This window comes from Flavobacterium erciyesense (genome assembly GCF_018069925.1).
In the GTDB taxonomy this organism is placed as follows: domain Bacteria; phylum Bacteroidota; class Bacteroidia; order Flavobacteriales; family Flavobacteriaceae; genus Flavobacterium; species Flavobacterium erciyesense.
In genome coordinates this window covers 173,015-230,685 of record NZ_JAGPXB010000002.1, presented here as the reverse complement: position 1 = coordinate 230,685, position 57,671 = coordinate 173,015, and the positions used below count along the sequence as shown (strand labels likewise).

54 protein-coding genes (2 of these 54 running past the window's edge) are annotated in these 57,671 nt (G+C 35.8%); 26 read left to right on the top strand and 28 right to left on the bottom strand.

The features are described from left to right. Positions 1-1,161, top strand: partial view of an aconitate hydratase gene (locus KBJ98_RS04030; RefSeq protein ID WP_210788385.1) — the 3' portion only. Its footprint begins 1,107 nt before the window's first position; only the last 1,161 of its 2,268 coding nucleotides appear in the window; the start codon falls outside the window, past its left edge; the stop codon is at positions 1,159-1,161. Positions 1,162-1,660: 499 nt separating this feature from the next. Beyond that, complete coding sequence (locus KBJ98_RS04025; protein ID WP_210788384.1) at positions 1,661-3,079, top strand: peptidoglycan endopeptidase; 1,419 nt, start codon at positions 1,661-1,663, stop codon at positions 3,077-3,079. A 41-nt stretch (positions 3,080-3,120) separates the two neighbouring features. On the opposite strand, the gene KBJ98_RS04020 is transcribed toward KBJ98_RS04025, so the two are convergent. Together KBJ98_RS04020 and KBJ98_RS04015 are read right to left on the bottom strand one after the other, a co-directional pair. Next, entirely contained in the window at positions 3,121-3,573 is a 453-nt protein-coding gene (locus tag KBJ98_RS04020; protein ID WP_210788383.1) for a VOC family protein, read from the bottom strand. 38 nt (positions 3,574-3,611) lie between these two features. Next, positions 3,612-4,661 (bottom strand): glycosyltransferase family 9 protein, encoded by a 1,050-nt coding sequence (locus tag KBJ98_RS04015; protein WP_210788382.1) that lies wholly within the window; start codon positions 4,659-4,661, stop codon positions 3,612-3,614. A 359-nt stretch (positions 4,662-5,020) separates the two neighbouring features. Here KBJ98_RS04015 and KBJ98_RS04010 point away from each other — a divergent pair, with 359 nt between their 5' ends. The 7 genes from KBJ98_RS04010 to KBJ98_RS03980 all read left to right on the top strand — a co-directional run bounded on the left by KBJ98_RS04010 (position 5,021) and on the right by KBJ98_RS03980 (position 14,848). Further along, the gene (locus KBJ98_RS04010) at positions 5,021-5,689 is read left to right on the top strand and encodes an RNA polymerase sigma-70 factor (RefSeq protein WP_317192475.1); all 669 of its coding nucleotides are present in this window, start codon (positions 5,021-5,023) and stop codon (positions 5,687-5,689) included. A gap of 194 nt (positions 5,690-5,883) precedes the next feature. Then, entirely contained in the window at positions 5,884-6,999 is a 1,116-nt protein-coding gene (locus KBJ98_RS04005; protein WP_210788381.1) for a FecR family protein, read from the top strand. Positions 7,000-7,029: 30 nt separating this feature from the next. Beyond that, positions 7,030-10,380, top strand: coding sequence for a SusC/RagA family TonB-linked outer membrane protein (locus tag KBJ98_RS04000; protein WP_210788380.1), 3,351 nt, complete (start codon positions 7,030-7,032; stop codon positions 10,378-10,380). A 4-nt stretch (positions 10,381-10,384) separates the two neighbouring features. Then, positions 10,385-11,854, top strand: a complete 1,470-nt coding sequence (locus KBJ98_RS03995) for a RagB/SusD family nutrient uptake outer membrane protein (protein WP_210788379.1) — start codon at positions 10,385-10,387, stop codon at positions 11,852-11,854. After that, positions 11,841-13,310, top strand: coding sequence for a hypothetical protein (locus KBJ98_RS03990; protein WP_210788378.1), 1,470 nt, complete (start codon positions 11,841-11,843; stop codon positions 13,308-13,310). Before KBJ98_RS03995 ends, KBJ98_RS03990 begins: the two co-directional genes overlap by 14 nt. Before the next feature lie 18 nt (positions 13,311-13,328). Beyond that, on the top strand, positions 13,329-14,477 hold the full coding sequence (locus KBJ98_RS03985; RefSeq protein WP_210788377.1) for a cytochrome-c peroxidase: 1,149 nt from the start codon (positions 13,329-13,331) through the stop codon (positions 14,475-14,477). Between the two features lie 143 nt (positions 14,478-14,620). Continuing rightward, complete coding sequence (locus KBJ98_RS03980; RefSeq protein WP_166138710.1) at positions 14,621-14,848, top strand: CDGSH iron-sulfur domain-containing protein; 228 nt, start codon at positions 14,621-14,623, stop codon at positions 14,846-14,848. A gap of 143 nt (positions 14,849-14,991) precedes the next feature. Here the strand turns inward: KBJ98_RS03980 and KBJ98_RS03975 are convergent, their stop codons facing one another. From KBJ98_RS03975 to KBJ98_RS03930, 10 genes are all read right to left on the bottom strand, one after another. Continuing rightward, positions 14,992-16,125, bottom strand: a complete 1,134-nt coding sequence (locus KBJ98_RS03975) for a GAF domain-containing protein (protein ID WP_210788376.1) — start codon at positions 16,123-16,125, stop codon at positions 14,992-14,994. A 302-nt stretch (positions 16,126-16,427) separates the two neighbouring features. Next, entirely contained in the window at positions 16,428-17,291 is an 864-nt protein-coding gene (locus KBJ98_RS03970; RefSeq protein ID WP_210788375.1) for an NAD(P)-dependent oxidoreductase, read from the bottom strand. Between the two features lie 382 nt (positions 17,292-17,673). Beyond that, positions 17,674-17,982, bottom strand: coding sequence for a hypothetical protein (locus KBJ98_RS15250; RefSeq protein ID WP_225899055.1), 309 nt, complete (start codon positions 17,980-17,982; stop codon positions 17,674-17,676). 185 nt (positions 17,983-18,167) lie between these two features. Further along, on the bottom strand, positions 18,168-19,055 hold the full coding sequence (locus KBJ98_RS03960) for a carboxypeptidase-like regulatory domain-containing protein (RefSeq protein ID WP_210788374.1): 888 nt from the start codon (positions 19,053-19,055) through the stop codon (positions 18,168-18,170). Between the two features lie 206 nt (positions 19,056-19,261). After that, positions 19,262-19,699 (bottom strand): hypothetical protein, encoded by a 438-nt coding sequence (locus KBJ98_RS03955; protein ID WP_210788373.1) that lies wholly within the window; start codon positions 19,697-19,699, stop codon positions 19,262-19,264. Between the two features lie 157 nt (positions 19,700-19,856). Beyond that, positions 19,857-20,255: an energy transducer TonB gene (locus KBJ98_RS03950; protein ID WP_210788372.1), complete on the bottom strand. Its 399-nt coding sequence runs from the start codon at positions 20,253-20,255 to the stop codon at positions 19,857-19,859. 274 nt (positions 20,256-20,529) lie between these two features. Then, the gene (locus tag KBJ98_RS03945) at positions 20,530-20,961 is read right to left on the bottom strand and encodes an RDD family protein (protein WP_210788371.1); all 432 of its coding nucleotides are present in this window, start codon (positions 20,959-20,961) and stop codon (positions 20,530-20,532) included. Between the two features lie 139 nt (positions 20,962-21,100). Further along, positions 21,101-21,826 carry an SIMPL domain-containing protein gene (locus KBJ98_RS03940; protein ID WP_210788370.1) on the bottom strand — a complete coding sequence of 242 codons (726 nt, stop codon included), beginning with the start codon at positions 21,824-21,826 and terminating at the stop codon, positions 21,101-21,103. Positions 21,827-22,059: 233 nt separating this feature from the next. After that, positions 22,060-22,452 (bottom strand): hypothetical protein, encoded by a 393-nt coding sequence (locus KBJ98_RS03935; RefSeq protein ID WP_210788369.1) that lies wholly within the window; start codon positions 22,450-22,452, stop codon positions 22,060-22,062. Between the two features lie 333 nt (positions 22,453-22,785). Further along, entirely contained in the window at positions 22,786-24,375 is a 1,590-nt protein-coding gene (locus tag KBJ98_RS03930; protein ID WP_210788368.1) for a DUF4435 domain-containing protein, read from the bottom strand. Between the two features lie 428 nt (positions 24,376-24,803). Here KBJ98_RS03930 and KBJ98_RS03925 point away from each other — a divergent pair, with 428 nt between their 5' ends. Continuing rightward, entirely contained in the window at positions 24,804-26,210 is a 1,407-nt protein-coding gene (locus KBJ98_RS03925; RefSeq protein WP_210788367.1) for an APC family permease, read from the top strand. A 293-nt stretch (positions 26,211-26,503) separates the two neighbouring features. On the opposite strand, the gene KBJ98_RS03920 is transcribed toward KBJ98_RS03925, so the two are convergent. The 3 genes from KBJ98_RS03920 to KBJ98_RS03910 form a co-directional block, all read right to left on the bottom strand. Continuing rightward, positions 26,504-27,184 (bottom strand): hypothetical protein, encoded by a 681-nt coding sequence (locus KBJ98_RS03920; protein WP_210788366.1) that lies wholly within the window; start codon positions 27,182-27,184, stop codon positions 26,504-26,506. 227 nt (positions 27,185-27,411) lie between these two features. Further along, on the bottom strand, positions 27,412-28,860 hold the full coding sequence (locus KBJ98_RS03915) for a glyceraldehyde-3-phosphate dehydrogenase (RefSeq protein WP_210788365.1): 1,449 nt from the start codon (positions 28,858-28,860) through the stop codon (positions 27,412-27,414). A 159-nt stretch (positions 28,861-29,019) separates the two neighbouring features. Further along, positions 29,020-30,420, bottom strand: coding sequence for a trypsin-like peptidase domain-containing protein (locus KBJ98_RS03910; RefSeq protein ID WP_210788364.1), 1,401 nt, complete (start codon positions 30,418-30,420; stop codon positions 29,020-29,022). A gap of 137 nt (positions 30,421-30,557) precedes the next feature. On the opposite strand from KBJ98_RS03910, the gene dapF reads away from it, so the two are divergent. From dapF to KBJ98_RS03885, 5 genes are all read left to right on the top strand, one after another. After that, positions 30,558-31,340: a diaminopimelate epimerase gene (gene dapF / locus KBJ98_RS03905; protein ID WP_210788363.1), complete on the top strand. Its 783-nt coding sequence runs from the start codon at positions 30,558-30,560 to the stop codon at positions 31,338-31,340. Positions 31,341-31,415: 75 nt separating this feature from the next. Then, positions 31,416-31,958 (top strand): GNAT family N-acetyltransferase, encoded by a 543-nt coding sequence (locus KBJ98_RS03900; RefSeq protein ID WP_210788362.1) that lies wholly within the window; start codon positions 31,416-31,418, stop codon positions 31,956-31,958. Positions 31,959-32,037: 79 nt separating this feature from the next. Beyond that, complete coding sequence (mltG, locus tag KBJ98_RS03895; RefSeq protein WP_210788361.1) at positions 32,038-33,078, top strand: endolytic transglycosylase MltG; 1,041 nt, start codon at positions 32,038-32,040, stop codon at positions 33,076-33,078. Then, positions 33,029-33,970 (top strand): DUF2279 domain-containing protein, encoded by a 942-nt coding sequence (locus KBJ98_RS03890; protein WP_225899054.1) that lies wholly within the window; start codon positions 33,029-33,031, stop codon positions 33,968-33,970. Before mltG ends, KBJ98_RS03890 begins: the two co-directional genes overlap by 50 nt. A 97-nt stretch (positions 33,971-34,067) precedes the next feature. Then, positions 34,068-34,724 carry a peptidoglycan-binding protein LysM gene (locus KBJ98_RS03885; RefSeq protein ID WP_210788359.1) on the top strand — a complete coding sequence of 219 codons (657 nt, stop codon included), beginning with the start codon at positions 34,068-34,070 and terminating at the stop codon, positions 34,722-34,724. 62 nt (positions 34,725-34,786) lie between these two features. Here the strand turns inward: KBJ98_RS03885 and scpA are convergent, their stop codons facing one another. The 4 genes from scpA to udk form a co-directional block, all read right to left on the bottom strand. Continuing rightward, the gene (gene scpA / locus KBJ98_RS03880; protein ID WP_210788358.1) at positions 34,787-36,925 is read right to left on the bottom strand and encodes a methylmalonyl-CoA mutase; all 2,139 of its coding nucleotides are present in this window, start codon (positions 36,923-36,925) and stop codon (positions 34,787-34,789) included. A gap of 60 nt (positions 36,926-36,985) precedes the next feature. Next, positions 36,986-38,353, bottom strand: coding sequence for a methylmalonyl-CoA mutase subunit beta (locus tag KBJ98_RS03875; RefSeq protein WP_210788357.1), 1,368 nt, complete (start codon positions 38,351-38,353; stop codon positions 36,986-36,988). An 81-nt stretch (positions 38,354-38,434) separates the two neighbouring features. Further along, positions 38,435-38,758, bottom strand: coding sequence for an FtsB family cell division protein (locus KBJ98_RS03870; protein ID WP_166138620.1), 324 nt, complete (start codon positions 38,756-38,758; stop codon positions 38,435-38,437). A gap of 81 nt (positions 38,759-38,839) precedes the next feature. Next, positions 38,840-39,448, bottom strand: coding sequence for a uridine kinase (gene udk / locus KBJ98_RS03865; protein ID WP_166138832.1), 609 nt, complete (start codon positions 39,446-39,448; stop codon positions 38,840-38,842). A 149-nt stretch (positions 39,449-39,597) separates the two neighbouring features. Between udk and KBJ98_RS03860 the strand changes: the two genes are divergently transcribed. From KBJ98_RS03860 to KBJ98_RS03845, 4 genes are all read left to right on the top strand, one after another. After that, positions 39,598-40,179 carry a Crp/Fnr family transcriptional regulator gene (locus KBJ98_RS03860; RefSeq protein ID WP_225899053.1) on the top strand — a complete coding sequence of 194 codons (582 nt, stop codon included), beginning with the start codon at positions 39,598-39,600 and terminating at the stop codon, positions 40,177-40,179. Positions 40,180-40,269: 90 nt separating this feature from the next. Then, a complete protein-coding gene (locus KBJ98_RS03855; protein WP_210788356.1) occupies positions 40,270-41,025 on the top strand; it encodes a pirin family protein in 756 nt (251 codons plus the stop codon). Between the two features lie 38 nt (positions 41,026-41,063). Next, complete coding sequence (locus KBJ98_RS03850; protein WP_210788355.1) at positions 41,064-41,594, top strand: YceI family protein; 531 nt, start codon at positions 41,064-41,066, stop codon at positions 41,592-41,594. Between the two features lie 61 nt (positions 41,595-41,655). Beyond that, complete coding sequence (locus KBJ98_RS03845) at positions 41,656-41,955, top strand: hypothetical protein (protein WP_210788354.1); 300 nt, start codon at positions 41,656-41,658, stop codon at positions 41,953-41,955. Between the two features lie 81 nt (positions 41,956-42,036). On the opposite strand, the gene KBJ98_RS03840 is transcribed toward KBJ98_RS03845, so the two are convergent. From KBJ98_RS03840 to dnaA, 5 genes are all read right to left on the bottom strand, one after another. Then, on the bottom strand, positions 42,037-42,918 hold the full coding sequence (locus KBJ98_RS03840) for an SDR family oxidoreductase (protein ID WP_166138604.1): 882 nt from the start codon (positions 42,916-42,918) through the stop codon (positions 42,037-42,039). Between the two features lie 79 nt (positions 42,919-42,997). After that, the gene (locus KBJ98_RS03835) at positions 42,998-44,125 is read right to left on the bottom strand and encodes a methionine aminotransferase (RefSeq protein ID WP_210788353.1); all 1,128 of its coding nucleotides are present in this window, start codon (positions 44,123-44,125) and stop codon (positions 42,998-43,000) included. Positions 44,126-44,351: 226 nt separating this feature from the next. Then, on the bottom strand, positions 44,352-45,074 hold the full coding sequence (locus KBJ98_RS03830) for an SAM-dependent methyltransferase (RefSeq protein ID WP_166138599.1): 723 nt from the start codon (positions 45,072-45,074) through the stop codon (positions 44,352-44,354). Between the two features lie 82 nt (positions 45,075-45,156). Next, a complete protein-coding gene (locus tag KBJ98_RS03825) occupies positions 45,157-45,627 on the bottom strand; it encodes a low molecular weight protein-tyrosine-phosphatase (protein WP_210788352.1) in 471 nt (156 codons plus the stop codon). Positions 45,628-45,634: 7 nt separating this feature from the next. Then, positions 45,635-47,062, bottom strand: a complete 1,428-nt coding sequence (gene dnaA / locus KBJ98_RS03820; protein WP_166138592.1) for a chromosomal replication initiator protein DnaA — start codon at positions 47,060-47,062, stop codon at positions 45,635-45,637. 184 nt (positions 47,063-47,246) lie between these two features. Here dnaA and KBJ98_RS03815 point away from each other — a divergent pair, with 184 nt between their 5' ends. Beyond that, positions 47,247-47,651 carry an acyl-CoA thioesterase gene (locus KBJ98_RS03815; RefSeq protein ID WP_210788351.1) on the top strand — a complete coding sequence of 135 codons (405 nt, stop codon included), beginning with the start codon at positions 47,247-47,249 and terminating at the stop codon, positions 47,649-47,651. Positions 47,652-47,682: 31 nt separating this feature from the next. On the opposite strand, the gene KBJ98_RS03810 is transcribed toward KBJ98_RS03815, so the two are convergent. The 3 genes from KBJ98_RS03810 to ribD are packed head-to-tail and all read right to left on the bottom strand — an operon-like array spanning position 47,683 to position 49,987. Then, positions 47,683-48,306 (bottom strand): IMPACT family protein, encoded by a 624-nt coding sequence (locus tag KBJ98_RS03810; RefSeq protein ID WP_210788350.1) that lies wholly within the window; start codon positions 48,304-48,306, stop codon positions 47,683-47,685. A 42-nt stretch (positions 48,307-48,348) separates the two neighbouring features. After that, positions 48,349-48,951 (bottom strand): HAD family hydrolase, encoded by a 603-nt coding sequence (locus KBJ98_RS03805; RefSeq protein WP_210788349.1) that lies wholly within the window; start codon positions 48,949-48,951, stop codon positions 48,349-48,351. Further along, on the bottom strand, positions 48,929-49,987 hold the full coding sequence (ribD, locus tag KBJ98_RS03800) for a bifunctional diaminohydroxyphosphoribosylaminopyrimidine deaminase/5-amino-6-(5-phosphoribosylamino)uracil reductase RibD (protein WP_210788348.1): 1,059 nt from the start codon (positions 49,985-49,987) through the stop codon (positions 48,929-48,931). Before ribD ends, KBJ98_RS03805 begins: the two co-directional genes overlap by 23 nt. A 103-nt stretch (positions 49,988-50,090) precedes the next feature. On the opposite strand from ribD, the gene KBJ98_RS03795 reads away from it, so the two are divergent. Together KBJ98_RS03795 and prmC are read left to right on the top strand one after the other, a co-directional pair. Next, positions 50,091-50,582, top strand: a complete 492-nt coding sequence (locus KBJ98_RS03795) for a GNAT family N-acetyltransferase (protein WP_210788347.1) — start codon at positions 50,091-50,093, stop codon at positions 50,580-50,582. Positions 50,583-50,609: 27 nt separating this feature from the next. Further along, the gene (prmC, locus tag KBJ98_RS03790; RefSeq protein WP_210788346.1) at positions 50,610-51,464 is read left to right on the top strand and encodes a peptide chain release factor N(5)-glutamine methyltransferase; all 855 of its coding nucleotides are present in this window, start codon (positions 50,610-50,612) and stop codon (positions 51,462-51,464) included. Between the two features lie 274 nt (positions 51,465-51,738). Here prmC and KBJ98_RS03785 read toward each other — a convergent pair whose 3' ends face one another. Then, positions 51,739-52,980, bottom strand: coding sequence for an ABC transporter permease (locus KBJ98_RS03785; RefSeq protein WP_187038262.1), 1,242 nt, complete (start codon positions 52,978-52,980; stop codon positions 51,739-51,741). A gap of 373 nt (positions 52,981-53,353) precedes the next feature. On the opposite strand from KBJ98_RS03785, the gene hisS reads away from it, so the two are divergent. The 4 genes from hisS to KBJ98_RS03765 form a co-directional block, all read left to right on the top strand. Continuing rightward, a complete protein-coding gene (hisS, locus tag KBJ98_RS03780) occupies positions 53,354-54,730 on the top strand; it encodes a histidine--tRNA ligase (protein WP_210788345.1) in 1,377 nt (458 codons plus the stop codon). A 404-nt stretch (positions 54,731-55,134) separates the two neighbouring features. Then, a complete protein-coding gene (locus KBJ98_RS03775; protein WP_166138567.1) occupies positions 55,135-55,713 on the top strand; it encodes a nucleotide exchange factor GrpE in 579 nt (192 codons plus the stop codon). 57 nt (positions 55,714-55,770) lie between these two features. Further along, on the top strand, positions 55,771-56,886 hold the full coding sequence (gene dnaJ / locus KBJ98_RS03770; protein WP_210788344.1) for a molecular chaperone DnaJ: 1,116 nt from the start codon (positions 55,771-55,773) through the stop codon (positions 56,884-56,886). 149 nt (positions 56,887-57,035) lie between these two features. Further along, positions 57,036-57,671 carry the 5' portion of an ABC transporter ATP-binding protein gene (locus KBJ98_RS03765; protein ID WP_166138561.1) on the top strand. 288 nt of this gene lie beyond the right edge of the window, so 636 of the gene's 924 nt are visible here — the first part of the coding sequence; its start codon is at positions 57,036-57,038; the stop codon falls past the right edge of the window.

Sequence of the window (57,671 nt, the reverse complement as noted above, 5' to 3'; positions counted from 1 at the left end):
GCAGCTTCAATTGCGAAACAAGTAACGGATAAAAATTTAAAAATTAAATCAGAATTCACCATTACTCCAGGATCTGAGTTGGTGCGCTACACCATAGAGCGCGACGGTTTTATTGATACTTTTGACGCCATGGGAGCAACTGTTTTTGCCAATGCCTGCGGACCTTGTATCGGGATGTGGGATAGAGAAGGAGCCGAGAAAGAGGAACGCAATACCATCGTACATTCATTCAACAGAAATTTCTCTAAGCGTGCCGATGGAAATCCAAATACCTTAGCCTTTGTTGGATCGCCTGAGTTGGTAACGGCTTTGGCAATTGCAGGTGATTTGAGTTTTAATCCTTTAACCGATACGCTTATCAACGAAAATGGTGAAGAAGTGCGTCTTGACGCTCCATTTGGCGACGAGTTGCCATCTAAAGGATTTGATGCTGAAGATCCAGGTTTTCAAGCGCCAGCAGCCGATGGAAGCGGTATTACAGTGGCAGTTTCTCCAACTTCAGATCGTTTGCAACTTTTGGAACCTTTTGAACCTTGGGACAAACAAAATATCACGGGAGCTAAGCTTTTAATTAAAGCTTTTGGGAAATGTACTACTGATCATATCTCTATGGCCGGACCTTGGTTGCGTTTCAGAGGCCATTTAGATAACATTTCAAACAACATGCTTATTGGTGCAATTAATGCGTATAATCAAAAAGCGAATTCGGTTAAAAATCAAATTAGCGGTCAATACGATGCTGTCCCTGCAGTGGCAAGAGCATACAAAGCAGCCGGAATTCCATCTATTGTTGTGGGCGATCACAATTATGGCGAAGGAAGTTCAAGAGAGCATGCCGCCATGGAACCTCGTTTTTTAGGCGTAAAAGCAGTTTTAGTGAAATCGTTCGCGCGTATTCACGAAACCAACCTCAAAAAACAAGGAATGTTAGCGCTTACTTTTGCCTCAGAGGCGGATTATGACAAAATCCAAGAAGATGATACCATCAATTTTATCGACTTGGTTGATTTTGCACCGGGCAAACCACTTACGCTAGCTTTCGTTCACAATGACGGAACTACGGATTACATAATGGCAAATCACACCTACAACGAAGGTCAAATAGGATGGTTTGTTGCAGGATCAGCGCTCAATTTAATCGCAGCAGCTGGCAATGCTTAAATAATTTTGAACACAAGCAATAACTCTCAAGGAAACTTGGGAGTTTTTTTTTAGGAGCTATTTCCCGCTATCCGCTTCCCTTTTTTTACTCAAGTGCTTTTTTTCTAGGTCACAAAAGGAGCTTCTTTTAGTCGCTCTTTGTTCCCAGAAAAAAATAGCACTTGAGTTGCAAAAGAGGTCCGCTGCTATCGGGGCTAGGGAAAATTGCTTGTCTCAAGAATTATATTTTTATCATTTGATTAAAATGTAACTATCTCGCGAAGCCAGTATTTCTAGAATGAAATTCAAAAAAAAGGGTTAAAGTTTCATTTTTCAACGTTAAAATTTAGAAAAGCGACCTGTTTTTTGATTAAATCACTTAAATTAGCTTTTTTGAAATTTTAAAGTCTCTAAAAGCAGTTGCACCCAGTAAAACATGCTGTCGTGATAAACGAAAACGTTCAGTAGCACGTAGCAATCGTATCGTTGCAGCTTAGAGAGCTAAATTGAAGTAAAATATATGAGTTCACGGATAGTATTAATTGTGTTGTTTTTAAATTCTTTTCTTGCCTTTGCTCAAGAAAAAACCATCAAGCATACCATCGTAAAAGGAGAAACCATTTCTAGTATTGCAGAAAAGTACGATGTAAAACAAAGCGCTATTTTTAAACTAAATCCAAGTGCTAAAAAACTTTTAAAACTAAATTCGGTTTTAATAATCCCAACTCACGAACCGCAGGTACTTCCACAAAAAAATAAAAAAACAACCACAATCGTGACCAAAGAGCACGAGGTACAAGCTAAACAATCCTTTTACGCAATTGCAAAATTATACGGTATTACAGTTAATGATTTAAAAGAAGTAAATCCTTTATTGGCCAGTACCGAGTTGCAAATTGGTCAAAAAATCAATGTTCCCGCATCAGTCAAAGCAATTGAAAGTAGCGCGATTGCAACAGCAAAATCAGATTTTGTAACCAAAGAAGAAACTACCAAAACAGAAGCAATTCCTGCTGGAGAATCTTTTGAATGGGAAGTATTACCTAAAGAAACTAAATATTCGATTACCAAGAAATACGGAATTACAATCAAAGAATTCGACAAAGCCAATCCTACTTTGGGTGTGAAGGCTCTAAAAGTGGGTCAAAAAGTGATGATTCCAGTCAGTCCAAATAGTAGTGTCGTTCTTGCCTCGGCAGTTCCAACAACATTAAATAGTGTTGCTACTGCTAAACAAATTGAAAATAAACAGCCAATTGAAACTGTTACTAAGCAAGAAACAAAAACTAGCGAAGCTATTACAATAGTACGCGAAGTTTTACCCAAAGAAACAAAGTACGCTATTGCAAAACAATACGGTATTAGCGTTAGAGAGTTAGAAAACCAAAATCCAGCAATCAAAAACGGATTACCTGTTGGTTTTAAACTCAATATCACTTCAAGTACAATTCCAGAAGGGGAAGCAATTGCTGCCACTCCCATTTCTATCAATGATGCCGCAATTGAAAATAGCAAAATCGATTTTAATGCGACAACTAAACCTAATTTTAATCACGATTTTTTAGATCAATTGATCGAGAGTGCCTCTGAGAATATCGGCGTTCGTTACCGCTCGGGTGGTTCATCAAAAGCAGGGTTTGATTGTTCAGGATTGATGTGTAATACCTTTGGTGCTTTTGATATAAAACTACCGCGTACTTCAAGAGAGCAATCAACCGTTGGAGTGCAAGTTAGCGTTGAAGAAGCTCAAAAAGGGGATTTAATTTTCTTTAAAACCAATGGCCGCAGGCAAATTAATCACGTAGGGATGGTAGTTGAGGTCACCGATGGCGAAATTAAATTCATTCATTCCTCAACAAGTAATGGTGTAATTATTTCTTCTACAAAAGAGAAATATTACGAGAAAAACTTCTCACAAATCAATAGAGTAATTCAGTAATAATAAAAAAGCCAAATCAAATATGATTTGGCTTTTTACTTTTATAGGCTGTTCAATTCAATCCAATACCCATCAGGATCTTGAATGTAGATTTGTTTTACACCGTCAGCTCTAATGCTTATTGTATCTTTTTTACCGGGCCAATCCCAATACGTAATTTGCAATTGGTTGAGTTTTTTAATTAAATTTTCAAAGTCTAGCACTTTAAAAGCAAGATGTATCGCTTTGTTAATTTGTACAGGATCTTTTATAGTCGACACCAAATGCAATTCTTTTCCTTCGCCTAACGACATCCAGCGAATTCCTTCTTTTTGGGTTTTATTGGTTATCTCTTGAAGTTGTAAAACGTTTTTATAAAACTGTACTGAATTGTCCAAATTTTTCACAGAAAGTGCCATGTGATCCAGTTGAAGGCTGAAATTTTCTTTTTGCTGAGCGCTAATGCTATAGCTGCTTTGCACTAATACGATAAGTAACAGGAATTTTAGTTTCATGGGTCGCTTTGCTGTTTAATTGTTGGTTTACTGTATGACTATGATTGTAAAGTTCGGCGTACAATGGCCATCCAATCATCAAGATTTCCCTGGTTGGTATTTATGGCTACACTGTTGTTGTCATAAGGTTTATATGTTTCTATATTGTCTCTAGAAAAAAGTCCAATTGTAGGCGTAAGTGAAGCACTTGACAAATGCATGATACCGCTATCAGCTCCAATAAAAATTGCTGTGTTGGCAATTACAGATCCAATTTCTCGAATGTCCTTGCTGTAAAAAGTAGGTGCAGCAAAACCAATTTGAGAAACATTTTCTACTGGTAATACTTCAAGAATGGCGTAATCAGGAAACTCACTAAGCAAACGAGCGTAAAATGGTTCCCACCAAGTTGTGGCATAACATTTATCGTCAGTGGCATAAGTAAAAATGGCAATCGTTTTGCTAGTGGTCCCTACTATTTTGGCAACGGTATTTTTACCTTGTTCCAATTCATTTGCACTTAGTTTTAAGTTTAATGGAGGTACTTCTTGTTGATTTTCCGGAAAATTCAATTGCTTTAAAAAGTTTCTGAATTCATAAACAGGATATTTGGCAATATGGCAATAATCAGAATGCTTTTGCGCTAATGTAGTATCTTCTTCTCCAAAAAATTTATATTTGGCGTTAGCAAATTGCGCAGATAAACGTCCAGACGAAGAATTTTTATCCACATTAATCACAATGTCGTAATTTCCTTTTTTGATGGTTGTCCACACTTTAAAGTAAGCAATCAGATCTTTGAAAGGTTTTTTAGGAAGTTCAATTATTGTTTCTATGTTCTGATAATTTTCGAAAACGATAGGAGCTAAACCACCTTTTACAAATAAGTCAATTTTACAATCCGGAAAAGTAGCTTGCACCTCTTGTACTAGCGGCGTTATCAACAATAAATTACCTAATCGATGATTGGGCCTAGAGATTAATACTCTTTTGATTTCTATTTTTTGATTCGGATCAACGACAAATTTTTGTGCAGAAGTTCCAATATTTTTGGTTAAACTCTTGGTTAAAATTCGGCGGTAAATATTTATTTTTTTTAAAGTGCTCATCTTTTTATGTAATTGTCTGCTTTGAGTTTGGTTTTATCAAATTCTGCTGCTAGGATGGTGTCAGCCTATTTCAGTTTTATTTTTAATATGGGGTAAATTTAAAATTTTATTTCTGTAAACAAGAGTATGCCTATTATTTATTGTTTCTGTATGAAGCCCTGAAGTCGGTAAAAAGAAAGTTAGATTTTTATTAATTGTTATTGCATTGAATTTCGATTATTTATTAAGTCATACCTAGCAAGTCTAAACACTTATTATTGAATTAGTTTTTACTGTTTTATTTTGAATTCCTATGCTAATGTATAATTATTCTAAATAATTATTTTTCTAAAACATATTTTAAGTATTTTTGCGGGAACGTGATTTACAACTCAGTATCGCAATTAGGTACAACTATTATTTTGGATTGGAAGCGTTGTTTTAATATGGAGGAGTTAGATAAAAATAGATGTAAAACTTTCAAATCTTTTAAGGAAGGAGATGAAAGCGCTTTTAATTTTTATTTCAATGCCTATTACAATCGATTGCTAGGGTTCAGTATTCAATTTTTGTACGATCAAGACGAAGCCAAAAATGTAACGCAAGAAGTCTTCTTGAAACTATGGATTAATAAAGATAAAATTGATTCAGAAAATGGCATTCTCTCGTTTTTATACACTTATGCCAAGTCAATTTGTCTCAACCATATCCGCCATAATAAAGTTAAGGATAGATTCAAAAACGATTTACTCAATCAAAAAGAACGAGCTCTCAATACTCAAATTTTGAATGAAATTGATTTTCATTCGGTTGAAATCTCCGAATTAGAACTTCGAATCAACACAATAATTGAATCGCTTCCTGAAAAAACAAAACAAGTATATCTGCAAAAACGTTTTGAAAACAAAAAAAATGAAGAAATAGCCTTAGCTATGGGCGTATCGCAAAAAGCAGTTGAAGCCCATATGACAAAGGCCTTAAAGATTTTAAAAGAACAACTATCTGATTATTTACCTTCATTTATTATCATCACTTTACTAAATAGTTAAAAAAAAATTAAAAATTAGAGTAGGGTTTTCTCCTTGTAACGTGTACTTACTATAAGCAATTGTGATTTTGTTGATTTTTTGTGGTTTTTATGCTTGTAAAATCTACTTTTTTAACAAAAATAGTTTAATGATTCTTAGGTATGTGAAGGTGTTATTCCTTTTTTTAAAACTAGAATTTTAATTTTTTTTCAATTATGATTTCAACATTATTATACAAATACCTAAACAACGAGGCATCTGAAGAGGAAGTTCTTGAAGTTTTCAAATGGATTGAATCTTCCGAAAATAACAAAAAAGAATTCTTCGCTCTTAAAAAAGCATGCTTGTTAACAGATAACATTGCTTTGTCAAACACGAGCTTGCATAATGATTTCATTGTCCTTCAAAGAAAAATCAGGCGCAAGCAATACCAAAGATTATTTTTGAGATATGCTGCTATTTTTCTTTTGTTTTTTACATTAGGAAAATCAGTAGTGTGGGAAGATAATGCAATTGCCAAACCAACTAATGAAGTAGTTTTAGAGCTTGAAACTGGTGAGATAACCGCTGTTTCGGGAAATGAGTCTAAAAACGTAACTAATAAAGCAGGGAATGCAATTGCAGTGCAACAAAAAGATGAAATTGTGTATCCTAAATCTACCACCACAGCTGCTGTTAGTTACCATACTTTAAAAGTTCCTTACGGGAAAACATTTAAAGTAATCTTGTCCGATGGAACGTCGGTACATCTTAATGCTGGTACAAGCTTACGATATCCTCAGCAATTTGATGTCAAAGGAAAACGAACTGTTTTTTTAACTGGAGAAGCTTTTTTTGACGTAACAAAGGATAAATCTCGACCTTTTATTGTGACCACCAACAGTGTTAGCGTGGCTGTTCTAGGAACAAAATTCAATGTATCTGCCTATCCTGACGAATCATCTATGCAAACGGTTTTAACCGAAGGAAGTGTACAGTTAATCCAAAATGGTAACGCAAATAACAGTACAATGATGTCAGTAGGACAATTGGTAAACTGGGATTTAGTAACCAATACTCATCAAAGTCGTTCGGTAGATGTATCAGTTTACACCGCTTGGATGAATGGCGAATTAATTTTAAAAGAAAGTTCCTTTGTAAGTATATGCAAGACCATAGAACGCACCTTCGATGTACGCATAATAAACTCCAATAGTAATTTAGACAAACAAAAATTTACTGGTACCATTAAGTTAAAAGATGCCAAACCTCAAGATATTTTGAATTTATTACAGCTTGATACTCCATTTAAATACACTGTAAACAATCGTACTATTACCATTACTAACTAACCCAATTATAAACCCAAAAACAACAACTAAATGACCATTACACTTAATCCCTTTTGGCATAAGTTACTGTTAAGCTGCGGGATATTTCTCCTGAGTTTGCAAACTTTTGCTCAAACCAAAAACAAGAACATTACCCTTGAGTGCAAGGATGTACCATTGCGCGAGTTTATTAAATTACTCGAACAAGAAACAAATTACCGAGTGGTGTTTAACGCTAGTAAAATTGATGGAAGTCAAAAAGTATCAATCAAAGTCAAAAATAGTCCACTTGAGGAGGTTCTCAATCGTGTTTTTAAGGATAAAAAAATTACGTTTTTTATACAAAAAGAACAAATCCTGTTAGTCAGTAATGAAACACAAGAACCTGCGCAGGAAAAAGAACGATTTATTAAAGGAATTGTACTAGATGCTAAAGACAAATCGCCCATTCCAGGAGCAACTATTTTGATGAAAGGGACTTCGGCTGGTGTAATTAGTGACAGTAACGGACGCTTTGTCTATTTACTAAAAGGCAACGATATACCGAACATTGTTTTAGAAGTTTCATACCTTGGAATGAAAGCGCAAGCGCAACGAGTAGGGAATACAGTAGATTTCGTATTCTCTATGCAGCAAGTTACTGATGAATTAGAGCAGGTGGTAATCACATCTTCTTATGGTACCAAAAAAATGAAGGAAGAAGTTGTTGGAAGTATTGCTACGCTAACCGCTAAAGACATCGCAGTTGAACAAGCTTCAGAAAGTATTGATAAAATGGTTGTGGGTCAAATTGCAGGTGTTTTAATCGAAAATACCTCAGGAATTGGTGGGCCAGTTAAAATAAATATTCGTGGTCAGGGTAGTTTGAGTTCTTTATCAAATTCAAATCTAGGTACTTCGACACAACCACTTATCATTGTTGATGGTGTAATTATAAGCGAAGAAGTAGGTATTGACAATCAGTTTTTTGATGCCAATGGTGCTTTCTCAGAAAACTTATCCAATCCGTTGGCGCAAATTTCACCCGAAAACATTGAGAGTTTGACTATCTTGAAGGATGCGGCAGCAGTTAGTATTTACGGTGCCGATGGTGCAAATGGAGTTATTTTAATCACAACTAAAAAAGGAAAAAAGGGCAAAACGAAATTTGGTTTTTCTAATCAATTGGGTATTTCATCCGCGATTAATCAAATTGAATATTTGAGCGGTTCTCAATACACTGATTTACGAAATGAATATCTTAAAAACAGTCAAGCCAATTATGTACCCGTTCCCTATAATGGCATTAATACCAATTGGTTTGATTTGCTTAATGTTGCGGGTATTTATAACAAATACAATTTCAATGTTTCTGGTGCCAATTCCAAGCTTTCCTATCGAACTAGTTTGAGTTACCTAGAAATTGACGAGCCTCAAAAAGGGAATTCGACAAAGCAATATAATGCAGGGATCAACATAGGTTACCGAGCGAATAAATTTGATTTTAGTTTGTCTCTGAACCCTAGTTATATTCAAAAAGACGCACCAAATATTTACTACAGCTACGCTTTTGTGCCTACAATTGCTCCCTATAATCCAGACGGCTCCTTTTCAACTATTGGAGTAGTTGGTTTAAGTAATCCTTTGGCTGCTATTGAACAAAACAAAAATCTTACGAACAGCTATGGTATTTTAGGTAGTGCTAGCGCATCATACACCTTGAATCAGTTTTTAAGTTTTTCTACCTTATTTGGACTTGATTACAAAGATAAAGTACAAGATCGCTATTTTTCAGGTGCCAATGAAAGCGGGCAAAGTAATGGTACATTTGTGCTAAATGGCATCCAATATCCTAACTGGGGACGCAGACTCATTAATGAAAGAAATGGAACAAAATGGAATTGGCAAGGACAGGCTCTTTTTAACAAAGCCATCAATCAAAACCATACTATTGATGGAGTTTTAGGATTCGAATTGTCTAGTGAAAAGGCTAATTTCGGCTATGCATCTGGACGTGGTTTCGTAAATTCAAGCGAAATTAATGATGTTAGCAACGCACTAAGAGATGACGACCCTTTAACAGCTGTAGATGAACGACTTACCAATCAGGTTTATAGAGAGGACATCAGTTACAATTCAAGAGTCTCATTTTTTTCTCAACTTAATTACAATTATAAAAAACGATACTACTTTTTAGGAAATTTTAGAAGAGACGAGAGTTCTGTTTTTGGTGACGATACCAATGTAGCTTTAAATGGGGGTGCAGGTTTGAGTTGGATTGTTTCAAATGAAAATTTCATGAATGCGCAAAACAAAATTGATTTACTAAAATTAAAAGTCAGTTACGGGACTACAGGTAATTCCAGAATTGGTTCCTATCGTTCTAAAGGTTTGTATACCATAAACCTAATCGATTACAATGGAGGCAATGGTGCGGTTCCAAGTGCGGCACCGAATGGGAATTTAAGCTGGGAAAAAAACACAAAATTCAACGCTGGAATCGACTTTAATTTTTTGAACCGTGTAGAAACAAGTCTCGAATTTTATTACGACAATATTACAGATTTAATTACCAGCCGAGATATTCCTACCGAAACAGGTTATACTTCCTTACAGCTAAATGCAGCAAGTATGTATAATAAAGGTGTCGAGTTTAGTACGCGAGTAAAATGGTGGCAATCGAAGGATTTTAAATGGACTACCTCATTTAATATTTCAACAGTAAAAAACAAGGTCACAAAGTTAATTGGATTAGGAAGTGATTTTTCAACATCTGAGGTAGCGCTGGCGCAAAAAATAGGATTTAGTACCTCAACCATTTGGGGTATTAAATACGCAGGCGTTGATGCTGCCACCGGAAGGGATTTGTTAGAAAAAAACGGCCAAATTTATGATGCAGCAACCTACACGAGCTTATTTGGTCCTGCAGATTGGGTTCCTATTGGCGATAATCAACCAGATGCTTTTGGAGGTTTCAGCAATACCTTTGTGATTAAAGATAATTTGACTTTATCTATTAGAGGAGCTTTTGAAATTGGAGGAGCTATATTGGTAGATAACAGTTTGATTTCAAAATACAACATTACTTCGAATAGAAATTTATCTGTAAACGCATATGATTATTGGCGCAATCAGGGTGATGTGGCACTGCAACCTTTGGTAATAAGCAACGCAACTTTGATCCCGAATTTGAGTAAATTTTTATATGATAATACCAATATTCGAATTAGTAATATCAATTTAAGCTATAATGTTCCTATGCAAACAAAATTGCTCGATGCTCTTTCTGTTTTTATTGATGTATCAAATGTGGCTTATTGGTACAAGCAAAAAAGTCCAGCAGGCCGCAACGGAGTGCGGGAATTTAGCTTTACGTATCCACAAGCTCGAACAATTTCTTTAGGATTTAACACTAAATTTTAACAACATGAATCATTCAAAACTATTTTTAAAATACCTTTTTGTGCTACTTGTTGTTCTGTCAGTGCAAAGTTGTAGTGAATTTTTAGAGCAAGAACCAGGCTCTCAAACCTCTATTGCAGAACAATTGAGTACCAAAAACGGAATGCTGGTGGCTCTTAATGGAACCTATGGTAAACTCGAAGAAAATGTAAGGGGAGAACGCTTTGCGGTTTACGCTGATTTACAAGGTGGTAACTTAAAATTTACACCAACAATATCAGGCAGTAATCGCGGGCAAATCGCAGTTCCTATCAATATCGAAAACGTATATTCTTTTCAGGATCAAGCTTTAGAAAGTAATTTTACACCTTTTTATGATGCCAGTTATACGGTAGTGAATCAGGTTAATTTGATTCTTGAAAATGTAGACCAGTTAACTGATGCGACTGCAATAGAAAAAAATCAAATCAAAGCCGAAGCCTTGGCTATAAGAGCTTACGCTCATTTTTTACTGACTTTGGTATACTCGCAACCTATTTCCGGAACCGGAGCAGATCAATTGGGTGTAGTATATAGTACAGCAAGTTTATCAAAAGGAATTCAATATCCTAAAAGAGAAACGCTGGCAAATACCTACCTCAAAATTGTAGCAGATTTGAATGCTGCCTTAGATAATTTTTCTAATGTGCCTAGTTTAGCAGGACCTACTAATTCTTATTTTAACGCAATCAATACAAAAGCATTAATGGCTCGCGTTTACCTTTCTCAAAATAAATGGCAAAACGCTTTTGATGTAGCAAATGATGTAATTCAATCTTCTGGCATTAGTTTGGTTTCATCTGAAAATTATGTGGCACAATGGGAGCAAACCAACGCACCTTTATCCGAAAATCTATTAGAATTTTCAATTCCTAGAGATAGTGGTGGAGAAGTAGGAGGTTCCTTATCCAGTTATTTTGGGTATTTTTCACCAACAAACTACAACAAATATGTGGCTTCGCAAGATTTGAGAAACTTATACGAAACTGCTGATATTCGTAGACAATTGTTTTTAGAAAAACCCCTGCCTACCCTAGTAAACGGCGTATTAGTAAATGTCAATTATTATTTTACCAAAAAACTTCAGGACAATCCAGGATATTCTGCTTTCAGACTGAGTGAAGTGTATTTGATACGTGCCGAAGCTGCGCTTGCATTAGGTAATCGATCGGGTGCCATTGCTGATATCAACACTATTAGATTTCGTGCCAAAGCGACTTTGCTTACTGCTACTGAAAATCTTGAAGATGCATTGTTACTAGAACGGCGTAAAGAACTCTGTTTTGAAGGGCATTTGTTTTTTGATTTAGCCCGTAAAAGAAAGAGTATTGTTCGTACTGATGGTTGTTTAGCAACTACATGTAATCTCGATTTTCCATCTCCAAAATTTGTTTTACCAATACCACAAAAAAATATTAACCTTAACGCAAACTTACAGCAAAATGAAACATACTAAAATTATGGTGTTCGTCTCTCTCATTCTTTGTGTTTTTAGCGCGTGTTCAAAGGATGATTATAATTTAGATGCCAATAGCGTTCCTCCCTTCGTACGATTCAATTTATTGGTAAACAGCAACAATGCTCCGTTAGAGTTTCCTGCAAAAAACAGTGCGTTAGTGCCTGTGAGCAGTTATAAAAACACATCAGTAAAAACGCTTAAAATACCTGTATCACTAACTTCGGCAACTTTAGCTAAACCTGTTTTTGTAACTTACAGCGTAATAACTAATGGTGATGCGGCTACTTTTAGTCTGATTCCCAAAGACCAGCTTTCTTTTTCTGGAAATCAGCTAACCGATACTGTTTTAGTATCTTTCGACAAAAGGTGGAATGAAAAGCAAAAAATTACTTTAAAACTAGAATCAAGTTCAGATCCATCAATAACTATCGGAAATTTGAATTTATCAGCACCAAATAATGCTTTAGAGGTCAACCTTGAAGATATAAAAACAACATACAGTTTTCCTGTTAATCGAATAGAATTGCAAGGAAACGTGGGTGAAGAGGTTGTGTTTAAAGTTAATTTCCCCAACGGATTTATTCCTTCTGAAATCGATGAAGCTAGTATGTTCAAGACATTAAACGGATTCAACTACAAAATTACGCGTGAAGCGCTTGCTGCAAACAGAAGCTCTATTTCATACCGATTGACGCTTTTAGAGAACATAAAGAACAATGATGTGTACTATCAATCAGATATAGAATTAGCAACTACTGCAGCTTATAGTCCTACTGGTAATTCGATTTTGCAAATCGTTAAACCCATCAAATCAATTAGAGATGTTACTGCCAATACAGCCGCTAAATTTTATGACCTTTCGAATCCTTTTTACTTAACCTATGGTGAAAATTGGTTTGAAAGAGCAGGCGTTTGTGGTTGGCAAAGTTTTAATGCTTTTACTTTTCCAGTGGTAGTACCAGCTGGTTCTGAAAATGCCATTTTATTCAGTGACAGAGGTACGCCTAATCCTGCAGATGATATTTATCATCACGCTTTTAAAATTGGGTTTAATGTTACGACTGGAACTAATACAACCAATTCGTTTGGTCTAAAGCGATGGTTCTCTAATGAAAGTATTTCGGCGGCGAATTCTCCTGGTTTCAATATCGCCTCAGCATTAGAGTTTTTTCCTGAAGGCGGAAATAGTAAAACTAGAGGAACTGTTTTAGTCATTCCGCAATACATTACAATTGCAGGTACAAATGGTAAAAGTTACAGTATCGGCATTTCGGGTGGTGGTACCTATACAGAAATAAGTAGTGGTCTTTTTGAGATTTCTTTTGATTTAAAAGCTACCAATACGGCCCTTTTTGGAGGTACGGTGACTTCACAATACAAAATTTATAATAACCGAGTTTATCCAAGACCTGCTCCTATAACTGCAAGTTGTTTAAAAGAAATTAGTTTGTAATTTTAAGATTTAAAAAACATGAAAATTAAATATATAACAGTCGCTTTGTTAGCTCTACTTGGGCTATCAGCATATCAATCATATTATGACAACCCTTATATTCCTATTGAAGATCTAAGGCAATTATATAGCAGTGGAAATCCTGCTTTATGGCCTAAACCAACCTTAGATCGCAATGTTGATCCTGCAAATTTTAAAGATATAGGTCCTTTGCCAGAAGTTCCGTTTCCGGACTACAACCCCTATTCTAAGGAAAAAGCATCTTTAGGAAAGACCTTGTTTTTTGATCCAAGGTTGTCAATTAGCGGACAAATTGCTTGTGCCTCCTGCCATAATCCAGAATTAGGCTGGACTGATAATTTAACGCGTTCCTTTGGTCATAACAGACAAACTGGCAAACGAAATGCTATGACTATTTTAAATTCAGGATATGCTACATCACTTTTTTGGGACGGTCGTGCTAATAGTTTAGAAGATCAAGCACAATTTCCTATCTCTGATCCTTTAGAAATGAACGAAAAGCTGACTATTGCAGTCGATAAGATTGCTGCTGTAAAAGGATACAAAAAATTATTTGAAAGTGCATTTGGCGACTCTGAAATTACTCTAAAGCGCATACAATACGCCATTGCTACCTTTGAGCGAACTATTAAAAGTCCGAAAAGTAAGTTTGATAAATTTGTAACCGGAAAAGCCGATGCCTTTTCTGACGAGCAAGTTTTAGGATTGCATTTGTTTAGAACTAAAGCGCAATGTATTAATTGCCACAATACACCTTACTTCAGCGACAATCAATTTCACAATGATGGCCAAACCTTGTTTGGTACCGTTAATGAAGATTTTGGAAGATACAATGTTACTAAAAATAAGCAGGATTTAGGTAAATTTAGAACGCCTACTTTACGCGAAGTAGCCAATACTAAACCATGGATGCATAATGGCCATTTCCCAAGTTTACTTGATGTAGTCGAATTTTACAATTTAGGCAACCCATCACCTGTTCAGGCAAAGTATTTAGGAACTGCTCGTGACTCCCTGTTACCAGTAAATTCTCCAATTCTTAAAAAATTAAACTTAAATCGTACCGAAATCAATGCTCTCTTAGCTTTTATAGAAACTTTAAGTTCGCCTAATAGTCGTATTATTACACCTACGATGCCTGAGTAAAAAACTATGATTTTAAAGCAATGGGTGTCAGTGTCAAATTAGAATTAATGTAAATAATAAATCAAAAGCATAAAAATTAGTTTTGGCGAGTTGGTACTTGAATAATTTTTTAACCTTTGCGCTCTAAAAATAATATATCAAGTATGAGTACTACTAAATTAACCATCAACAAAAATGGTTCCATAAAAATTGAAGGCGATTTTGAAATTACTGATTGCAACGGTCAAACCTACGGTTTAGAGGGGAGAACGGCCTTGGGTCTTTGTCGTTGTGGTTTATCTGCTAATAAACCTTTTTGTGATGGTGCGCACCGAAACGGTTTTGAGCATGAGCCAGCAGCGTTTGACTTGCCACCTGTGAAAACAAAATAGAAAAAAATTGCCAGTTTTAGATTAAAAAAACAAAAGCTACCCTGTTATTAGGTAGCTTTTGCGTTTATAAGTATTAGTACGATTTTTGAAAATAGCTGAGGCCGCAGTTTTAAAACACTAACATAAAGGTTCACAGGATTAATTTATTGACAATTTGGCTTACCTTTACCACTTTTGGTTGTTATTAATTCTTTTTTTCTTTGGTAAATTTCGCTTAAGTTTTTCGTAAATATTTCCATTTCTTCAGATACTTTTTTGATATAAGTCACGTATTCTACAAGGCTTTCATGACTGATGTTTTTTTCGTTTTCGATCATATTATTTAATGCCATCAGCGTAGTAACCGGTCTTCGAAGTACGTGCGAAATGTCAAATACAATTTGATCCATGGCGATTTCGTATTCTACACGATCATTTATATTGTGAAAACTGCCGTACCAAACCACACTCCCATCTGGCATTCGTTCGGGATTTCCTTTCATAGAATGCCATCTGTATTCAGTATCATGCTTCACGCGATACTCAATGTTCAAAAAGGATAAATTGGTAAACGACTCCATTAATTTTGCTTTAAAATCATTCAAATCCTCTGGACATATTAGGGTAAAACCAATTTCAGGCCTGTCCAACCATTGTTGCATGGTTACGGAAGGGTGTAATTCAATCATACCTTCACTAATAAATTCAAACTTTAAAGCGCCTTCGGCAGTCATTTTTAATTGAAAAATTCCATCGGGCACACTATCTGTTAGTTTTTTTAATCGCGCTGCAAGGGTTTTCATCTCATCTTTTTGTTCCAAAAGAAGTTTTCGAGAGTTCAAGCAAACCATTGTTTTTTTTGCCAAAATGTGCAAAACTTTGATTTGATCGGGAGTTAATTGTCTTGGCTTGTGATCAATAATGCAAAAACTTCCAAGGACATTTCCGGACGGAGTGGTTAATGGAACACCTGCATAAAAGCGGATTTTCGGATTATTAATTACGGAAGGATTTTTACTAAAAAGAGGATCTTTTAAAGCATCTTCTACAATTAAATTTTCCAAAGTTCCACTAAGTAGGTGTCGACAAAATGAATCTTCCCTTTTGGTTTCGGTTATATCTAGTCCTTTGTTCACTTTAAACCATTGGCGATCTTCATCAATAAAGGTGATTAAAGCAACGGGTACATCAAAAATTAAAGAAGCCATTTCAGAGAGTATATCCAATTCCATTTCTGGTTTAGTGTCCAAAATTTGATAGGAAATGAGCTCTTCTAATCTGTTATTTTTTGATTCCATTCTTTAACAGCGGTTTTTGTACTCTTTATTAAGTAACGCGTCTTAATTTTCTTTCTCAAATATAATAAAAAGAATTTTACGCTTAAATAAAAAACCGAATAATTAATCCTAAATAGTGTATAATATTATTTGTACCGTACTATAATTGAGTATTTTGTATTTTTTGATTGATAATTCGAGGTTTCACAACCAGTAGAAATACCTTAATGAGGCTTTTTATGACAAAACTGCAGAGCTTTGGTATTTGAATTGGCAAATTGATTGATTCTTTCTCGTTATTGCCATTTCGATTTTAAGTTCAGTTATTGGGAATTTTTTAAACTACTAATAATAGCCATTACATCTTGATCGCCTAATCCTTCTTTTTCGGCAGAAGCATAACTGTCATACAAAGGATGAATGAGTGGCGAATCTAATCCTGCAGCTTTGGCCAAGCCTAAATCTTTAACCAAGTGTTTTAAGGCAAATGCCGCTGGAAAGGAATTATTTAAAATAAAAGGTGTTTTGATATTCGTGATGCCGTTGCCACAAGCCCCTTGATTGATAATGTTAAGCATGTCCTCTTTACTAACTCCGTTTTTCTCGGCAAATAAAACCGTTTCGGCTATTCCTTGAAGGTTTAATCCCAATAGGTAATTGATAGCTAATTTAGCTGAACTTGCTACACCGGGTTCGCCTACATGAATCGCAATTTTTCCCAAAACATCAAATATCGGTTTGGCTTTTTCGAAATTTTCTGGGGTAGCACCCACCAAAATTACGAGCGTTCCATCTTGCGCTGGTTTTACACTTCCCGAAACCGGAGCATCTATAAATGCTACTTGCTGTTGATTACAAATAGTGTTTAAATAGCGCGATGTTTCAGGCGAAACGGTGCTCATATTGATAATTGTTTTCCCAGAATTAGCTCTCGATAACAAACCACTCGGACCTTCAAAAACTTCTTTTACAGCTGCATCATTAGATAACATAGTTATCACAACGTCACACGTTGCTATAAGTTCTTGTAAACTATTTGCTGATTTTGCGCCTGCAGCAAGCAATTGTGTTTCTTTTTCTTTGGTTCTATTAAAAACTGTTACTTCAAAACCTGCTTTGAGTAAGTTAAGTACCATTGGGTTGCCCATATTACCAAGACCAACCCATCCTAATTGTATGTTTTTCATAATGTTTTATTTCAAAAAATGATTGGTTTTCTCTGTGGTTTTTAAGTTTTAGAAACCTATAGAAAACAACACTAAAATACGGTTTAATTTTGGTAACAAAACCATTTTATTGATAGAACATGAAGGAAGAAGTTGTCTTAGTTTAAAACTTACAAATAACTCGTCAGTCTTGACAACAAAAAACCGATTCCAACACCAATCACAGACCAAAGAATCCTCTGTTTGATACTAATTTTTAAAGCACTTTATTTTCGAATGCAGCTTTTCGATCTAAATTATTACCGATAGCCCGCCCCACAGCGATACCGAAGAGCATACCTATTGGTAAACCTAGTGCAATTTTCCCTAACGCAACACCAACAGCTACTCCTAGTGAGATCCCTTATGCTATACCTTGACTGGTATAACTTTTTTTGAATTTACCTTTTGGGATATAATTGAAATTTTCTTTTACAAAGGTTTGTAAATTAGTAATGTCATTCAAATTTTTTGTTTTGTACTGAATTTTTTGATTCGCTGTCTTAGGTTGGATACCATTAATAACCTCTTCTATTTTAGAGCAAAGTAATTCGCTTTCAGGAATATGGTCGTCTTCAATTTTTGCAAGTAGGTTTTTTAAATACTCAAAATTAACATTAGCCTTCTCTTGGGGAGTATAATTTTCAGTTTTTTCATTTAAAACCTCTTGCATTTTTTGCGTCCAATTTGTCATAACTATTTTTGGATGTGATTATCTATATTTTTAATTTGCTGTAAGCTTTATTGCAACTTTGTTTTGGGACCGAGAGCGAGGTGCTCGCAATAGTTTTGGTTTTCATGTAGTTATGATAAATATGAAATTTTAAATGTGACTTGTATTATTACAACTACTACTCATTATTTTTCTATTTCTACTTCAATGTTTATCATTGCATTTACAAAAGCATCTTTTACTTGTGATTTATGAGTACCTATTTTCCAATTTTTACTTCTAAATCTTATCCAAGTCAAAATGTCCTTTTTTGTGTGTGTAAAGTTAATATTGGGTGCTATTTTAGACATTGAACTTATTTCTTCATTGTATTTGGTGTTAATAATTTCTACCCCAATACAAATACCTTTTTTAGGTAGTTTAATGTTTAAAGTATCAATATTAATTTTCAATTGATAAGTTTTATTTTGTGGTTCAACAATTAAATTTTCAAAATATAATTCTTCTCCTGGTGTTTTATTTATACTGTCATATTCATAAAACCTAACATTATAAGTTGCCAAGTAATCAAATTCTCTTCTCTTATTTAGACTTAAAATTATACTCTTTACTTTACCGTTTTTATTTGATGGATTTTTTATAAAATTGCAAAATTCATATCCAAATGGAAGACCAGTTCGTACTTTTAATTTTTTATTTAATCCTAATGTTTTGCTACTAGTATAGTTTTTCTTCTTATTTGAAATTAATATTTCCTCAAGTTTTTCAATTTTAGGGCTTAACTCAATATCTGCTGTTTTATTAAACGTCAATAAATCAATAATTTTTGTTTTATATCCAACGGATGAGATTTGTAAATTATCGGTATTGTCCTCGATTTTAATTTTAAAGTTTCCATTTATATCCGAATTAACACCTAAGTCTTTTTTGACAAATGTTATATTCACTAGTTCAATAGGTTTTTTTGTGATACTATCTATTATCCTACCCTGTAAAGTTTGAGAGTAGGTCGTTATGTTAGCAAAAATCATTGTTAACATAAAAATAAATTTCATTTGAAATTTTAAAGTCATTTTTACTTAAGTGTTAAGTAGTAGGTTGTTTTAGTCGTTACTGAGCGTTATACCGTTTGAATCACAAAATGACCCGGTGTTGGCGAGACCCTTCGGCTCGTGAACATTTTAAATATCTCACAATAAAAAAACTGAATTTTTGACAAATTAAAATTGTAATAATTCTTTAATAATCTGATCCCGTGCAGCGCTCCCGTGAGCGGGTTTTACTTTATTCGCTTTAATGTAATGGTTGATTCTATATTTTTTTCACTAAAATCAGTAATTCGATTTCCATCAAAACTTACTGCGATTTGAATATTATCAATATCAATAAACTTGAGGACTCCTTTGATGCGACCTTTTTCTATACTTTCAGTTCGTGAGTAAACGATAAAATCAAACCAAAATGGATTTTTTAAAGAATCAATAAAGTATTTTAAATCTGCCTTTTGTCCTTTGATGCTAAAATTTTCACCACCCAGTTTTTCACCGTTAATTGTAAATGACACAAAGCTGTCTTCTGTAAAAATTAATTCGGAAGGATTATTCAAATAATCAATTCCTTCCCATTTCCCCACGATATCTGATGGGCTTTGACCATACATTCTAGTTATTGAAAATATGAATAAAGCTACTATGTAAAATGTTTTTATTTTTTTCATGATGTTCATTAAAATTGCTCTCAACAATCTTGTATTGAGACGAGCTACTGTTTAAAGATTCGTAAATTTTCGATTAAAAATAAGTTTTTTAAAAAATAAACTTCCATTTAAGCCTATTATTTAAAGCCGTTTTAAAGGCTGCTATGCGATTGCTATTTTAGCGTGAAGATTCAACATGAATTTTAACAAAATAGGATGTTCTAACAGGATAGCCATTATGCTGGCCTGGTCGCCACTTAGGAAGCTTACTTAAAACTCTAATTGCTTCATCACCGCTGCCATGCCCTACGTCCTCTCTTACTTTCATATTTGATAACGTTCCATCTTTTTCGATAATGCAATCAATTATTATTTTTCCAGCTAAATTTACCTCTTCAGGAGTTATAAAGTTTTTGGCAATAAATGAGTAAAAACTTTTCATTCCTCCTGGAAATTCAGGTTTTACTTGAACCTCTGAATAATCAATTAAAAAGTCATCTTGAGTTTCTTTTGGAGTTTCTTGTGAAAAAAGATTAGTAGTTACGATAAGTAATAAAAGCAATATTGAATTTTTCATTTTAACATTATTAAGATTGTGTTTGTGATTATTTGAAACCTTAGCTGGCGCGATCGTCTCGCTCGAAAATACATTTTAGAATTGAACAGCATAAAAAATCTTGTGACTAGCAGCAACTAAAATAATTCTAATCCTTTGATACCATCACGAGCGTGACGCTCGCGCTAGCGGGGTAACCAAACAGCATAAATGATCTAATGACTGGCTCAGTTTAAAATTATAGTAATCTATTAACAAACATCATGAGCGGGACACTGGCGTTAGCGGGAGGTTTTTATTTATTCTCTGCTTCGGTAACGATAGTTTTTGCCCAAATATCTCCTAAGCGTTGATTTCGGTCGGTGTTTTTAATTGTAATTATCGCAATCAAGCCAAATGGAAACATATCAATTGGGTCAAATAAATGTCTTTTTATAGATTGACTCAAACTCAATTCGCCATTACTTTTTGTTAAAGATTTTGGCTTTATTCCAACTAAAGCATTTCCAAGAGTTGCTCCAAGAAAGACTTCGGTAAGAACAATAATTAAAAACCAGAATACAAATGGAATTAAGCTTAATATTCCTGTAACCGAATATCCGCCTTCATTATTTGGTTGTCCGAATGCATAAACAAAAGCAAAGAAGAAACCATAAACTAATAAATAGTCAATTAAACCTGCAATAAATCTTTTTAATAAATTTGGTTTAGTACGATATTCTGTCATTATTTTTTTAATATTTAATCAATTTATAATTTGTCAATTTGGAGAAATTCTGATATTTTTTCTGCTTTTAAGTTGGCATTTTTTATAGATTTTTCAAATCCATAACTGGAGCGATTGTAGCTTGTGGTGAGATTGCTTTTTATTTTTTTACTATTTCGTAAACGATAGTTATGGTTTCTTCTAATTCTATTTCCTCAACTTCAAATTTGTCAAAGGAAGTTTTTGGATTTGGAGCCGAAGCTGCCATTGTTTTATCAAACTTCATTTCTGATACATCATCCGATGCTGTGAAATAATCTCGTGGGCTAAATTTCGATACTTGTTTTACATTATTAATCGTAACATTTAATGTATTTGCAACGTTTTCCGCATAACTTTTTGCATCTGCAATTGCTATTTGAACTAATTTTTGCCTAATTTTTTTTTCTAATTCTGCAGAAATTTTAGTTTCAAATCCTATATCTAAATCTTTGATGTTTTCGATTTGAATTTCTTGATAAAATGCTTCAATAACTTTATTGTTCAAAGGAAAATTAATTGACAATGTATTTGTAGCAGAATATTCTTTTTTATTGTCATCATTTTGATTACTTGACACTTTATAATCAGAAATTTTAATATTTTTTTCTGTAAAGCCTATTTTAAAAAGTACTTTCTGCAACTTATCAATTTCTTCATTTAGTTCTTTGATTGCATTTCTTTCAACCTGATTTTCTTTTTCAATAGTTACTCTTAAATACGCCAAATCAGGTTTTACTTTTGTTTTTGAACTTCCTTGTGCCATTATTTCATTACCACTATTTGTCTGTGAAAATGTGGAAAAGGAACAAATAGAAAATACGAGGATTGCAATTATTTTTTTCATCATTATTTTATTTAAAGTTGTAATTCTGTTTAGTTAAATCGGCAGCTAACATTAGGATGACCTCGCGGATTAGGTGTTAAAGTAAACTTGTATGCTAGCAAGCGCGAGCGTCACGTTCGTGAACACAAATACTATTTCAATATTTTTTTTAAATCTAATCATTGGTACAAACTAAAATCTTTCTAATCCGTTGACACCATCACGAGCGAGTCGCTCGCGCTAGCAGGGAAATGTTATTCCAGATCAAACCAATTTTTAAGTTGATTTTCTAATTCCTCAATCTCTGTTTTGTTGGTAACCTCTTTTGTAAAATCAACTTCAATATTGTTTGGATTAATTGTGGCATATTTTAGGTAGAAGAATTTATTTATTTTTTCAGAAGAATTCTCAGGACAACCACCACTATTAGTTCGATACAATTTATTATTTACAACGTATTTCACAAAAGCGGTAGAAGATTTGCCGGAAGGTTTGCATAGCGTGTATTTACAAATCGTTGTACCAGGATAATTTTCAATTTCTTCTCTAGTTTTATCGGCTTTGTCAACAATAAAGTAAAGACCAATAATAATTAAAATGAAAAATACAATCGCTGCTTTTTTGCTCATTTCCGTTTCTTCTGTCATAATGTTATCTAATTTGCTTTTTCTGAAAAAAAAATTGTCCTTCAGCTGGCGCGAGTGTCTCGCTCGTGAATACAAATACTATTTCAATATTTTAAAAAAAAACTAATGACTGGTATAAACTAAAATCATTCTAATCCGTTGACACCATCACGAGCGGGACGCTCGCGCTAGCGGGGGATTTGTTCTATTTGTCTGCAAGCTAGCGCGAGCGTCACGCTCGTGAACTTAGTTTCTTTCTCAATATTTTAAAAAATCTAATTATCGGGACAATCTAAAATTATATTAATCCGTTGAGATCATTACGAGCCGGACGCTTGTGCTAGCTGGGGCTGCTTAATAATTTGGCAAATACAGTTTTAATGCATCTACAATTTCATCTTTTTTACTACCTCTAAGTAATCTTATTAGTAACCTTTCATATTCATTCTTTCCCAATCCAAAAATAGATGAAATCCTATTTGGTAAACTTTTCCGGTTGTACAATAATAAAATCTTATCAAGATTTCGTTCCTCCATTGCGGATTTAAACAGCTGTTCACAATTTCCGTAGATTTTGTCTACGTTTATTCTAGATAAAGTTTCGTTTATTGCCTCTTTAAGTGCTTCTTTTGTATTTCCTTTTTTAGAATATGCACCTAATTTATATTCAATAATTTTTTCTGCTTTGGAAGAAACTTGAACATCAAATTCGGCGTTAAGAGATTCGATTAGATAGTCAATTATCTTATTGACCATTTTATCTGGATCTAATTCCATGTGTTCAGCAACAATTCGGAGTACTTTTTCAACGCAAAATAAATTCTCTATTTCAGCAACGGCGATAGTTGTTATTCCATGCTCTTTTAATGCAACTTTTTCTTCCTCTTCTTTATAGTCACTATCTATAATTCCGTATGCATTTAAATGGTGTAAGACTGGATTGCTCCTTATGGTTTTAGTTGCCTCAATTACTTTATCACCACCTGCTCTTGGAATTATGTGAAACTCTGGATAGATTTGTCTATAAATAATCGTATCTAAACTATCATTTTCTCCCTCACAAAAGATAATGTTCTTGCGATTACCAATTATCTCAAGAAGTAAACTTTCAGGAATAGTTTCTATGTCGGGTACATCTTCCCAAGTCCATGCAGTACCATTAAAATCTTTTATCCATATTTTTTTCGCGTCATTTCTACTAGACGCAAAATCTAAATCATGAGTTATAAAAATCAAAAGCTTATCGGGACAAGCATCTTCAATTTTATTCCATAGCCTTGCCATCAGAGATTTATGCAAATGTATTTCTGGTTCATCGATTATTATAATAGAATTTGAAGGTACACAAAGGCATTGACCGATTAGATAGAGTGTTACTCTTTCTCCATCACTCATGCCCTTCCCATGATACTCTGCAATACCTGTTTTTTTAACCAAAACTTTTCCGTCTTCGAAAATGATTTCGCGATGTGGCATAATATCATTCCACAATTCCACAATAATGTCAATTGGTGCATCGGCTACTGGAATATATTGTCCACTTTCCTTTGTAGCTTTTGTATGCTGACTATCACGTTTTGAAGTTCTTGCAAATAGAGTTGACAGAAGCTGATCATAATCATGTAACATGTGAGTTTCAGGGTTATCTCCCCATCGTGAGCCTTTCTTATATTGCGGTAAGCCGTATCGATCGTCTCGTCCGTAAAACAAACCCTTTTCAGCTTGTTCTAAATTTTTAACTGTTGCATATTCGGGAATATTTAATACTCGTTGAGCAGAGATTCTATGCACGCCAATTTGATTTTGAAGCTGTGTTTCAATCCATGCACCCAATCTTGTTTTACCAGAACCATTCGCCCCAATAATTACAATATTACTTTCAGTTTGAAATTCTTCGTTTGTGCCAGCTCCATTTCTATTGGGTAAAACAAATTGTGGTTTCATAGGTATTAATTCAAAATGATTTTGTGAAAAAATAGCAGCTAATTTGTAAAAACTTTTAATAAAATCAAACACAGCACCCTAAAATTAGGTCGCTTGTTTTAATGTTAGCCACATTTATCTGTTTCCAAATATAAGTATAATAGTATTACAAATCAGTGAAGAGTCTTCAATTATTTCAACCTTTTCGTACTTAAAACCCTGATGCAATTCTTCTCTTTTTCGAGATTGAAAATGAAAAGGTGGATTTCGCATGAAGGATAGGAGCGGCATCCTTTATTTTCTTTCTTTAAGAAAATAAAGATAGAGCGCATAGCCTGACGCAGCTGTAGCCGTGCGGAAGCTGGGACATGCCATAAATAAGCACATCTGAATTTAGATTTCTAAAAAAAGTATATCTTTAGCCCACAACTAACCAAAACACCATTTTTATGGAAGACCAAAAACCAGACAATTTTAAGAGAGAATTAGGACTACTTGACGGGACCATGCTTGTGGTGGGTTCTATGATAGGATCGGGGATATTTATTGTAAGCTCGGATATGGTGCGACAACTTGGCTCTGCCGGCTGGCTGATTGCGATGTGGGTGCTTACGGGCGTGATTACCGTGATTGCTGCGGTGAGTTACGGCGAGTTGAGCGCGATGTTTCCTACGGCGGGCGGGCAGTATGTGTATATTAAGGAAGCTTACGGTAAACTGATTGGTTTTTTGTACGGATGGAGCTTTTTTGCGGTGATTCAAACCGGTACTATTGCGGCGGTGGGTGTGGCTTTTGCCAAATTTGCGGCTTACTTGTATGCGCCTTTGAGTGATAAAAATATTTTGTATGAAATAGGCGATTTTAAACTAAATGCTGCCCAAATTGTTTCTATTGTTACGATTGTGTTGCTGAGTTATGTCAATAGTCGTGGGGTGAAAAACTCGAAGATTTTGCAAACGGTGCTTACGGTGATCAAAGTACTTTCGTTAGCGGGTTTGATTATTTTTGGTTTTATGGCTGCCGATAGTGCGGTGTGGGATGCGAATTGGGCCAACGCTTGGCAAGCTCAAAGTTTGAATGTGGAAACAGGCGAGTGGTTGCCTATTGGTGGTATTGCATTGATATCGGGTATTTCGGCGGCCTTTGTGGGATCGCAATTCTCTAGTGTGGCTTGGGAAGGCGTGACTTTTATTGCAGGCGAAATTAAAAACCCAAAACGCAATGTGGGTTTGAGTTTGTTTCTAGGAACATTATTGGTGAGTGTGATTTATATTGTGGCCAATGTGATGTACTTGGCCGTGGTGCCTTTGTTTGATATTGCTACTGCCGAATCAGACCGTGTGGCTGTGGTGGCTTCGCAAACTATTTTTGGGTCAGTAGGCACTTTGATTATTGCCGTGATGATTATGATCTCGACTTTTGCGTGTAACAATGGTTTGATTATGGCTGGTGCTCGTGTGTATTATACGATGGCGCAGGATGGTGTTTTCTTTAAAAAGGCAGCTTCGTTAAACAAAGCGAGTGTACCAGAATGGTCTATTTGGGCGCAGTGTATTTGGGCTTCGGCTTTGTGTTTGACGGGTAAGTATGGGGATTTACTTGATTTTGTGGTGATTATTGTACTGGTGTTTTATATCTTAACGATATTAGGAATATTCATTTTACGCAAAAAAATGCCCAATGCAGAGCGTCCGTACAAGGCTTTTGGTTATCCTGTACTGCCTGCTTTGTACATTTTGATTTCTTCGGCGATATGTTTGGCGTTATTGTACACAAAACCAACTACCTGTGGTTGGGGTGTGTTGATTATGCTTATTGGTATCCCGATTTACTATATGACTAAGGCGAAGGAGTAGGTTTCTTTAATTATGAGTTATGAATTATGAGTTATTAATTAGTAAGTTGTGAAATGTATTTTAGATCTTTTATGAGTTTAAAATAGTGCAACTTACAAAAAAATATACTGCTCATACGTTTAAAAAAAGTCATTGTTAATTTCATTGAGAGTTTTTAAAAAAAAATCAATAAAAATCTCTTTAATCTGTGTCATCTACGTGCCAATTCGGTACAATTACAGAAAATCACAAACAAAAAATCCGTCTCGTTGAAGAACAAGACGGATTTTTTTTATGAGTAGAAGGATGAACGATTATTCAAATTCTTGCTTGTCCCATTTTTTAGGATCTAAATTTGCGGCCATTGTTTTGGCAGTACTTTCGCCATTTCGAACAAGTGTTATTCCATCTGGTTTTGAAATCATATAGGAACCGCATGATGTTGGATTTAAAAAGATTTTTTCTCTTAATAAATTTTCTTGGTCACTGAAGTAGTATTCGCGTTTGCTTTTTGAATTTTGTACTTCAATACCTTTTTCAAAAAAGACCAAATAGACTAGATTTTCATTTTTACTTTCAATAGATTTTTTCCAAGTATCGGTGTGGTATTTTCGATTCGCAATTTTTGACCCGCTCCAATTATTGGAAGAATTACTGCTACAAAGGTCATCTTTGTAATGGAATTCAATTAATAAAGTGGTGTTGGTAGGTAATTTTTTATTCGTGGTGCGGTTGATGTAATTTAGAAAAAAGGAATGATCAACGGTATACAAGTTAAATTTGTAATGGGTTTTTGTGACCCGTCCCGAGTCTTTTGCAATGTAATTCCATGCCGCAAATTCTGAATATCGGCCACCAAATTGCTGTAAATATTGTGTTTTAGAAACAGATTTTCCATCGATATCAATCCAGTAATTTGTATTGTCATCAGACGATTGGCTATAACTTATAAAATTTGTAAGCAGTAGAAGGGCGATTAGGGAATTTTTAAGCATGCTGAATTGATTTAGAAATTTGGCAATGCTAAAAATAGAAATAAAATACTACATAACTGCAATGTTTTTCTTTTATAATTGTGAAACAAAAAATCCGTCTCGTTTGATAACAAGACGGATTTTAAATTTTATTCAAGTCGGGAAGTGGCTGTTTTAAATTTAAAACTATTTACTAAAACTAAAACTAAAAAAATTACAACCACCCACCACAACTTGTAAACGGTAGGCTAGTAGTACGTGTAACGTCTTACTTTAGCAATATATTTAGCTAAGCGAATTACTTGGTGGCTGTAGCCGTATTCGTTATCGTACCAAATGTAAAGCACGATGCTTTTGCCATCTTTTGAAACAATTGTTGCATTACTGTCATAAATAGCAGGTTGTGCCGTTCCTACAATGTCTGATGAAACCAACTCGTTATTCATAGAATATCTAATTTGCTCTACCAATTCGCCTTCAAGAGCATACTTCTTCATGATTGAGTTCAAAGCGGCTACGGTGGTTTTTTTAGAAACTTCTAAATTCAAAACTACTAACGAACCATTAGGAACAGGAACTCTGATCGCGTTAGAAGTTAATTTTCCTTCTAACGATGGTAACGCTTTTGCAACAGCGCTTCCGGCACCAGTTTCGGTAATTACCATGTTCAAACCAGCAGCACGACCGCGACGGTATTTCTTGTGCATATTGTCTACCAAGTTTTGATCGTTGGTATAGGCGTGAATGGTTTCTAAGTGTCCTTTAACAACGCCTAAGGTATCTTCAACCGCTTTTAAAATCGGAGTAATCGCATTGGTTGTGCAAGAAGCTGCAGAGAAAATACTGATTTCATCTGGGTTGTACTCGTTGTGGTTAACTCCGTGAACAATATTCGGAACTCCTTTTCCAGGAGCAGTAAGTAGTACTTTATCAGCTCCTTTTGAAGTAAGGTGACGACTCAAAGCTTCCTGTGTTGTAAAAGCTCCTGTATTATCAATCACTAAGGCATTATTTATATGAAATTGCGTGTAATCAATTTCTTCAGGACTGTTTGCAGTAATTACATGAACGGTTGTTCCGTTGATGATTAAAGCATTGTTTGCAGGATCGGCAGTAACTGAACCTTCAAAATCACCATGAATAGAATCGTATTGTAACAACGAAGCACGTTTTTCTAATGAAACCGCATCGTTTTTGTCGCGAGTTACAATAGCACGCAAGCGCAATTGACTTCCTTTACCTGTTTTCGACATTAATTCTCTAGCCAATAAACGACCAATACGTCCAAAACCGTACAATACAACATCTTTTGGTTGAATTTCTTCTGAATCTTTAGCGTTTTTTAGTTTGTCAATTACAAAATATTTCGCGTCTGGATAGTTGTCTTCTTCTTGTCCGAACTCATACGTAAGTTTTCCGATGTCTAATTTTGCGGGTGGCAAGTTCAATTCTAAAATCGCTTGAGCAATTTTAACCGAATTAAAAATCGAAATAGGTTTGCCTACAAATGCAGCAGCATACTCGTGTAGGTTGATTACCTCGCTTACATTGCGATCTATTAATTGGTTGCGAAACAAAACCATTTCAATGGATTTGTCATACCATAAATCACTGATGATTTTAATCAATTCTACTCCTGCACGTCGCCTGTCGGCTTGCAAAGAGACTTCTTTTTCGTATAAAGTTGTAGTTGTCATGTTGAAAATTTAATGAAAATAAGGTCTTGTATTTTTTTAAAATTTGTGCAAAAGTACCCATTTCAATCGATTTCGTAGCGTGTTTTTCATTTTTTTTGCAAAATAAAAAAGCCACCTTGTTTTGCAAGATGGCTTAGAGTTTTTAAACTTTAAAATTGTTTACATAAAGAAGCGTAGCAATTCACCGTTTTTACTGATCAATTCAATGCGTACTTTTTGATTGTCATCAATTTTACTCATCAATTTTGATACGGTTTCTACATTAGTCGCTTTGACATTATCGATAGTCAAAATAATACTTCCAACCAATTCCTCTTCATATTGTTGCCACTTTTGGTCGCTAATGCCTTTGATGCGCACACCGTAATCGATTTTAAATTTCTTTTTATCGGCAGTTTCAAGATTTTCTAAGGTCATTCCTTTGAACTCCGCATTAAAAAACTCGTTTTTGCTCAACGTAACTGGAACGGTTTTGATTTTTCCGTCTCGGTTGTAAGTTACTTGTACTTTATCGTTTGGACGTTTGGTGTTAATGTAGCCTGACAAATCCGCAAAAGAGCTGATGTTTTGTTCGTCTATTTTTACAATAACATCGCCTTTGGTCAAGCCAGCCTTGTCAGCACCTGAATTTTTAGTCACTTTGTTGATGTAAAAGCCTTGAGTTAAACTAATACCATATTCTTTAGAATTCATACTGTTCAATTCGCCACCTTCAACGCCTAGAATTCCGCGCTGTACATTCCCGAATTCCATTAAGTCTTCAATGATTTTGCGGGTAATGTTAGAAGGAACGGCAAATGAATATCCGGTATAACTTCCAGTTGGTGACGAAATCATCGTATTTATACCGATTAATTCGCCGCGAGTGTTCACCAAAGCACCACCACTGTTTCCTGGATTTACGGCCGCGTCTGTTTGAATAAACGATTGAATTCCGCTCGTGTCTAAATTTCTGGCTTTCGCCGAAACGATACCTGCCGTAACAGTCGAGTTCAAGTTATACGGATTTCCTACCGCCAAAACCCATTCGCCCACTTTCACCGAATCAGAATTCGCGAAAGCGGTGTACTGCAACTTTTCATCGGCATCAATTTTAAGCAAAGCGATGTCCATTTTTGAGTCGGTACCAATCAATTTTGCTTTGTATGATTTCTTGTTGTTGAGTGTAATTTCAATTTCGGATGCATCTTTAATCACGTGATTGTTGGTGACGATGTAGCCGTCTTCAGAGATAATTACTCCAGATCCAGTTCCTACTTGCTCTTGCGATTGTCCGCCTCGAAAGCCATAAAAGTATTCTAGAATTGGGTTAGAGACTGTTGTTCTTGAAACGTTTTTTACGTGAACCACCGTATGTATGGTCTTGTCAGCAGCCTCAGTAAAGTCTAGCACTTCTGATGCTAAACCAACTCTTTTTCCGTATGAATTGGATGCCATGGTAACTACTGAACCATTATCTTTAGAAAAATAACCATCAGTATCAAATAATAGCTTGTAGGAACCTAAAGTAACCACACCGCTTAACAAGGAAACTCCAAATAATGTTGATAAATTTTTCATCTTTAATTTCGTTTAAAAAAATAATTACAAGTAAAATTAAAACTTTTTTGGTTTGTTAAAATACCGTTTAACGCTCTTTAACAATGATTAACATTTCATTAATAGTTTGTACTTTTGTACTTCACAAAATTAAAAAAATGCAATTAGAATTTTATAAATACCAAGGTACAGGCAACGATTTTGTTATGATTGACAACCGTTCGCTTTTTTTTCCAAAAGACAATACAGCACTTGTAGCAAAATTGTGCGACCGACGATTTGGGATTGGAGCTGATGGCTTAATTTTACTAGAAAACGATGCCGAAACCGACTTTAAAATGGTGTACTATAATTCAGATGGAAATACCAGTTCTATGTGCGGCAATGGTGGCCGTTGTTTGGTAGCTTTCGCCAAAAAGCTACAGGTTATTGAAAACAAAACGACATTTATTGCTGCAGATGGTTTGCATCACGCAACTATTGACGAGAACGAAATTGTAGCACTGCAAATGATTGATGTAGCCAAGGTAAATGTGCAAGAGGATTATGTTTTTTTAAACACTGGTTCGCCACATCATGTGCAGTTGGTAGCTGATTTACCCAATTACGACGTAAAACAAAACGGAGCTGCCATTCGTTATGGCTCTTTATACGGTCAAGCCGGAAGTAATGTCAATTTTGTGAATCAAATCGATCCGAACACCTTTTCTTTACGTACGTATGAAAGAGGCGTAGAAGATGAAACACTTTCTTGCGGTACTGGTGCAACAGCCGTAGCCATAGCCATGAATGTGTTAGAAAAAACAGCTGAAACTGAAATTAATTTGAATGTAGAGGGAGGGAAATTAACCGTTTCGTTTGAAAAAGAAGGCGAACAGTTTACAAATGTTTTTCTGAAAGGACCTGCTCAATTTGTATTTCAAGGTACGATTGAAATTTAATTTTCTAAACGAATTATCAAAATCAACTATGGTTCATTGCTGAGATTCCTCAATGTAACTTCCTGAAATAATTAAATGAAAACATTAAAAGGCGAAAACATTTATATTCGTGCGCTAGAGCCCAATGACTTGGAGTTCGTGTACGCCATTGAAAACGATCAAAGTATTTGGGAAGTAAGCAATACGCAAACTCCTTACAGCAGATTTTTGGTCAAACAATACCTTGAAAACGCCCAGCAAGATATTTATGAAGCTAAACAATTGCGATTGGCTATTTGTCAAGACGAAGATTTTCCTGCAGTTGGCTTAATTGATTTATTTGATTTTGATCCCAAAAACAATAGAGCAGGTGTTGGCATCGTTATTCAAAAAGCAGAAAATAGAAATCAAAACATCGGTTCAGAAGCGTTAGATTTATTAATTGAATATGCTTTTACAAACCTCAATTTACATCAATTGTATGCAAATATTAGTGCCGAAAATGCTGCAAGTACGGCACTTTTTACTAAATTTGGATTCGAAAAAATTGGTATCAAAAAAGATTGGACTTTCGTAAAAGGAGTCTACAAAGACGAAGCCATTTTTCAACTCATCAATACGAAATGGCCTTCGCTATAGTTATAAAAATGAGTTGTTGTTTTTCAAATAGTTAGATATAAATTAGAAAACATATTTCTTCATTCATAAAAGCCCTCAAATGAATATTAAAAAAATAATTAGCATTGTATCTGTAGTTGTAATCTCCATTTTATTGGTTTACGGTTTGTATTTTGTACAAAAAGTATTTTCGCCAAATACCAAATTTTCAGAAAATGAAGTGTACGTATACGTGCCTACTGATGCAAATTATGAGCAAGTAAAACAATTGCTTGTGCCTTATGTTGAAGATATGGAACGTTTTGAAACTGTTGCCAGCAAACGTGGGTACACCGAGAATGTGATTCCGGGTCGCTTTCTTTTGACTAAGGGAATGAACAGTTATGAATTGGTTAAAAGTCTGCGCCTTAATTCAGCGGTAAAATTGGCTTTTAACAATCAAGAACGCATCGAAAATTTAGCTGGTCGTGTGGGCTCACAAATCGAAGCCGACAGTATTTCATTATTGCAAGCTTTTAAAGACTCTACTTTTTTAAAAGAAAACGGATTTAATGAAGAGACGGTTTTGGCCTTACTTATTCCAAATACTTATGAGATTTATTGGAATACATCTGCAGTAAAGTTCAGAGATAAAATGCTAAAAGAATACCGTAGTTTTTGGACTGAGGCGCGTATCGCTCAAGCACAAAAACAAGGTTTAACACCAATTCAGGCTACAACTTTGGCATCAATCGTTCATAAAGAATCAGTAAAAAAAGACGAAAGACCACGCATTGCAGGCGTATACTTGAATCGCTTGCGTTTAGAAATGCCTTTGCAAGCCGATCCAACGGTGATTTATGCCTTGAAAAAGAAATCCAACGACTTTAATCAAGTGATAAAAAGAGTTTTCTACAAAGACTTGGTAATGCCACATCCTTATAATACTTATATGAATATTGGTTTACCTCCTGGGCCAATTGCCATGCCAGATATCACTGCGCTCGAAGCAGTTTTAAATCCTGAAAAAAACGACTTCATTTACTTTTGCGCCAGCGTAGATCGTTTTGGGTACCATGAGTTCGCTACAACTTTAGAGGAGCACAATGTTAATGCAAAAAAATACTCTGATTGGATTAACAGTCAAGGCGTGCAACGATAAAATGCGCCTTGTTCTTTGTTTCCTCCTTTTTTTTCAAATAAGTTTCGCGCAGCGTTTTTTTGAACCTGCTGATTCCTTACATCTTAAACGACAAAAAGCAGTAGGAATTTCGCAAGCCGCAATTGCGACTGGAACCTTAATTGGGTTAAATCAGTTGTGGTATGCTTCGTATCCTCGATCCAAATTTCATTTTGTTGATGACAATTCAGAATGGCTTCAAATGGATAAGGTAGGACATGTTTATTCTTCTTATCAATTGGGCAGGCTAAGTGCTGAACTTTGGCAATGGAGCGGTGCCAGTAAAAAACAACAAAGGTTGTATGGTGCCGGAATCGGTTTTGCCTTTTTAACTGCTGTTGAGGTTATGGATGGTTTTTCTCAAGAGTGGGGAGCATCTGTGGGTGACGTAGTGGCCAACGCAACGGGAACAGGATTGTATCTCGCGCAGGATCTTCTGTGGGAAGAACAACGTATTATTCCTAAATTTTCTTTTCATCAAACCAATTTTGCTACATACCGTCCAGAGGTTTTAGGCGCCAATTTAACGGAACAAATTTTAAAAGATTACAACGGTCAAACCTATTGGCTTTCGGTGAACTTGCACTCCTTTGCTAAGCAATCAAAATTGCCAAAATGGCTCAACATTGCTTTGGGATACGGCGCCGATGGAATGCTAGCAGGGAACCCTAACGATCAAGTTGCAACGACTGGCTTTAATGCAAGGCGAACGAGACAGTTTTACCTCAGTTTAGATGTTGATTTAACCAAAATAAAGACCCAATCTCCGGTTTTGAAGACTGTTTTTTCTTTAATTAATACCATCAAGCTTCCCGCTCCAACGCTCGAAATCAGTCAGTTCGGCGATATAAAATACCACTTCGTCTATTTTTAGAAAAGTTTAACGTGCTGATTATCAGGCTTACTATTTTTTACGTACCTTTGCGCATAGAAATTTCTTAACGGGACAGCGTTTTGAAGAAAAACAATTTATGATAAAGAAGTGGTATTTTTACACTAGTCTGACTGTTATTACAGTTTTTTTGAGTTTAGGTTTTAGGCCTTTAAATTTAGAAACTAACCCCTGGTTTCTTATTAATGAAGAAGATGGTTCACACTACTTATTTCCATCTGAACAAGCAAGTGAATACAACAATTCAAGTATTCCTTACACTGGTAATTTTTTTGTTGGTTTTAAAGAAGCTATCGGAAAAAGAGAATCCGAAAGCAAGTATAAAAAAATCAATTCCTTAGGTTATTTAGGTAAATATCAATTTGGAACCGAGACATTGAAATCGGTAGGAGTAAAAAGCAGTTCTCATTTTTTAAACAGTCCAGAATTACAAGAAAAAGCATTTTTGGCCTTGTTAGCTAAAAACAAATGGGAATTAAAAAAAGAAATTGAAAAATACGAAGGAACCGTTTTAAATGGCGTTCGTATTACAGAGTCAGGAATTTTGGCAGCAGCTCACCTTGGTGGTGCTGGATCAGTTAAAAAATACTTCAGGTATAAAGGAAGACGCAATTTTTCTGATGCTTACGGATCGTCAATTCGCAGTTATATGAAAATGTTTAGCGGGTATGATACTTCGTTTATTGAAGCAGACGGTAATGCAACTGTTACGTCTATTTACAAATTACAAGAATAAAAAAAGGCTAGTACAATACTAGCCTTTTTTGTGCTTATTAGTTTTCAAGATGAAAAACTAACTTATTCGTCACCACCAATTAAAATTTCTAAAATACTAATGGCAGCTTCGCTAATTTTGGTTCCTGGTCCAAATACTGCTACAGCTCCCGCATCAAATAAAAATTGATAATCTTGCGCCGGGATTACACCGCCAACTACTACCATAATATCTTCTCGGCCGTATTCTTTTAAAGCCTCGATTACCTGTGGCACTAATGTTTTGTGTCCTGCAGCTAGAGACGAAACGCCTAGAATGTGCACGTCATTTTCAACAGCTTGTTTTGCCGCCTCGGCTGGTGTTTGAAAAAGTGGACCAATATCAACATCAAAACCTACGTCAGCGTAACCTGTGGCTACTACTTTTGCGCCACGATCGTGACCGTCTTGCCCCATTTTTGCAATCATAATTCTAGGACGACGCCCTTCTACAACGGCAAAATCATTGGCTAATTGTTTCGCTTTTTCAAAGCTTTCGTCATTTTTGATTTCCTTACTGTACACGCCGCTAAATGATTTGATTTGTGCTTTATACCTTCCAAAAACCGACTCTAAGGCATCACTGATTTCGCCTAAGGTTGTTCTATTTCTAGCTGCTTCTACTGCAATTTCTAGTAAGTTTCCTTCGCCAGTTTTTGCGCAGTGAGTTAGTTTCTCTAGTGATTGTTTTACTTTTTCACTATCTCGAGTTGCTTTGATGTGTTCAAGTTGCTCCAACTGCTGCTTGCGAACCATTTGGTTGTCTACATCCAAAATTTGCAACGGGTCTTCTTTTTCTAAACGGTATTGGTTAACACCAACAATGATATCTTGTCCGCTATCAATTCGAGCTTGTTTTCGGGCTGCAGCTTCTTCAATACGCAATTTCGGAATACCAGATTCAATTGCTTTGGTCATACCGCCTAATGATTCTACTTCTTCAATAAGTTTCCAAGCATTATCGGCAATTTCTTTTGTAAGGCTTTCTACGTAATAGCTTCCTGCCCATGGATCTACCGTTTTCGTGATTTTCGTTTCTTCTTGCAAGTACAATTGCGTGTTACGAGCAATTCTGGCAGAAAAATCAGTTGGCAAAGCAATAGCTTCGTCAAGGGCATTGGTGTGCAATGATTGGGTTCCTCCAAAAGCTGCCGCAGCTGCTTCAATACAAGTACGAGCTACGTTGTTAAAAGGATCTTGCTCTGTTAAACTCCATCCAGACGTTTGGCAATGTGTGCGTAGCGCTAGAGATTTGTCGTCTTTTGGCTCAAATTGTTTGACCAGTTTAGCCCAAATCATTCTTCCAGCACGCATTTTGGCAATTTCCATAAAATGGTTCATACCAATGGCCCAGAAAAAGGATAAGCGAGGTGCAAAATCATCTATTTTCATTCCCGTTGCTAATCCGGTACGAATGTATTCTAATCCATCAGCAAGCGTGTAAGCTAGCTCAATATCTGCGGTAGCTCCAGCTTCTTGCATGTGATAACCAGATATAGAAATAGAATTGAATTTTGGCATTTTTTGACTCGTATATTCAAAAATATCAGCAATGATTTTCATTGAAGGAGTAGGAGGGTAGATGTAGGTATTGCGAACCATGAATTCTTTAAGGATATCATTTTGAATGGTTCCCGAAAGTAATTCTGCAGCTACACCTTGCTCTTCGGCTGCTACGATATAAAAGGCCATAATAGGCAAAACAGCACCGTTCATGGTCATGGATACTGACATTTCATCTAGTGGGATTTGATCAAAAAGAACTTTCATATCCTCGACAGAGTCAATGGCTACTCCAGCTTTTCCTACGTCACCAACCACGCGTTCGTGATCTGAGTCGTAACCGCGATGCGTTGGTAAATCAAATGCAATTGACAAACCTTTTTGACCTGCTGCTAAGTTTCTTCTGTAAAAAGCATTACTCTCTTCGGCAGTAGAAAATCCGGCATACTGACGAACAGTCCAAGGACGTCGTACGTACATCGTAGCGTAAGGCCCTCTCAAATTGGGAGCAAATCCAGCTCCAAAATCAAGATGCGATACTGTTTCTAAATCCAATTTAGAGTAGGTAGGCTTTACTGAAATGCCCTCAGCAGTTAAAAAAAACGACTCGTTTGCTGCTTCCGGTTGATTGGCAGTTGCTGAAGGTTGTAATTGTAAATGTTGTAAATCTTTTCTTTTCATTTGTGTCATACCAATTTGTACAAGTTGGAAAGGTGGAATGTGTTGAACCTTTAGTTTGAATTATGCTTCGGTATTCAATCGTTCTTGTTCTAGTTTTTCGGCCAAACGTTTTTCAATTATTGGCGTGATAAGAGTTTTGCGAGGTTTTATTTTTACAAAAGGAAACAATTCCAGATCGTGTTTCATCCTGTCGTTTTTGTTAGGATGTTTATTGGTTCCCAACAATATCTCTTTACCACTATCAAAAAGATCTTGACTTGCATCAGCGCTTTCTTGAATTTTACGCTTTATGATTCCCTCGTTCAATTGTTTCAAAAAGCCACCGTTAGCCTCGATATCTTTAAACAAATTCAATGCTTTTTCAGCCAATTGATTCGTTAGAGTCTCGATGTAATAGCTACCGTCTGCTGGATTATTTACTTTGTCAAAATAACTTTCGTTCTTTAAAATAAGTAATTGGTTTCTAGCAATTCTGTCGCCAAATTCATTGTCTTTATGGTACAAAGCATCGTAGGCTAAATTGGCAACAGCATCAGCTCCACCAAGAATAGCACTCATGCACTCTGTCGTGGTGCGTAACATGTTTACATTGTAATCGTAAAGCGTTTTATTGCGTTTCGTAGGTGTTGCAATGATGTGACAATTTGGGTTGGCCTCATATTCTTTTGCAATTAGCGAAAACAACAAGCGTAAAGCTCTTAATTTCGCTATCTCGAAAAAATAATTGGTTCCAACGGCAATTTCAAAAACCATCGGTTGCTTTTGGTACGACAACTGATTGAAATATTCTGTGGCATGACCTAAAGCATACGCAATTTGCTGCACCATATTTGCTCCTGCGTTTTGGTACAAGGCCGCATTAATGCTCAGTACTGAAAGCGAAGGATGCTTGGCGCAAATGTTTTGCAGGGTTTCAAAATTGTTTTTCTCTTTGGTAGTAAACCAGTTTCCTTCTTTGGCTAAATGCCCAATTGGATCTAAGTTTAAGAAAATTTTCGCGCTACTATTTGCAGCAAACGCAGCAATCTTATTCACGAAATCGATTGAAATAAACGATAGGTTAAAGTAAACCGTTCTGTTGTTCAATGGTGTTTTTTCTAACAAGCTAGTAACATCAATAGTCTCGTTATCAATTGAAAAACGAATGCTGTCTGCGCCACGTTGCAATGTATCGGTAGCTCTTTCTATCGATTTTTCGAGATCGTAAACGTAAATATTTTGACAAATACTAAAATCAGTCGCTTTTGTGGCAACATCAAAAGTATTTTTGCTATCCTCTTGAGTATAAAAAGGTTTTACTTGAATGTCTTCTGGCGATGTCCAAACCAAGGTTTCATTATAGTCAGCGCCTTTGAGTTCAAATTGAATTTTTTGTTTCCATTGTTTCGCCGAAACGGAATCGAAATCATCAAAAAGGTTTGTTGTCATTGTGTTTGTTATTTGAAACGGCTCCAATTTTTGTAAAAACAAGAGCCGATTATTAGGAGGTGTAAACTTTATTTTGAGGTTTTACTCTTGCTCTAGTGAATCATTTTCAAACTCGATGATGTAAATATCCTCACTGTCTTTCTTCATGTAATATTTTTCTCGAGCATACTTTTCAATTTGTTCGGGATTTTTCAGTTGCCTAATGTTTTCCTGATCTTTTTTGATTTCTTCTCGATAGTAAGCAGCATTGTCCTCTAAACTTTCAATTTCATCATTCAAAAATTGATGGTCAAAATAGGAGTAATTGTCCAAGAAAACCATCCATATAGTAAAAAACAACAATACCCAAACGTATTTATTGCTTAAAAATTTAAACCAAGGATTGTTTTTAAAACTGCTTTTCATATTCCTGTTTTGTTGTGGCTGTAAAGCGCCAAATGCTTTTTGTTGATTTGCTATTTAGAATATCCGAAAGGTACAATTAAATTATAAAATGCGTTGATTAATTACGGCACGTACTACGTCAATCGCAACAGTATTGTATTTGTCATTAGGAATGATGATGTCTGCAAAAGCTTTTGTCGGTTCAATAAACTGCTCGTGCATTGGTTTGAGCGTATTTTGATAACGATTAATCACCTCATTCATGTCACGACCACGCTCTGCAATATCTCTTTTCATACGGCGAATCAAGCGCTCATCAGAGTCAGCGTGAACATAAATTTTTACATCAAAAAGTTCTCTCAACTCTGGGTTGGCCAAAATCAAAATCCCCTCTACAAGCATAACTTTACGTGGATGTGTAAAAACGGTATCATCAGTTCTGTTGTGGGTTACAAATGAATATACGGGTTGGTGAATATTATTTCCAGCCTTCAATTCTTTTAAATGCTCTACCAACAATGGAAAGTCTATAGCACGCGGATGGTCAAAGTTAATTAAGGCTCTTTCGTCAAATGAAAGACCGTGGTTTTCCTTGTAATACGAGTCTTGTGAAATAATACCAACCTCTGCTTGTGGTAATTCGTTCATGATTTGATGTACAACTGTTGTTTTTCCACTTCCTGTACCACCGGCAATTCCAATAATGAGCATAATAATTTTGTTATGTTTTTGATGGTGCAAAAATAACAATTTAAATGGCAGCAGTTTTTGTTTTTTACATAAATATTGGTGCATCTTCACCATTTTTTTTACCAAAGGCAGCGCTTATTTTTGTACCTTTCCAATCTAAATAAAAAGTTTTGTACGAACAAATTAACACAAATATCTCTCGCTACGTACCTTTTGATTCAGAGGAGTTAAGGATTTTTAATTCTTTGATGGAGTATAAACAAGTGCCCAAAAAGACGATGTTGCTACAAGCAGGCGAGATGTGCAATTTTGAAGCTTTTGTTATAAAAGGTTGTGTTCGTAAATATTACATTGATGCCAATGGATCTGAAGTCATTTTACAGTTTGCTATTGAAAATGCTTGGGTTAGCGATATTTCATTTAGTATTTATGAGCATAAACCCAGTCAAGTGTATATTGAAACGCTCGAGGATTGTTCTTTTTTCATTTTTACTCCAGAAACTAAAGAAGCACTTTTTGCGCAAGCACCTCGATTTGAACGCGCTTTCCGAATCCTTATGCAGCGTAGTTTGGCGGTAACCCAAGAACGCCTATTTAATACTATTGCTAAGTCGGCAACCGAAAAATATGTAGAGTTTTTAGAGCAGTATCCTACACTTTCGCAGCGTGTAGCCCAGCATTACATTGCTTCATATCTCGGTATTTCAGCCGAATTTTTAAGCAAAGTCCGCCATAAAATCGCTAAAACGTAAAAAAGCGAGTTTTATTTTTCTTGTCCTAGTTCAATGTTTTTAATTGGCTTTTGCTCCAACTTTGCAGTGTACTTTTAAACAACTTGAAAAATGGAAAATACAAATACTGCCCCAAGCATTGATACCAATTTTAAACATGTGCTTCACAAAGCTGAAACTCGTGGTCATGCCAATCATGGTTGGTTAGAATCATACCATACTTTCAGTTTTGCAAATTACCAAAATAGAGAACGCATGAATTTTGGTGTGCTTCGTGTTTTAAATGATGACAGAGTCAATCAAGGAATGGGATTTGGTAAGCATCCGCACGACAATATGGAAATTATTTCTATTCCGCTCGAAGGCGATTTGGAACACCAAGACAGTATGGGAAACACTACTGTAATTAGAGAAGGTGATGTACAGGCCATGAGTGCTGGAACAGGAATTTTTCACAGCGAATACAACAAAAATCAAGACCAGTTGGTTAAGTTTTTGCAAATTTGGATTTATCCGAACAAAAAAAATGTAACCCCTCGATACGATCAAGTGACGCTTGATTTAAACGATCGTCATAATAAATTACAGCAAGTTTTATCACCAAATCCTGAGGACGAGGGCGTTTGGATTCATCAAGATGCCTGGTTTCATATGGGGAAATTTGATGCAGGCGTAGCAACGCAATATCAAATCAAAAAGCCAGGAAACGGCGTTTATATTTTTGTGTTAAAAGGCGATTTTACGGTGCAAAACATCAACTTGAATCAGCGTGACGGTTTAGGAATTTGGGATACTGATTCCTTATCGTTAACTGCAAATTCAGAAGGTGCCGAAGTCCTTTTGATGGAAGTACCAATGCAACTTTAAATAACAAACAATCAATTAATTTTTTAAATAAAACAATTATGGCTGCAACTAAATGGGCAATTGACCCAACACATTCTGAAATTGGGTTTAAAGTAAAACACATGATGTTTACAAATGTTTCAGGTAAATTTTTAACTTTTGATGCTACTATCGAAACTGAAAACGAAAGTTTCGAGAATGCTAAAATTAATTTTACGGGAGCTGTAGCTTCAGTAAATACAGGTAATGCTGATAGAGACAAGCATTTGCAAAGTGCCGACTTTTTTGATGCGGAACAATTTCCAGAAATTACTTTCCAAGCGACTTCATTTACACAAAAAAGTGGTTCTGATTATGAATTGGTTGGTGATTTGTCAATACATGGCGTAACAAAATCCGTTAGTTTAGCTACTGATTTTGGTGGAACAATGCAAGATCCTTGGGGAAATACTAAAGTAGCTTTTGCTTTAGAAGGTAAAATTAGCCGCAAAGATTGGGGCTTGACTTGGAATTCAGCTCTTGAAACAGGTGGTGTTCTTGTAAGCGATGAGGTTCGTTTGGCAATCGAATTGCAATTCGTAAAACAATAAATTCTATTGTAAAAAGTAAGTCGTTGTTTAGGCTTTCGCCGAAGAAATGTATGCTCATGCCATGAAAAAAGTCAATATTTTATACATAGGAAGGCATCTTGAAATATTGCAAACGGTAATTCGTTTGATCAATAAGCAAGATAATTGGCAGGCGCAAGGCGTATTAAAAGATGAGGAAGCAAAAGCAATTTTTGCAGCATATAATTTCGATATCGTTTTGTTGGGATGTGGAATTTTGGAGGAAGAAGAAACGGCTTTACGCTCTTTTTTTGAAAAGCAACAACCCCATTGCCGAATCGTACAACATTACGGCGGTGGCAGCGGATTACTTACTAGCGAAATCTTACTGGCTTTAGAATAAATATTTTGTAAATAAAAAAGGCAAAACTAACAAGTATTACACTTGGTTGGTTTGCCTTTTTTTATTTTTTTAAACTTGTGTTTATTTATTCTTTTTGGCTTTGATCATCATTTCTAGTTGATCCCAAAGCTCTTCTGGAATTGCTTCTAAAAGATTGAATTGTCCAGCTCCTTTTAACCATTCGCCACCATCAATGGTAATGACATCTCCGTTTACATAAGCTGAAAAATCAGATACCAAATAGGCAGCTAAATTAGCAAGCTCTTGGTGATCTCCCACACGTTTTAGCGGAACTTTTTTAGCCATATCAAACTTTTCAGCCAAATCACCTGGCAACAATCGGTCCCAAGCGCCTTTGGTAGGAAACGGACCTGGAGCAATTGCATTGGTTCGAATTCCGTATTTTGCCCATTCTACAGCCAAACTACGCGTCATTGCCAATACACCTGCTTTTGCTGTAGCACTAGGTACTACATATGCTGATCCCGTCCAAGCATAAGTCGTAACAATGTTTAGCACCGTAGCCGAAGCTTGTTTGGTGTCAATCCAATGTTTACCAAATGCCAAAGTACAGTTTTTTGTTCCTTTTAATACAATATCAATTACGGTATCAAATGCATTAGCTGACAATCGCTCGGTAGGTGAAATAAAGTTTCCTGCTGCGTTGTTTAGCAGTACATCTACTTTTCCAAAAGTTTTTAAAACTTCTTGCAACATGTTCTCCACTTCGGTATAATGACGCACATCACACTGAATTGGTAAGCAGCTACCGCCTGTTTCTTGTTCTAATTCTGCAGCTGTTGTTTTCAATTTTTCTAAATCGCGAGACGAAATAGCCACCTTGGCACCCAACTCTAAAAAATATTTAGTCATGGCTTTTCCTAAGCCACTTCCGCCGCCAGTAACCACAATTACTTTGCCTTCTAGGGCATTATCGCGTAACATTTTATCTGTATAACTCATCTTTTTTCTTTTTTACAATTGTAAATATACTAAAAATTAAATAGTATGCATGCATAATAAATTTATTTTCAAACCAATTTTAAAGGGCACACAGGCGCGCTGCAGCCGCTTCAAGGGTTGCATTGTCTTTGGCAAAACAAAACCGAATCAGTTTTAAATCTTTTCCATTGGCATAAAAAGTAGAAATTGGGATGGCCGCAACTCCAAAATCGGTAATCAAACGTTTGCAAAAATCGACATCACTTTCTTGCGAAATAGCGGCATAAGAAGCAACTTGAAAATACGTTCCTTCGCAAGGCATTAGTTTGAAGCGACTGTTTTGCAAAAGACTTCTAAAATAATCTCTTTTTTCTTGATACATCTTTTTGATGTCGGCAATAGCAACTACATCTAAATATTCGGCAATTGAAACTTGGCAAATGCTGTTGACGCTAAAGACTAAAAACTGATGTACTTTTTTAATTTCGTTCATCAAGTGTTCTGGAGCAACCAAATAGCCAATCTTCCATCCGGTGATATGAAAAGATTTCCCAAAAGAGGACACGACAATAGTTCTGTCATGCAAAAAGTGGCGAGTGTGAGCGGAAATGTGGTTCTCTTCGAACGTGATGTATTCGTACACTTCGTCAGAGAGTAAAAGTACTTTTGGATATTTGGTTAATAAGCGTTCTAGCGCTTCAAAATCAGTAGGTTTTAAGATTTTTCCAGTTGGATTGTGCGGATTATTGATAATCAGCATTTTGGTTTTTGAGTTAAATGCTTCCTCAATTCGCTCCCAATTGGTTGCATAGTCGTCATCGAGTGGTACTCGAATAGGTTTTGCTCCAGCTAGGAGAATAGGAGTCTCGTAGCAATCATAACTTGGGTCAACAATTACTACTTCGTCATTGGTTTGAATGAGCGCCGTAATCGTAGTGAAAATTCCTTGTGTCGCACCAGTAGTTACCAAAACTTCGGTTGCAGCCGCTAACTCTCTTTGATAGGAATCTTGTATCAATTTTGCTATTTTCTCTAACAAGGGTAAATATCCAGCCATAGGTGCATATTGGTGGACATTTTCATGCGCCAGCCGCGCGACAATGGCGGTTAGTCGCTCATCAACGGGAAAATTAGGAAAGCCTTGAGATAGATTTATCGCGTTGTGCTTTGCTGCCATTTGCGACATTACCGTAAAAATACTTGCGCCGCTGTTGGGTAATTTACTCATAGTTAAGGTGCCAAATTAGGACCTCAATATAGCTAATTTAAAGTAAATTTTGCTGCAAAATTTGCTATGAAATTGTTGTGTAAAGCAGATTTTTTTTCCGTCAGAAGTTGTTTTTTTACAGAATAAAAACTCGCAAGACTATTTGCAAAACAGAATAAAAATAAAGAGTTTCTTTTACAATGTTCTTGCGTTAACAACTTAAAGCTAACATATAAAAAAACAATTTTTACATTTTATGAATGATAAAAATGGTAGGACGCTTATGTAAATCTATGGATTCCTTTTTCCAAGCGGCAATTTTTTTAGTTCGAATGTATTCTGTTGGTAAAGTAATGTCAGTAGCAATGCACAACAAGGTTTCGGGATGTAAAACTTGAATTAAATCTTCTAGCAGTTTGTTGTTGCGATAAGGAGTTTCAATAAAAATTTGAGACTGATTTTTTTCAAAAGAAACGCGCTCTAAGGTTTTAAAGCTGGCTTTCTTTTCGTCTTTTTCAATTGGTAAGTAGCCGTGAAACGTAAAACTTTGACCGTTCATGCCGGAGGCCATCATTGCCAAAAGGATAGATGAAGGACCAACTAATGGAATAACTTGAATGCCTCTATCGTGCGCTAGTTTTACAATTACAGCGCCAGGATCAGCTACTCCAGGGCAACCTGCTTCGCTCATTAAACCCATGTTCTCGCCAGCAAGTAAAGGTTTTATAAAGTCAAGATGCTCTTTGGTTTCAGTGTGTTTATTTAAAACAAAAAGCTTCAATTCTGATTGCTTTTTTTCAGGAACAACCAGTTTTATTGATTTCCGAGCGGTTTTGTCGTTTTCTACAATATAATGATCAATCAGTTCAATACTTCTTTTTATAGTTTGTGGCAACACATCCATCGGGTCACAATCGCCCATGGTTGTTGGAATTAGATATAGTTTGCCAAAAGTGTTGGTTGATTGCATAAAATAGATTTGTAAAATGTAAAAAGAACTGCTGACGGTTCAATTTTATTTCTAACTAGAATTGAACGACTATAAAATGGAATTAATTTGAATTTTGAGCCAATAGCTTTTTTGCAATTTCATCACAAGCTTGATCTAGCATTTGATAAACCATATCAAAACCATTATTCAAACCGTAATACGGATCTGGAACATCTACATTTTCACCTGGAAATATTTCATTCAAAATCATTTTTACTTTAGCCGCTTCTTCTGTGTTACGAGCAAGTCGTATAACATTTTTGTAATTTGAACTATCCATCACGTAGATGTGATCAAAGCTATCAAAATCAGATTCACTAAACTGTCTGCCACGTTGCTGTGTGATGTCGATGTTGTTTTTGCGAGCTACCGCAATAGAGCGTTCATCTGGGCCATTGCCTACGTGCCAAGCGCCCGTACCAGCGGAGTCAACGGTGAAAAGATCTTTGGGAAGTTTAGATGCTAAAATGCCTTCGGCCAATGGTGAACGGCAAATATTTCCTAAACAAACCATTAAAACTTTTACGGACATGATGCTATTACAAAGTTAGTTTTTTGTTGATGTCGTCTACAAACTTTTTGAATTGTTTGTCGGTTGCAACCAAATTGTCAACGGTTTTGCATGCGTGCAATACAGTAGCGTGATCACGATCTCCTATTTGAGAACCAATGTTTGCCAAAGAAGCCTTGGTGAATTTTTTTGCAAAAAACATGGCCAATTGTCGGGCTTGCACCACATGGCGTTTACGCGTTTTCGATTGAAGCGTTTCTAAATCCAATTGGAAATAATCCGATACGATTTTTTGAATGTAATCAATAGAGATTTCTCTTTTTACATTTTTAACAAACTTCTCTACAACACTTTTGGCCAATTCGATGGTTACTTCTTTTTTATTGAAAGAAGATTGTGCGATCAATGAAATAATGGCTCCTTCAAGTTCACGAACATTTGATTTGATGTTGCGAGCCACGTATTCAATGATGTCTTCTGGAATTTCAACACCATCGCGGTACAAAATATTCTTTAAGATAGAAATACGAGTTTCGTAATCTGGTTGATGCAATTCAGCAGATAATCCCCATTTGAAACGAGACAACAAACGTTGTTCAATGTCTTGCATGTCAACAGGCGCTTTATCCGAAGTTAAAATAACTTGCTTTCCGTTTTGGTGCAGGTAATTAAAAATATGGAAAAATACGTCCTGCGTTCCTGATTTACCTGATAAAAACTGAACATCATCTATAATCAAAACATCGATTAATTGATAGAAGTGAATAAAATCGTTTCTGTTGTTTTTCTTTACAGAGTCGATGTATTGTTGTGTGAAAATTTCAGCTGAAATGTATAAAACTGTTTTCTCAGGATATTTGTCTTTGATCTCAACACCAATAGCGTGCGCCAAGTGTGTTTTTCCTAAACCAACTCCACCAAAAATCAGTAAAGGATTGAATGAAGTTCCACCCGGTTTGTTAGCCACAGCCATACCTGCTGAACGAGCTAAACGGTTAGAATCTCCTTCTAAGAAATTATCAAAACTGTAATTCGCGTTTAATTGCGATTCGATTTTTAAATTACGAATCCCAGGAATTACAAATGGGTTTTTAAGTTCTGGATTTAAGTTTTTGAATGGAGCATCAACTTCCTGTGGTTTCATAGGAACTCTATTGGCACTTGGCAACTGTTCAGTAAACGGTTGTTTGTTGCCATAAGTGTTTTCCATTCTAATTTTATAAAGTAACTTTGCATTTTTGCCTAGTTCTTTAGTAAGTGCCACTTTCAATAATTTTACATAGTGTTCTTCGAGCCACTCGTAAAAAAATTTACTTGGTACTTGAATATACAATGCGTTATCGGTAAGTTCAACTGATTTGATTGGTTCGAACCAAGTTTTGTAAGCTTGGTCTTGAATGTTGTCCTTTATAAAAGACAAACAGTTTTCCCATACTGATTGAGCAGTTTTGTTCATATATTCTAAATAAATTGTTTTGTTTTGTAACTTTTAGCTTACTAAAAGAAAGATGTTTGGTTACTTATTTTTGGGGTAACAAATATGTGAACAAATTTTTTTAAAAAAAAATATATGGGGTGGTAATTTTTCAAAATATTGTTGTAAGGCACCTTTTTTTAATTCAAATTTTAATATAAATATAATGAAAAGTCATCAAGTAGAAGTTCGAGTTCGATACTCAGAAACAGACCAAATGGGAGTTGTTTATCACGGAAATTATATCCCTTATTTTGAGATTGGAAGAGTGGAATGGCTTAGAAACAAAGGGATTTCATATAAAGAGATGGAAAAAAGTGGTATTGCTTTGCCAATTGTTTCAATGAATATCAATTACAAAAAATCGGCGCGATATGATGAACTTTTAACAGTTCATACAACATTTAAAAGTCAAAGTTCAGTAAAGATTGAATTTGATTGCGAAATCCATAATGAAGGTGGTGAGTTATTAACAACGGCCCAATTTATTCTGGTTTTTGTGTCCTTAAAAACAGGAAAAGCTACCGCTCCGCCTGATTACATTTTGGAATTGCTAAAAACGATCGAGTAAAGCGCGAAAAATGCAATTTTAAGACCTAATTTTAAGCTCTTTTGATGTTAATTTCAAACATAGAATTGAAAATGTCGAAAGTAATTTCGGCATTTTTTTTGCGTGTTTTTATCGTAATTACACCTAAGGGCGCATCCGTTTCAGGATTTATTTTCATCTCCTGAGCCACGATTTCTAGTTTTTTTTCTTTAATCACGCGCATGACTTTGTTCATGTTTTGGTAGTCAAATTCGATTATAAATTCGCTATCGACTGTTTTTTCGATGATGCTGGCTTCTTTTAAAACTTCTTGTGCTGTGGTTTTATAGGCTGAAATTAATCCGCCTACACCCAATTTTACTCCACCATAAATTCGAGCCACAACAACAAGTAAATTAGTTAAGCCGAAAGACTGAATTTGACCATAAATTGGCATTCCAGCGCTATTACTTGGTTCTCCGTCGTCATTAGCGCGGTAAGTAGTTTGTTCGGTTCCTAACTGGTAAGCGTAGCAAAAATGCCCTGCTTGCGGATGTGTTTTTCGTAGGGTTTCAAGTATCGGTTTTAGCTCTTCTTCGTGTGTGATTGGAAAAGCGTATCCGTAAAATTTACTATTTTTTTCTTTAAACAGAATTTCTTCAGTAGGATTGGCAATAGTGAGGTAGGTATCTTTCAACGAAGTGTGATTGGTGTAGTTATGAATTCGAAATGTATTCTTTTAAAGTAGGTCTTTTTCGTAAAGTTCCGTAACATCTTCTTGGCCCACTTGTAAATTCCACACTTTGATTCCTAGCTCTGCCGCAGCATCGGTGTTTTCTTTTTTGTCATCTACAAATAAAACGGTTGCAGGGTCAAGTTGTTGCTCATTAAGTACGCGTTGATAAATGGCAGAATCAGGTTTGCGCATGCCCATTTCAAAAGAAAAATAAATTTTTTCAAAACAATTATAAAAAGCCTCGTAAAAGCCTTTTCCGTTTTGTTGTTCAAAATACGATATATGAATAGAATCTGTATTCGATAATAAAAACAAACGGTATTTTTTAGAAAGCGCTTTTAAAAAGGTCAAGCGGTGTTGCGGAAAATCCAATAAAACAGCATTCCAAGCTTCCAATATCTGGTCTTGAGTAGCATCGTGAAGTTGCTGTTGTAATCCTTGCAAGAATACGTTTCGGGATATTTCGCCACGTTCAAACTGTTCATTAAGTTCATCAAGAGTAGCATTCCATTTTTGTAAACCTAGTTTTTCTAGAGCGCTTAAAGTGGCTTGTTTATCTAAATTGATAAAAATATCGCCAAAATCAAATACTATCGATTGAATCATGATTGTTAACAATTACAAGTTGATCAGTTGCTATTTGTTCTTCTGTCGAGCTAAAATAAGGAAAAGAGGGTGCTTTGATACCATTTCCCAACTGTGTTTTGCTGGTAAAAATACGCGCTTCGTCCCATATTCCACAATCAATAAAGGCTTGCAAAGTATGTCTGCCACCTTCAATGATTACCGATTGTAGTTCTTGCTCGTATAAATGTTGCATCATTTGTGCTACACTATTTTGATCAAAATCAATCGTGACATAAGTGGTGTTTTCAGTGTTTGGAAGATTTTGATTTCGAGTAAAAACAATTGTTTTTTGCTGGTCGTTTAGCACAGCATTTGAAGTTAAAACTCGATTGTTTGGGTCAATAACCACTCGTGTGGGTTGCAAACCAAACCAATCTCTGGCGTTGAGTTTTGGATTGTCATCCAATACCGTTTGTGCACCAACAAGTATCGCTTGCTCTTCGGTGCGCCATTTGTGAACCAATTGTCTTGAGTGATCAGAGGTAAGCCAAACCGGTGCCGTTATTTCTTTTTGCAAAGGCGCCAAAAAGCCATCACGACTTTGCGCCCATTTCAAGATTATAAATGGTCGTTTTTTTTGGTGAAAAGTAAAAAAACGCTTGTTCAATTCGTTGCACTCTTTTTCTAATATCCCAACTGTGACGTTAATGCCGTTTTCGACCAATTTTTTAATTCCGTTCCCGGCTACTTTTACATTAGGATCTACCGTCCCGATGACGACGTTCGGAATTTTAGTGTTCACAATTAAATCACTACAAGGTGGTGTTTTCCCGAAATGACTGCAAGGTTCCAAGCTGACATAAATAGTCGCTTTTGCAAGCAAGCTTTTGTCTTTTACTGATGCAATGGCGTTTACTTCGGCATGAGCCTGTCCCGCTTTTTTATGCCAACCCTCGCCAATAATAGTATCATTGTACACAATTACACTTCCTACCATTGGATTTGGGTAGGTCGTACCCAAGCCATTTTTGGCTAATTCGATGCAGCGCTGTATGTATTTTTCATGTTTGTTCACGGCGCAAAAGTACTAATTTTTCAGCGGATGTTTTTGTTTTGAACTATTCAAAAATTTGTCATAAAGTATTTCTATTTTTGCCAATAAATAATTGGCTCATAAAATGGAAAATTACACCATCAGAAAGATCGAAAAGCAAGATAATCCTGCTGTTGCAGCACTAATCCGTGCTATTTTTGACGAAATGAACATCCCAAAAGTAGGTACTGCTTACGAGGATCCGTATCTTGATTTGATGTTTGAGGAGTACAGTAAACCAAGATCGATTTATTATGTGGTAGAACATCAAGAGACGATTGTGGGTGTAGCCGGAATTGCACCTTTGGCCAACCAAACCGACAATATTTGTGAATTGCAAAAAATGTATTTCCTGCCACAAACACGCGGATTAGGAATTGGTCACGAAATGATGTTGTTGTGTTTGCAGAGCGCCAAAAATATGGGGTTTGATAAATGCTACCTCGAAACAATGCCGTTTATGACTGATGCTCAAAAGCTCTATAAAAAAGTAGGTTTTGAATCCCTTTCGGAGCCAATGGGTTGCACAGGTCATAGTAGTTGTCCGATCTGGATGCTAAAAGATTTAAACGCCTAATTACCCCATTTTTCAAACCTCCTTTCCATGAAAATCAGAGACTATCGCGCTTATTTTATTCAAGAATTAACACCTATTTGTTCTGCTGAAGAAGCCGAGAGTTTTTTTTACATTATCTTGGAGGATTTGCAACAGCTCAAAAGGTTTGATTTAGCTTTAAATACTGATCTTTCGCTGTCTGAAGAGCAGCTGAATCAATGGAACGCCTATTTGGTACAGCTGAAATTGGAGATTCCTGTTCAGTATGTTTTAGGAAAAACCAATTTTTTCGGATTAGATTTTGAGGTGAATCCAGCTGTTTTGATTCCGAGACCTGAAACGGAAGAGTTAGTTGACTGGATTATTGAAAGTCAAAAAGAATCTTCAAAAGATCAAAATCTGCGAATTATTGACATTGGTACCGGCAGCGGTTGCATTGCAATTTCTTTGGCAAAAAATATTCCTCACGCCCAGGTTATGGCACTTGATGTATCTGTTGCTGCTTTGGCAACAGCCCAAAAAAATTCACAAAATAACAAAGTTGATGTGGTTTTTAAAAATCAAAATATTCTAGAAACAAATGATTTACAGGAACAGTTTGATGTAATCGTTTCTAATCCGCCATACGTTCGTAATCTTGAGAAAGTAGAAATCAAGAAAAACGTTTTGGACTATGAGCCGCACTTAGCGCTTTTTGTTGAAAATGATAATGCGTTAATTTTTTACAGAAAAATTGCCGAATTGGCGCAGAAAAATCTAAAACCCAACGGCTTTCTATTTTTTGAAATCAATCAGTATTTAGGCCCTGAAATGATTGGATTGTTGCAGGATATGGGTTTTAAAAACATCATTCTCAAAAAAGATATTTATGGTAATGATAGAATGATACGTGCTACGTATTAGTTTATTGTGAATATTAGTCCATAGCAATTACCATAGCTTTTTTGCTACAGATTAAAAGGATTTCCACAGATTACTTCCATAATTCAAATACACTTTTTTCTTGATTCACTATAAATCTACTATATAAAAAAAAGTCGGTTGCGGAAGTCTAACGTAATGTTATCTAACAGTAATTCGTTGCGGCGAAAACTTATTAAAAAGGAGCAACAATTCAATACGATTTGTTGCTCCTTTTTTTATTGGGTCACGACCAAATTAGGTTATAAAATGTTTCTTATTCATATCGCAACGCTTCAATCGGATCTAAAACAGCCGCTTTAATAGCAGGGTAAAGTCCAGATGCAATCGCCACGATAAAACTAGTTATAAAAGCAGCCATAATCGCTCCCCACGGAATCACGAAGGCAAAACTCATGGCAGTTGCAATTCCAAAGCCAATTAGAATTCCAAAAATAATTCCAACCAGTCCACCTAATTGTCCAATAAGTAAAGTTTCAATAAAAAACTGAATCGCAATAGTAGTTTTTTTGGCGCCTAATGCTTTACGTACACCAATTTCACGCGTTCTTTCAGTTACCGATACAATCATGATATTCATCAAGGCAATCGAGGAGCCCAAAACGGTGATTACTCCAATCAACCAGGAGGCAAGTCCCAAATATTGTGTGATTCCCAAAATACGATTGATCAAATCGTCGCTACGTACAATTCCAAAGTTGTTGTCTTTTACCGGGCTTAATTTTCGCACACGTCGCATAGTACTTGTAGCATTGTCAAGCGCTTGTTCAAGCAATTCTTTTTTGCCCACCATAACACTTACGGTATAATTGATGTTAGGAGCGGTAAATAACGAACGCGCCACTTGAATCGGAATCAAAATACGCAAATCTTGACTGTTACCAAAAGTAGATCCTTTCTCTTTCAGCACGCCAATAACTCTAAATTTTGCCCCACGAATGGAAATTATTTTATCAATAGGGTTCACATTTTTCAGCAATCCTTTTTCAAAATCAGATCCTACCACACAAACATAAGCGTTGTTGTCAATATCAAAGCGAGTGAAATTTCTTCCTGAACTAGTCTCTAATCCGGAGTTGGTCATAAAATATTCATCAACACCTACAATTGAATTTTCAGGATCGGTTTTCGTGGCTTCGTATTTTACTTCTGCCGCGGCTGTAGCCGTAAAGGACAAAGAAGTTTCGGTAAACGGATAAGTGTATTTATTTTTAAAAGCAACCGCTTCTGGGTACGAAATAATCGGGTTGATGATTTCGCGCTCGCCACCACCTCGATTACGTGTAGTATTTTCGTATTGTTTGATGTTGAAAGTATTGGCTCCCATCGATGCAAAATCAGAGGAAATGGTGTTCTCCAAGGCAGATACAACGGTTAAAATACTCACTAAAGCAGTGATTCCAATAGCAATAATCATTACCGTAAGCACCGTTCGCAACAATTGTGTTCTTATGGAGCCTAAGGCAATTCGAACATTTTCTTTGAATAATTTTATCATAATACTACGTTTGACACCAATTGACTTATTTCGTTACATTTTTCTACCATAACCTGCTTTTTTGTTCTTCTACTTTCCTATCAGTAGCTTTTTCCCGCTTTTTGTTACCATTCGCAGCAACAAATTCTTTGTTTTCATTTCACCCAAGGAGCTTCCGTTGGTCGCTCTTGGTCGCAACAAAACAATAGTATTTGTTTCGCTGCGCCTGTTCACTTCAATCGGGGCTAGGCGTATTGCAATAAAATGACGTTTTTTCTAAAGAGAATAATTTTAAAAATATGATATTTGCACCTTAATTCATCTTTTATTGATCAAGATTTTAGCCATCGCGCTTTTGATCTAAAAAGGTATTGTAAAAAGCAATCATAAAACCATGGCATCAAAACCAAGTATTCCAAAAGGAACGAGAGATTTTTCACCTGCTGAGGTGGCAAAACGCAATTATATCATTCAAATTATAAAAACCAATTTCGAGAAATTTGGTTTCCAACCTATCGAAACGCCTTCTTTTGAAAACTCTGAAACCCTGATGGGTAAGTACGGCGAAGAAGGAGATCGTTTGATTTTTAAAATTTTAAATTCAGGCGATTATTTGGCTAAAGCTAATGCTACGCATTTAGAAGCGAAAGACAGTACTAAATTAACAGCAAGTATCTCTGAAAAAGCATTGCGTTACGACTTAACAGTGCCCTTTGCACGTTATGTGGTACAACATCAAAACGAGATCGAATTTCCGTTTAAGCGTTACCAAGTGCAGCCTGTTTGGCGCGCTGATCGTCCGCAAAAAGGCCGTTTCAGAGAGTTTTTTCAGTGTGATGCTGATGTGGTAGGTTCGCAATCGCTTTGGCAAGAAGTAGAGTTAGTGCAATTGTATGACAGTGTTTTTGCAGCGCTAGGATTGCAAGGAGTGACAATTAAAATTAACAATCGAAAAATACTTTCTGGAATCGCTGAGGTAATTGGCGCCTCAGATAAATTAATTGATTTTACCGTAGCACTTGATAAGCTAGATAAAATTGGCGAAGACGGTGTTAAAAAAGAAATGACCGAAAAAGGCATTACGGCCGATGCTATTTCAAAAGTGCAACCGCTGTTTCAGTTTTCAGGAACTTTTGCCGAGAAAATTCAACAACTTTCTTCTCTTTTAGCAGATTCTGCCGAAGGTATGAAAGGAGTAGAGGAGTTGCGTTTTATTTGTGACAATGTGGCAAATTTAGGTTTATCAGCAGCAATTTTGGATCTTGATGTAACTCTAGCTAGAGGTTTAAATTATTACACTGGAGCTATTTTTGAAGTAGCAGCTCCTAAAACCGTAGCAATGGGTTCTATTGGTGGCGGTGGCCGTTATGATGATTTGACGGGTATTTTTGGACTTAAAAACATGAGTGGCGTTGGAATTTCATTTGGTCTGGACCGCATTTATTTAGTAATCGAAGAGCTAAGCTTGTTTCCACAAACGGTAACGGCAACTTCTGCAGCTTTATTTTTGAACTACGGTCACAAAGAAGCCTTATACGCTATGCAAGCTATTGGCAAATTACGCCAAGCTGGCATTCGCGTTGAGTTGTATCCTGATGCTGCAAAACTAGCCAAACAATTTCAGCACGCTGACAAGCGCGGAATTCCCTACGCCGTTTTGGTAGGTGAAACTGAAATGGAAGCAGGAACTTACGCTCTGAAAAACTTAGCATCTGGAGAGCAGCAAAACCTTTCTTTTGATGAATTGTTGAAGGTGCTTCAAGTAAAATAATAGCATAAAAAAAAAGCTTCGTTTGTCTCAAACGAAGCTTTTTTCTATAATGTAATGGTGAATTAATAATTACTTGGTATTCTCGTGGCATCTCAAATTTTCCATTTGCACTACCATCAATCGCAAAACTATAAAAATAGATTTGATTTAATCATAAAATAATCCTAATTTTTTTCTTTTATTATCAAATAGCGCAATCTAAAATTCGATTTTCTTATTCTTTACAGCTAGCTATGTTATTGAAAAAGAGCTTTTTTGTCCTGATTCAGAAAGGTCAGGATGACACTTTCACGAATTGCTCTGCAGTACTACAATCAAAACTTTGACAACTGTAAAATATAAAGAGTGACAATTTGACATTTTAAAAGAATTGGCAGTACTTTTGCAATCCAAATGAAATTAAAATGAATTTTAAGAATATTTTTAAAAATAAGAATACTATGACTACTGAAAATACAGAAATCGATCAAGAATTAGAGGGCACTACAGTAGAGAACACCACTAGTGAAGAGCAAACTGTTGTTGAGGAATTAAGTGTAGAGGAGCAATTATCTCAGGATTTAGCAAAGGAAAAAGACAAGTATTTACGTCTTTTTGCTGAGTTTGAAAACTATAAAAGAAGAACAGCTAAAGAGCGTATCGATTTGTTTAAGACAGCAAATCAAGAAGTTTTATTGGCTTTACTTCCTGTTCTTGATGATTTTGACAGAGCAATTATCGAAATTAACAAGTCAGAAGATGAATTGTTAACAAAAGGTGTAGAGTTGATTCACGAAAAACTAAAAAACACTTTAGTTGCTAAAGGATTAGAGCAAGTTGATGTAAATGCAGGTGATGCTTTCAATGCTGATTTTGCAGAAGCAATCACTCAAATTCCAGCTCCATCAGATAGTATGAAAGGAAAAATTGTTGATGTTCTTGAAAAAGGATACAAATTGGGTGACAAAATCATTCGTTTTCCTAAAGTGGTTATTGGTCAGTAAGGCGCTACAATCACTAGCAAATTAATGTAAGCTGAACAGGCACAAGAAAAAATAAAGATGAAAAAAGATTTTTACGAAATATTAGGCATTTCAAAAAACGCTGACGCGAATGCAATTAAAAAAGCATACCGAAAAAGTGCGTTGCAATATCATCCTGACAAAAATCCTGGAGACAAAGAAGCAGAGGAAAAATTCAAATTAGCTGCTGAGGCCTACGAAGTATTAAGTGATCCTCAGAAAAAAGCCAAGTACGATCAGTACGGGCACCAAGCTTTTGATGGCTCTGGCGGTTTTGGCGGCGGCGGTCACGGCGGTATGAATATGGATGATATCTTTAGTCAATTTGGAGATATTTTTGGCGGTGGTTTTGGCGGCTTCGGTGGCGGAGGTGGCGGCGGAAATCGTCGTACTAAAGGAAGTAATCTTCGTATCAAAGTAAAATTGACTTTGGAAGAGATTGCCAATGGTGTTGAGAAAAAAGTAAAAGTAAAACGTAAAGTACAAGCTGCTGGCGTTACCTATAAAACTTGTAATACCTGTAACGGACAAGGTCAAGTAATGCGTGTGACGAACACCATTTTAGGCCGTATGCAATCTGCTTCTACTTGCCCAACTTGTAATGGTTCAGGTCAAATTTTAGATAAAAAACCAGCCGACGCAGATTCACAAGGAATGGTTCTTGAAGATGAAACGGTTTCAATCAAAATACCAGCAGGTGTTGTTGACGGAATGCAGTTAAAAGTTTCAAACAAAGGAAACGATGCGCCAGGAAACAGCGTACCAGGTGATTTGATCGTAGCAATCGAAGAGTTAGAGCACGACTTCTTGAAACGTGAAGGCGAGAATTTGCACTATGATTTGTACATTAGCTTTGCTGAAGCTGTTTTAGGTATTTCTAAAGATATCGAAGCCATCAACGGAAAAGTACGTATCAAGTTAGAAGAAGGCATTCAATCTGGTAAAATTTTACGTTTAAAAGGAAAAGGAATTCCAAGTATCAACGGATACGGAAACGGAGATTTGCTAGTTCATGTAAATGTTTGGACACCAAAAACATTAAACAAAGAACAAAGACAGTTTTTTGAAAAAAACATGAACGATGACAACTTTCACCCTAATCCTGAAAAGTCAGACAAGTCCTTTTTTGAAAAGGTAAAAGATATGTTTTCATAATACAAACCCAATCTAAGTTGGATTGATTGTATTTTGATAAACGCCAACAAACCCATCCTGTTATTTAGCACGGATGGGTTTTTTTATGCACTCGTTCCGCTGCATATCAGGACTAATTTTTTTACATTTACAGCAATTAAATACAACGTATGAATAATTTACTTGAAGTCAATTCTATTGTCAAGCAATATGGCGATTATGTTGCACTCAATTCCGTTTCTTTAGCCGTGCCCAAAGGAAGTATTTATGGTCTTCTTGGTCCTAATGGCGCTGGTAAAACTTCCTTAATCCGAATCATAAATCAAATTACTTTGCCTGATCAAGGTCAAGTTTTTTTAGATGGCGAACCTTTGCAACCCAAACACGTGCAATACATTGGTTATTTGCCTGAGGAGCGCGGTTTGTACCATACCATGAAAGTAGGAGAGCAGTGTTTGTATTTGGCTCAAATGAAAGGATTGTCTAAAGCTGAGGCCAAAAAACAATTAGAATACTGGTTTGATCGCCTAGGTATTCAAGGATGGTGGAACAAAAAAATTCAAGAACTGTCTAAGGGTATGGCCCAAAAAATTCAGTTTGTTGTTTGCGTTTTGCACAAACCAAAACTTTTAATTTTTGACGAACCATTTTCTGGTTTTGACCCAGTGAATGCCAATATCATAAAAGACGAAATTTTAGCACTTCGTGATCAAGGTGCTACCATCATTTTTTCTACGCATCGTATGGAAAGTGTCGAAGAATTATGCGATCATATCGCGCTTATTCACAAATCCAATAAGTTGATC

Bases quoted from the DNA above. Each gene is read 5' to 3' on its own strand.
- KBJ98_RS03785 (WP_187038262.1), bottom strand. From the start codon at position 52,980: ATGATAAAATTATTCAAAGAAAATGTTCGAATTGCCTTAGGCTCCATA.
- KBJ98_RS03910 (WP_210788364.1), bottom strand. From the start codon at position 30,420: ATGAAAAATTTATCAACATTATTTGGAGTTTCCTTGTTAAGCGGTGTG.
- dapF (WP_210788363.1), top strand. From the start codon at position 30,558: ATGCAATTAGAATTTTATAAATACCAAGGTACAGGCAACGATTTTGTT.
- KBJ98_RS03980 (WP_166138710.1), top strand. From the start codon at position 14,621: ATGAGTACTACTAAATTAACCATCAACAAAAATGGTTCCATAAAAATT.
- KBJ98_RS04020 (WP_210788383.1), bottom strand. From the start codon at position 3,573: ATGAAACTAAAATTCCTGTTACTTATCGTATTAGTGCAAAGCAGCTAT.
- hisS (WP_210788345.1), top strand. From the start codon at position 53,354: ATGGCATCAAAACCAAGTATTCCAAAAGGAACGAGAGATTTTTCACCT.
- KBJ98_RS03870 (WP_166138620.1), bottom strand. From the start codon at position 38,758: ATGAAAAGCAGTTTTAAAAACAATCCTTGGTTTAAATTTTTAAGCAAT.
- KBJ98_RS03915 (WP_210788365.1), bottom strand. From the start codon at position 28,860: ATGACAACTACAACTTTATACGAAAAAGAAGTCTCTTTGCAAGCCGAC.
- KBJ98_RS03945 (WP_210788371.1), bottom strand. From the start codon at position 20,961: ATGACAGAATATCGTACTAAACCAAATTTATTAAAAAGATTTATTGCA.
- KBJ98_RS03795 (WP_210788347.1), top strand. From the start codon at position 50,091: ATGGAAAATTACACCATCAGAAAGATCGAAAAGCAAGATAATCCTGCT.
- KBJ98_RS03890 (WP_225899054.1), top strand. From the start codon at position 33,029: ATGCAAAAAAATACTCTGATTGGATTAACAGTCAAGGCGTGCAACGAT.
- KBJ98_RS03875 (WP_210788357.1), bottom strand. From the start codon at position 38,353: ATGACAACAAACCTTTTTGATGATTTCGATTCCGTTTCGGCGAAACAA.
- mltG (WP_210788361.1), top strand. From the start codon at position 32,038: ATGAATATTAAAAAAATAATTAGCATTGTATCTGTAGTTGTAATCTCC.
- KBJ98_RS03940 (WP_210788370.1), bottom strand. From the start codon at position 21,826: ATGAAAAAAATAATTGCAATCCTCGTATTTTCTATTTGTTCCTTTTCC.
- KBJ98_RS04015 (WP_210788382.1), bottom strand. From the start codon at position 4,661: ATGAGCACTTTAAAAAAAATAAATATTTACCGCCGAATTTTAACCAAG.
- udk (WP_166138832.1), bottom strand. From the start codon at position 39,448: ATGCTCATTATTGGAATTGCCGGTGGTACAGGAAGTGGAAAAACAACA.
- KBJ98_RS03775 (WP_166138567.1), top strand. From the start codon at position 55,135: ATGAATTTTAAGAATATTTTTAAAAATAAGAATACTATGACTACTGAA.
- KBJ98_RS03855 (WP_210788356.1), top strand. From the start codon at position 40,270: ATGGAAAATACAAATACTGCCCCAAGCATTGATACCAATTTTAAACAT.
- KBJ98_RS03950 (WP_210788372.1), bottom strand. From the start codon at position 20,255: ATGAAAAATTCAATATTGCTTTTATTACTTATCGTAACTACTAATCTT.
- KBJ98_RS03850 (WP_210788355.1), top strand. From the start codon at position 41,064: ATGGCTGCAACTAAATGGGCAATTGACCCAACACATTCTGAAATTGGG.
- KBJ98_RS04025 (WP_210788384.1), top strand. From the start codon at position 1,661: ATGAGTTCACGGATAGTATTAATTGTGTTGTTTTTAAATTCTTTTCTT.
- dnaJ (WP_210788344.1), top strand. From the start codon at position 55,771: ATGAAAAAAGATTTTTACGAAATATTAGGCATTTCAAAAAACGCTGAC.
- KBJ98_RS03885 (WP_210788359.1), top strand. From the start codon at position 34,068: ATGATAAAGAAGTGGTATTTTTACACTAGTCTGACTGTTATTACAGTT.
- KBJ98_RS03970 (WP_210788375.1), bottom strand. From the start codon at position 17,291: ATGAAAAACATACAATTAGGATGGGTTGGTCTTGGTAATATGGGCAAC.
- KBJ98_RS03825 (WP_210788352.1), bottom strand. From the start codon at position 45,627: ATGTCCGTAAAAGTTTTAATGGTTTGTTTAGGAAATATTTGCCGTTCA.
- KBJ98_RS03955 (WP_210788373.1), bottom strand. From the start codon at position 19,699: ATGAAAAAAATAAAAACATTTTACATAGTAGCTTTATTCATATTTTCA.
- KBJ98_RS04005 (WP_210788381.1), top strand. From the start codon at position 5,884: ATGATTTCAACATTATTATACAAATACCTAAACAACGAGGCATCTGAA.
- KBJ98_RS03990 (WP_210788378.1), top strand. From the start codon at position 11,841: ATGAAACATACTAAAATTATGGTGTTCGTCTCTCTCATTCTTTGTGTT.
- KBJ98_RS03835 (WP_210788353.1), bottom strand. From the start codon at position 44,125: ATGAGTAAATTACCCAACAGCGGCGCAAGTATTTTTACGGTAATGTCG.
- KBJ98_RS03830 (WP_166138599.1), bottom strand. From the start codon at position 45,074: ATGCAATCAACCAACACTTTTGGCAAACTATATCTAATTCCAACAACC.
- dnaA (WP_166138592.1), bottom strand. From the start codon at position 47,062: ATGAACAAAACTGCTCAATCAGTATGGGAAAACTGTTTGTCTTTTATA.
- KBJ98_RS03925 (WP_210788367.1), top strand. From the start codon at position 24,804: ATGGAAGACCAAAAACCAGACAATTTTAAGAGAGAATTAGGACTACTT.
- KBJ98_RS03985 (WP_210788377.1), top strand. From the start codon at position 13,329: ATGAAAATTAAATATATAACAGTCGCTTTGTTAGCTCTACTTGGGCTA.
- KBJ98_RS04000 (WP_210788380.1), top strand. From the start codon at position 7,030: ATGACCATTACACTTAATCCCTTTTGGCATAAGTTACTGTTAAGCTGC.
- KBJ98_RS03845 (WP_210788354.1), top strand. From the start codon at position 41,656: ATGAAAAAAGTCAATATTTTATACATAGGAAGGCATCTTGAAATATTG.
- KBJ98_RS03935 (WP_210788369.1), bottom strand. From the start codon at position 22,452: ATGACAGAAGAAACGGAAATGAGCAAAAAAGCAGCGATTGTATTTTTC.
- KBJ98_RS03840 (WP_166138604.1), bottom strand. From the start codon at position 42,918: ATGAGTTATACAGATAAAATGTTACGCGATAATGCCCTAGAAGGCAAA.
- KBJ98_RS15250 (WP_225899055.1), bottom strand. From the start codon at position 17,982: ATGCAAGAGGTTTTAAATGAAAAAACTGAAAATTATACTCCCCAAGAG.
- KBJ98_RS03805 (WP_210788349.1), bottom strand. From the start codon at position 48,951: ATGATTCAATCGATAGTATTTGATTTTGGCGATATTTTTATCAATTTA.
- KBJ98_RS03930 (WP_210788368.1), bottom strand. From the start codon at position 24,375: ATGAAACCACAATTTGTTTTACCCAATAGAAATGGAGCTGGCACAAAC.
- KBJ98_RS03960 (WP_210788374.1), bottom strand. From the start codon at position 19,055: ATGACTTTAAAATTTCAAATGAAATTTATTTTTATGTTAACAATGATT.
- prmC (WP_210788346.1), top strand. From the start codon at position 50,610: ATGAAAATCAGAGACTATCGCGCTTATTTTATTCAAGAATTAACACCT.
- KBJ98_RS03975 (WP_210788376.1), bottom strand. From the start codon at position 16,125: ATGGAATCAAAAAATAACAGATTAGAAGAGCTCATTTCCTATCAAATT.
- scpA (WP_210788358.1), bottom strand. From the start codon at position 36,925: ATGAAAAGAAAAGATTTACAACATTTACAATTACAACCTTCAGCAACT.
- KBJ98_RS03815 (WP_210788351.1), top strand. From the start codon at position 47,247: ATGAAAAGTCATCAAGTAGAAGTTCGAGTTCGATACTCAGAAACAGAC.
- KBJ98_RS03900 (WP_210788362.1), top strand. From the start codon at position 31,416: ATGAAAACATTAAAAGGCGAAAACATTTATATTCGTGCGCTAGAGCCC.
- KBJ98_RS03920 (WP_210788366.1), bottom strand. From the start codon at position 27,184: ATGCTTAAAAATTCCCTAATCGCCCTTCTACTGCTTACAAATTTTATA.
- KBJ98_RS03995 (WP_210788379.1), top strand. From the start codon at position 10,385: ATGAATCATTCAAAACTATTTTTAAAATACCTTTTTGTGCTACTTGTT.